The sequence below is a fragment of the Actinophytocola xinjiangensis genome (assembly GCF_001921215.1).
Classification (GTDB): domain Bacteria; phylum Actinomycetota; class Actinomycetes; order Mycobacteriales; family Pseudonocardiaceae; genus Actinophytocola; species Actinophytocola xinjiangensis.
Window position 1 is genome coordinate 1 of sequence record NZ_MSIF01000016.1, and the last position, 57671, is coordinate 57671.

The window sequence follows — 57671 nt, forward strand, 5'->3', positions numbered from 1 at the left end:
ACGACGACAAGCGGCCACGGACACGCGAGCTGTCGCCCACGGACACGCCACGTTGCGTCAACGTCATACCCACGCAGCGTACAGAACGTTCACCAAACGGCGCGTAAAGAAACCGCATAGATCTAGCCGTTCAGCCGGCGCAGGGTCCTCCGGGACAGCAGGACCACGGCCACCGCGGTGAGTGCCAGGCCGGCGAGCAGGCTCAGCGGGCCCGGTCGCCACAGGAGATCGACGGTCCAGTAGTAGGGCAGGATCCGCAACGGCCACTGCGCCAACTCCGGCAACCACCACACGGCCGGCGCGATCACCGTGGGCAGCAGTCCGAGAATCTTCAGCCAGGCGAGGCCCTCGACCTTGTTCCGTGCGAACGCGGCCGTGGCGAGGGTGACCAGCGGTGCCTGCGCGGCGGCCAGCGCCAGGCCGGGCATCGTGCGCGACAGGTCCGGCGCCAGACCGCTCAGCGGAACGGTCACGGCCAGCAGGGCCGCCGTGACGACGGCCACCGCGACCGCGCGGTAGGCGAGATAGCGCGGCATCGTGACCGGGCTGACCCGCAACACCAGCACGACGTGGTCGTCGACGTCGTCGAGGACCAGCAGGGCGCCGACCATGCCGACGATCAACGGCACGTGCAGCACCACCAGCGACGCCAGCAGGACCGGTTGGTACGGCACGAGGTCGACGCCGAACCGTTCGTGCGCGTAGCCGGCCAGGGGTGGGTAGCCCAGCCGCAGCGCGGCGGCCAGCAGGACCGGCCCGGCGAGCACCACGGTCAGCAGCGCGCTGCGCGCCGCGAGACGACGGTCGATGTCGACCAACGCGATGAGCCATCCCCGCCGGGTCCAGCGCCGGCGGTGTTCGCGGGGCACCCGCACCCGGTTCACGCCGACACCCGAACGCCGGTGGGACCGCCGGGCGAACCAGAGGCCGACGGCGACGGCCACCAGCAGGTAGCCCATCGCACCAGCGAACGCGACGGGCCCGGTGCCGCCGCGAAGGACACTCGCGGCGCCGGTCGTCGGCACGAGGAACAGCAGCGGATGGTCGACCACGCCGGACAGGTGGACCAGCGGCGCGGCGATGAGCGGCACCAACAGCACGGGCGCCACGGTGAGGAACCCGACGAGCGAGTCGTGTCGTGTCACCAGGGCAAGGTTGAGCACGAGGAACAGCACCGCCAGCGGGACCACCCCGACCAGCGCCGTGCCAGGACCCACCCCGGACACCAGGGCGACCGGAACGGCGGAGACGGCCGACAGCGCGGTCAGGGTGCCGACCTTGGCTCCGAGGTACTCACCGAACCGCAGTGGGCTGACGGCCAGCGCCGCGGCCGCACCCTCACCACGCTCGAACAGGACCAGCGCGGCGACGAAGAACGACCCGAAGGTCGCGGTGTCGATGGTCAGGATCAACGGCCCGGCCCCTCGGGCCACCGGGTCCGGCATCGCCGACAGCGCCACCGTCCACACCGCGGTGACCGCGACGGCGACGGCGGGGACCCGGTAGCGCCACTGCACGGTCCACTCGAGAGCGATCGCCGCGCGGACGCGGTTCACAGCCGTCCGCCGGTCACCGCGACGAACACGTCGTCCAGAGTGGCCTCACGGGTGTGGATGGTCTCCACCAGACCGTCACGCGACAGCGCGACGAACTCCGGGTCGTCACCGAGACCCGACAACGGGAACTCCTTGCGCCGCACCACGTTCCCCGCCCGGTACTCGACCACGACACCCGGTCGGCCGTGGGCCAGACGCAGGTCGCGCGGCGTGTCGAGGGCGGCGATACGCCCGTCGACCAGGAACGCCACCCGGTCGCAGAGCAACTCGGCGGCGGCCATGTCGTGCGTGGTGAGCAAGACCGTGCGGCCCAACTCGGGCTGCCGGCGGATCAGGTCGCGAACCAGGCCGGCGTGCACGGGGTCCATCCCCGAGGTCGGTTCGTCGAGAAACAGCACCTTGGGGCGGTTCACCAGCGCCCTGGCCAGGTTCAGACGCATCAGCATGCCCTTGGAGAACTCGGCCACCACCCGGTCGGCCGCGTCGGCGAGGTCGACGGCCTCCAGCAACTCGTCGGGGTCGTCCACCGGCCCGGAGTAGAGGGCCGCGAAGGCGGCGAGGTTCTCCCGCGCGGTGAGGCGCGAGAACCTCGCCGGCAACTCGAACCCGACACCGATGTGCTCGTAGTACTCCGGCCCCCACCGGGCGACGGATCGGCCCAGCACCTCGGCCCGCCCCTGGTGGCCGGACAACAGGCCCGTGAGGATCCGCTGCGTGGTCGACTTGCCGGCACCGTTCGGACCGAGGAACCCGAGGATCTCCCCACCGGCCACGGTGAACGAGATCCCGTCCACGGCACACCTGGCGGCCCCCCGGTACCGCATCCGCAACTCCGACACCTCGATGACCGTCATGTCGACCGCCCGTCGGCCAGGGCACGGAAGGCGTCGTCGATGAGGTCGGGCAGTTCGGCCGCGCCGTCGTCGGCCACCCACTCCTCCAGCGCACTGGTCAACGCCGCCAGGCAGACCGAGGCCAGGACCCGCGTACCGAACGTGGGCGCCCCCTCGGACACCGCCTCGGCCAACAGGTCCCGCGTGGCGAACTGGTTCTCCCACAACCGCGCGCGCAACGCGGGGGTCCGCAGCGCGAGCCGCACCCGCTCCAGCAACGCGTCCCGGTCCGCCGCGTAGATCACGCCCAGGCCGTCCCGCACCGCACCGTGGATCCTGGTCACCGGGCCCTCGGTCGCCGGCCGCGCGCGGATCGCCGCCACCAGCAGGGGGTCGTAGGAATCACTGAGCACGACGTCTTCCTTGGTCGGGAAGTACCGGAAGAACGTCATGTGCGACACCCCGGCCGCCGCCGCGATCCGCGCCACCGTCGTCGCCTCGTACCCATGCTCGACGAACAACCGCAACGCCTGCTCCTGCAACCGTTGCCTCGTCAGCGCCTTCTTGCGCTCCCGCCAGTCCGCCATGAGACCCGCCACCACGATCAGAAGATGTTAGTCACTAACATCGTAGCGAGCGCTCGGTCAGCGGCACCATCCGCCTGCCGGTGGCGGTGCGGGGTGGCTGAGGCCGACGGCGCTGAACCGCCGGTCGTTCGACATCGGTGACTTCAGACCCGGTCCGTCCCCTCACGGGCGAAGTGCGGTTGCGCCGCTTCCAGTCGCGGTACGGAGATGCCCAACCGTCGTGCTTCGGTCAGGGTGTCCCGGCAGACCTCGCGCGGCTCCTCGGCGTCGGGGTCGGAATGCGCCGCGAAACTCACGCGCGCAAGCGGGACATGAGCGGTCAGCCAGGCGAGCGCGGGGGCCGTCAGCCAGGTGGGCGCGCGGAACAGCAGCACACCGCCCCGGTGGCGTCGCAGGTCAAGGCCGCGCGCCGTGAGGAGCGGCAGCAGCTCGCGGCCAGCCAGCAACCCCTCGCGCAGGTCGCTCGTTGCCCCGACCAGCTTGGACAGCGAACCCAGCCGCAGGCCCTGCGAGAGCAGGCCGGCATCCGACGCGAAATGGACCCACAGCCAGCCGCGGAAGTCGGGCCTCTCCTTGATCCGGAACCCGGCCTCGCGAAACGCCTGGCGCGCGGCCCGCTCCCGGTCGGTCGGGGGCTGGCCGAGGGTGCCGAAGATGACCGACGGCAGCAACGCCGCGCGGAGCACGCCGTCCGCGCCGAAACCGCCACCGGCCTGGGGAAAGCCCCAGGCGATCCGGTCGAGTGGGAGTGCGCCGACCGCGGCGCGCGGCTCGGTCCAGATGTTGCCGAAGACCAACACCGTGGCCTGGCCGACACGCGGGGACAGGAAGGTGGTCGCCTCGGGAAGACGGTGGTGCGGCACGCTGAGCACGATCAGGTCGAAGTCGTGGCCGGGTTCCAGCGCCTCGCGGTAGCGCACCGGCCACGTCTCGACGACGCGCTGCCCCCACACCCGGCGCCGTGTGTCGAGCAGGTTGAGATCCACCGCGTCCCCGTACGTCGCGGCGCGGCCCGGCCGGACGTAGAACTCGACGTCATGCCCGGCCCGTCGCAGGGCCCAGCCGTAGATGGTGGCGATCACGCCTCGGCCGAACATCAGGATCTTCACGCGACACCTCGTGGGGTACCATCGATCTGGAGATCATCTCCAATTGTCAAAATATGGAGACCATCTCCATTTGTCAATCCGAGAGAGCGCATGACCGCCGACAAGCCGCTGCGGGCCGACGCCCAGCGCAAGCGCGACGCCCTGATCGCCAAGGCCCGTGAGGTCTTCGACACCGGCGACTTCTTCGACGTGCGCTTCGATGACTTCGCCCGGCTGGCCGGGGTGGGCACCGGCACGCTGTACCGTCACTTCCCCACCCGCGAGGCACTGGCCGAAGCGGTCTACCGCGGGGAAGTCGCCGCGCTGTGCGAGCGCGCCGGCCACCTGCGGGCCACACTGCCCGCGGCGGACGCTCTGGCGACGTTCCTGCGCGACATGGTCGACCACATCGCCGCCCACCACGGCCTGGCCCGCACACTGGCCACCCTCATGGCCCACCGCTCAGGTGACCTCGCCGAGGGCAGCCAGGCACTGGAACAGGCCGTGACCGACCTGGTGGCCGCAGCCTCACAGGAAGGCACCGTCCGCGACGACGTCGACGCCGGCGCCGTGATGATGGCGCTGCACGGCATCGGCGCGGCCCATGACCGTCCCCACTGGCGGGCCGAGGCCGACGGTGTCATCACCCTCGTGCTGGACGGGCTGCGCCGCCGCCCGTGATGACACGGTGCGACACCGGCTCGCCCCGAAGGCTCGGCCGACAGGAACCACCACGCGGGTCGGGTGTGCGGTGGCACAGTCGGTTCGCCCAACCCGGTGCTCCTGGCCATTGAGCCGTTCGCGGCCGCGCGCCTACCGTCGGTGCCACAGGAGGGATCCCATGGACCTCGGCATCGTTCTACAGACCAACCCCCCGGCCTCCCGCGTGGTGGAGACCGCCGTACGGGCGGAGAACCGCGGCTTCACCCACGTGTGGACGTTCGACTCGCACATCCTGTGGCAGGAGCCCTACGTCATCCACTCGCGGATCCTGGAGGCCACCCGAACCGTCACCGTCGGCCCGATGGTGACCAATCCGCTCACCCGCGACGCGACGGTCACCGCCTCGGTGTTCGCCACGCTGAACTCCATGTACGGCAACCGGACCGTGTGCGGGATCGGCCGGGGCGACAGTGCCGTCCGCGTGCTGTCCGGACGCCCGTCGACCCTGGCCGACCTGCGTACCGCCGTCACCACCATCCGTGAGCTGGCCAACGGGCGCACCGCCGAGGTCAACGGCGCCACCCTGCGCATCCCGTGGGCGTCGCGGTCGCGGCTCGGGGTGCACGTCGCCGCCTACGGGCCGCGGGCGCTGGAACTGGTCGGCCGGCACGCCGACGGCTTCATCCTGCAACTGGCCGACCCGGACATCGCCGCGTGGACGATCGAACGGGTCCGCAACGCCGCCGCCGACGCCGGCCGCGACCCGGCCGAGGTCACCATCGTCGTCGCGGCGCCAGCCTACGTCGGTGGCGACCGGGGTCACCAGCGCGACCAGTGCCGCTGGTTCGGCGGGATGGTCGGCAACCACGTCGCGGACATCGTGGCCCGCTACGGCGACACCGGTGGCGGCACACCGAAGGCGTTGACCGACTACATCGCCGGGCGCCGGGGCTACGACTACAACCAGCACGGCCAGGCCGGCAACACGCACACCGCGTTCGTGCCGGACGAGATCGTCGAGCGTTTCTGTGTGCTGGGCGAGCCGGCCGACCACGTCGCGAAGCTCAAGGACCTGCGCGCGCTCGGGGTGGACCAGTTCGCCGTCTACCTCCAGCACGACGGCATCGACCAGACCCTGACCGCCTACGGCGACACCGTCGTCCCCGCGCTGCGTCCCGCGGCGCCGGCGATGCTGTGACGAGGAGCCAACCATGACCATCCGGGTACCGCGTGACGACGTCGCCGACGCCGCACTGCTGGCCGACTTCACGACCCTGTCCGCGATCGGCGCCACGCCGGCCGGCGGGGTGGAACGGCAGGCCGCCACCGACGCCGACGGGCAGACCCGCGCGTGGCTGGGCTCCTGGCTCACCGAACGGGGGTTCGCCGTCCGCCAGGACCAGGTGGGAAACCTGTTCGGGCTGCTCGAACTCGCCCCCGGCCGGCCCTACGTGCTGGCCGGCTCCCACCTGGACAGCCAGCCGCGCGGCGGCCGGTTCGACGGCGCCTACGGGGTGCTGGCGGCCGCGCACGCCGCCGACCGGCTGCGCCGGCACCACCGGCGCACCGGGCGGACACCTCGGTACAACGTCGCGGTGGTGGACTGGTTCAACGAGGAGGGTTCGCGGTTCAAGCCGTCGATGATGGGCAGCGCGGTCTTCACCGGGGCGATGCCGCTCGACACCGCGCTGGCGACGACCGACGTCGCCGGTGTCACCGTCGCCACGGCGCTGCGGGCCATCGACGGACAGGGCACCGGGCACGTCCTGGACGCCGGTCGGGACGTCGCCGCCTACGCGGAGATCCACATCGAGCAGGGACGCGAGCTGGACAAGGCGGGGAACACCCTCGGGCTGGTCGACTCGACGTGGGCCGCGAACAAGTACGAGATGTCCGTGATCGGCAGCCAGGCCCACACCGGCGCCACCGCGATGGCCGACCGGCAGGACGCCCTCTACGGTGCCGCGCTGGTGGTCGTCGCGCTCCGTGAGCTGGCCGACCGGTACGGCACGGACCTGCACACCTCGTGCGGGCAGCTCACCGTCCACCCGAACTCGCCGGTGGTGGTCGCCCGCGAGGTGCACCTGCATCTCGACCTGCGTTCGCCGTCCGACGACCTGCTCGCGGAAGCCGACGAGGTGCTGCGAACGCGGTTGGCCGAGATCGAGGTCCAGGCCGACGTCTCGATACAGCGGCGGTTCTCCCACACGTGGAAGGGCCAGCACTACCACCCGGAGGGGGTGGCACTGGCCGCCGCCGTCGCCGACGACCTCGGCATCGGCCACCAGCGGGTGCGCACCCGCGCCGGGCACGACTCGACCAACCTCAAGGACGTCGTGCCGACGGTGATGTTGTTCGTCCCCAGTGTGGAGGGCATCTCCCACGCCGAGGCGGAGTACACCACCGACGAGGACCTGTGCACCGGTGTCGACGTGCTGACCGAGGTGCTCGCGCGGCTGGCCGACGGCGCGCTGGACGCCACAGCCTAGGTGCGCCGGGCGGGGCCGAGGTCGTGGGTGAGCACCGCGAGGTGCAGGGCCGCTCTGGTCTCGCCGTCGTCGAGGTCGGCTTCGAGGAGCCGTTCGACGGTCGCCAGTCGCTTGTAGAGGGTCGCCCGGCTCAGGGACAGCTCGCGGGCCAGCTCGGCCTTGTTACCGCCGAGTTGGAGGAACCGGCGCAGCAGCGGCAACAGCGGACGCTCGCCGCGTGCCTCCCGGTCCAGCAGCGGACGCAGCTGGGCCTCGGCGAAGGCGTGCACCCTCGGTTCGGCACCGAGCAGCAGTGCCAGGCCGGGCAGCCGCACGTCCCTGGCCCGGTGGTGCCGCCCGGCGACCCCACCGCCCACGGCGGCCTCGGCGACGTGCTCGGCCTCGGGAAGACCGGCGGCGGCGGTGACCAGGTCCGCGCCGGCCGGCCCGACGCCGATCACCCAACGCGACGCCGGCAACTCCTCGGCCAGGCCGGCGCACAGCCGGTACAGTGTCCGCTCCTCCCCCTCCTGGCCGACGGCGAGCAGCGCCACCAGCCGGTCCGGCCTGGACGACGAGGCCACCAGCGACAGCCCTCGGGCCGTCGCGGCCCTGGTCAGTACGTCGGCCGTGCCGCGTCCGGGGTCGCCGCTGACAGCGACGACGACCGGGAGCTGCTTACGGCCAGGCCGGAATCCCAGCGCGGACGCGCGGGCCATGGCGTCGGTCTCGGCGGTGATCCGGCCGGCACGCAGGTCGTCGACGAGGGTGCTCCGCGACTGCCGGGAGACCTCGTGCCGGTCCCGCTCGATCAGGTGGTGCAGTTCGAGTGCCTGCCCGGCCCGCTCCAACACCGTCAGTGCCGTCGCCGCCGCTGCCGCCGTCGCTGTCGCCGCCGGCACCGGCGCCACGAGTCGCCCCCACGGCCCCGCCGCGTCCACCGCGACCCGCAGCCAGTCCGGAGATTTCTCCAGGGCGGCCAGCCGCGAGCGCGCCGGCCAGTCGGCGAGCACCTCGCCGGCGTGTCCGTCGGCGACGGCGAAGGCCAGGACCCGGTGCGCGAGGTCCTCCAACACCACCGGCCCACCCACCAGTTCGGCGGCCAGCGCGATGATGTCACCCGGCCCCGCGCGGTCGAGGTTGAGCGTGGTGAACCGCCGGTGCACCCGCTCGGCGAACTCGACCCGGTCGAACCGCTCGGACACCAGCGCGCGATGCACCACCTCGGTGATCTCCACGAAGCGCACCACCCGGCGCAACGCGACCACCGGGAAGTCGACCCGGGTCGCGGCCCGCGCCAGGCGGTCGACCGCGGCGGCGTCGATCAGCTCGGCGACGAGCGCGGCCGCGCCGGCCTCGGCGAGCCGGTCGAGGTAGCGGTGGGTCGCCGCGCTCCCGTCGGCGAAGGCCAGCCCGGCGCAGAGCACCAGTTCCCCGCCGCGGATCAGCCCGGCGGCGTCGGCGGCCTCGACCACGTGCACCCACCGCACCGCCCGCCCCAACGGCGCACCGGGGTTGAGCAGTTCCGGCCGGCCGGCCAGGACGACCGGCAGGGCGAGCACGTCGGCGACGGTGGGCGCCACCGGTCACCAGCTCGCGGGCGGAACGGCCATCAGCACCAGTGCGGTCAGCGCGCCGTCACGCGGGCGGCGCGGGTCAAGACCGGTCAGCTCCTCGAACCGGCGCAGCCGGTTGAGAACAGTGTTGCGGTGGCAGTAGAGCCGGGCCGCCGAGTCCAGCACACTGCCCGACTGGACGTACTCGGCCACGGTCTCCAGCAGGGTGCCCCGTTCCGCGTCGGCCACCCCGGCCAGACAGGTCCGCACGTGGTCGGCGAACACCCGCACGGCCACCGTGAACTGGTCGACGGTCAACCGCTGCCACCCGTCGCGGACCGTCACCGGACGCTCGGCGGCCGCGTCGGAGAACGGGACCAACCAGTAGGCGACCTCCGCGCTGCGGTGAACGGCGGCCAGTGAACCGGCTCTCGGCCCGAGCCCGACCCCGGTCCCGGCAAGCAGGTCCTCGACAACCGCGCGTTCCAGCTCCCACCGCTGGGTCGCGGGCAGCAGCAGCGCCCGGCAGCCCCGGTAGTCGTGTTCGAAGAACGTGTCCCCGGTCGCCGTCAGCCGGCGGGTCACCGCGCCGAACCGGAACTCCGGTGGGGCGAGCACCACCCAGAACGGCAGCGCCGGGTCGACGCGCAGTGCTCCGCCGATCGCCGCGCACGCCTGTTCGTCCGGACCGCCCGGCGCGAACACCTGGGCGAGCAGGTGGTGTTGGCGGTCGGCGTCGTCCCGCCACATCCGCATTCGTTCGTCCAGGTAGGACACGTGGATGCGGGTGACCAGCTCGTCCACCGCCGACCACAACCGGTCGACGTGGGCGGCCAGCACGGGCAGGTCGTCCTTGCCCGCCGAGCGCAGCAGCATCGACCAGACCACGGTGAAGTCCTGGCGCACCGCGCTGACCAGGTTCTCCAGCGGCACGCCCTGTCTGGCGCGACGGGCACCGACCTCGCCGGGGAACCACGCCACCGACTCCTCCATCGGACGGCCGAGCAGGGTGTCGATCAGGTAGCGGAACGCCTGCCGGGCCGCGGTGCGCAGGTCCTCCGCGTCGACCCGACCGTCGTAGTAGCGGTCCCCGTTGCCGGTGTGTCCCAGGTACTCGTCGGCCAGCCGGTGCTCCTGGAGGTACAGGCCCTTCACCAGCACCTGCCAGCGGCCGCGCTGATCCGTGCTCACGGTTCGCCCCGGACGACGTTGCGCGGCGCGCTGCCGGCCAGCAGCCGTCGCGCCTGGTCGATCACCAGCTCCGTGTACCGGTCACGCCATCCCGACGCGGAGCCGCCGGTGTGCGGGGTGATCAGCACCCCTGTGGCGGACCAGACCGGGTGGTCGGGAGGCGGCGGTTCCGGATCCACCACGTCGAGGTAGGCGCGCAGCCGGCCGGTCGCGGTCTCGGCCAGCAGGGCGTCGGTGTCCACGACCTCGCCGCGCGCGACGTTGACCACCACCGCGCCGTCGGGCAGCGCGGCCAGCGCGTCGGCGCCGACCAGCCGCCGGGTCGACCCGGTCAGCGGCACGGCGAGCACCAGCACGTCGGCCTCGGCCAGCAGCCGCCCCAGCTGGTCGATGCCGGCGACGCCGTCCCGCTCGTCGCGGCCGACCAGCACCGTCGGGCAGCCGAGCGCGGTGGTGGCCGTCGCGATCCCGGTGCCGACGTCACCCGCGCCGACGACGACCACCCGACGCCCGGACAACTGCTCGGTCTCGCCCGGCGCCCAGTGCCCCGCGTCCTGGGCCCGGACCGCGTCCGGCAGCCGGCGAAGCACCGCGAGCAGCCCGCCGAGCGCGGCCTCGGCGGTGGACCGTCCGTGCAGACCACGGCCGGTGCACAGGGTGACTCCTTCGGGCAGCACTGCGGGCCACCCCGCGAACCCGGACGACGGCAACTGGACCACCCGCAGACCAGCGATCCCCGCCAGGAGCCCGGCGGCGGGTGGGGTCGGGCAGAACTCGCTGACCAGCAGGTCCGCCGCCAGGGCGTCCGGGGCCGTTCGGGAGCGCCAGTCCCAGACGGTCACCGAGACGCCGGGCACGGCGGCGGCCAGCATCGCCCCCATGCGCTCGTCACCGACGACCACGTGCACGCCGCGACACCCTCACGCGTCCGGCCGGGACAGCGCGAGGTCCGGCTGCTCGTGGAGAATCCGCTCGTAGAGCACCGAGAAGCACAGCTCCGCGTACTCGACGGTGTGCTGGGAGGCGGTCAGCTCGGCGTCGGACGCACCGATCTCGTCGGCCTCCCCCGCCGCCAGCGCCAGCAGCTCGGACTGGAAGCAGCGCTCCATCGACACGAACCACCACACCGCCGCGTCCAGCGAGGCGGCGGCGGTGAGGTGGCCGTGGTTGGCCAGGATCAGCGCCCGTCCGTCGCCGAGCGCGGCGGCGATCCGGTCGCCGTAGACCCGGTCCCGCACCACTCCGCTGAACTCGGCGAACCGGGAGTGTGACCGGTAGAAGGCGCACGAGTCCTGGGTGAGCGGGCGCAGCGTGCGGCGCATCGCGGAGAAGGTGCGGCCGTGCGTGGTGTGCGCGTGGGCGGCGCCGTCGACGTCCGGCCGGGCCGTGTGCACGGCGGAGTGGATGAAGTAGCCGGCCCGGTTGATCGGACCGTCGCCCTCGACCACGGTGCCGTCCTCGCCGACCCGGACCAGGTCGTCGGACCCGATGGTGCCGAAGTGCCGGCCGAACGGGGCGACCCAGTAGGTCTGCGGGTCGCCGGGGTCGCGCACCGTGATGTGGCCGGCGGCCCCCTCGTCGAAGCCGAACCGGGAGAACAGCCGGTAGGAGGCGGCGAGCTTGTGTTTGCGGACGGCCCGCTCGTGCCGCAGGTCGACGGTGGTGGTGGGCATGTGCGCTCCTCAGCCGTTCCCGGGGTGGTCGACGCCGACGTAGACCGATTTCGTCCACGTGTAGAAGTCGGTCGCGGTGGCGCCCTGCTCGCGGTAGGTGTTGGTGGAGGACTCCTTCACCCCGCCGAAGGGCACGTTCAGGTCCAGCCCGGTGGTCGGCCGGTTGACCTTGACCACGCCGGCCTCCGCCCGTTCGGCGAAGGTGAACGCCGCGCCGAGGTCGGCGGTGACGATCCCCGCCGCCAGCCCGAACCGCGACCGGTTCGCCAGCGCGATCGCCTGGTCGAGGTCGGCCGCCCGGAGCACGGCCAGCACCGGACCGAACACCTCCTCGGTGGCCAGGGTGTGGTCAGGGGCGACGTCGGTCACCACCGCCGGGGGGAACAACAGCCCGTCCGCGTCCCCGCCGCACACCACCGTGGCGCCCTGGTCCCTGGCGGTGCGCAGGTACCGCTCGTCGGTCCGCAGTTGGGCGGCGTCGACCACCGGGCCCATCCCGGTCTCCTGGTCGAGGCCGTCGCCCGGCCGGTACCGGCCGGCCACCTCGACCAGTTCGGCGACCAGCCGGTCGTGGATCCCGGGGGTCGCGATCACCCGGCTGGTGGCCGTACACGCCTGGCCGGTGAGGCCGAACGCGCCGGCGGCGACGATCCCGGCGGCGAAGGCCGGGTCGGCGTCGTCGAGGACGACGACGGCGTTCTTGCCGCCCATCTCCAGCTGTACCCGCGCGCCGCGGGCGTTGACCGCGGCGCGGATGCCGGCGCCGACCCCGACCGAACCGGTGAACGACACCGCGGCCACCGCCGGGTGGCTCACGAGGGCCGCGCCGACGACCGAACCCGAACCGTGGACGATGTTGAGCACGCCCGGCGGCAGACCCGCCTCGACCAGGACGTCGGCCAGGTGGTGCGCGGTCAGCGGGACCAGCCCGGCCGGCTTGAGCACGACGGCGTTGCCGGCGACGAGCGCGGGCGCGCACTTCCAGGCCGGGATGGCGAGCGGGAAGTTCCAGGGGGTGATGACGCCGACCACGCCCAGCGGCACCGTGACGGTGTAGACGTGCGTCGCGGCCTGCGCGGCGGGCAAGACGTCGCCGCCCAGGCGCCAGCCCTCGCTACCGTGGTAGCGCAACAGGTCCACCGTCCTGGAAACCTCGCCGGTCGCCTCGGCGAGGGTCTTGCCCTCCTCCCTGGTCAGGTCCCTGGCCACCTGTTCGCGCCGGCCGGCGAGCAGGTCGGCGGCGTCCAGCAGGACCCGTCCCCGTTGCGGCGCTGGCCTGGCGGCCCAGTCACGCTGGGCACCGCGCGCGGCCTCGACCGCGCTGGACACGTCCGCCTCGGTCCCGGCCGGGGACAGCGAGACGGTCTCGCCGGGGCGGGCCGGGTTCGCCCTGGCCACCTCCGGTACCCCGACGGCCTTCCCGCCGATCAGGTGAAACACGTCCGTGGTCATCACAGCCTCCCAACGGGGCTAGTTCGTGGTCAGGACGGTCTTGCCGGCGGTCTCGCCGGCGACCATCGCGGCGAAGCCGGTGGCCGCGTCGGCCAGCGGCAGGCTGGCGCCGACGGTCGGCCGGACGCCGCTGGCGACCAGGAACGCGATCAGGTGTTCCAGTTCGTCGCGGGTGCCCATGGTCGAGCCGATCACCCGGAGCTGGGTGAAGAACAGCCGTTGGATCTCGGCCGCCGTCGGGTCGCCGGTGGTCGCTCCGCAGGTGACGACGGCGCCGCCGGGGCGCAGTGACCGCATCGAGTGCGACCAGGTGGCCCGGCCGACCGAGTCGAACACCACGTCCACCCGCTCGGGCAGTCGCGCGCCGGACTCGAAGGTGCGTTCCGCGCCGAGTGACTTCGCGACGGCCTGCTTCTCCTCGGTGCGGGCGGTGGCGAACATCCGGATGCCGGCCGCCGCGCCGAGGGCGACCAGCGCGGTCGACACCCCGCCGGACGCGCCCTGCACCAGCGCGGTCTGCCCCGGCCGCAGACCGGACTTGACGAACAACATCCGGTAGGCGGTCAGCCAGGCGGTCCCCAGGCAGGCGGCGTCGGCGAAGGACAGTTCCGGCGGCTTGGGCACCACGTTGTACTCGGGCAGCACCACGTACTCGGCCATGGTGCCCTGCCACAGCTCGCTGAGCAGGGTGCGACGCGGGTCGAGGGTCTCGTCGCCGCGCCAGCCGGGGGTGGCCACCACGCCGTGCACGACCACCTCGGTGCCGTCCTCCAGCACGCCCGCGCCGTCACAGCCCAGGATCATCGGGAACCGCTCCGGCCGCAGGCCGACCCCGCGCAGGGTGAAGACATCGTGCATGTTCAGGCTGGCCGCGCGGACCGCGACCCGGACCTCGCCGGGGCCCGGCTCGGGGTCCGGGCGCTCACCGAACCGCAGGCCGGACAGCGGGTCCTCGGCGTTCGGCTCGGCCGCGAACACCGCCTTCACCGGATCTCACCATCCGCGGTGGACCACGTGTTCCGCTGGTACTCGGTCATGTAGAGGAAGTCCTCCCTCGGCAGGCCGAAGACGTCCAGGTTGAGGCACGGCTCGTCTCCGGTGATGTTCAGGCAGTGCGGCATGTCCGCCGGGATCCACACCGCGGCCGGCGCGGTCACCTCGAAGGTCTCGTCGGCCAGTTGGACCAGCATCCGTCCGGACAGGACGAACGAGATCTGGTCGAACGGGTGGTCGTGCGTCGGCCACGGCGGGTTGCCCGGCTCGAAGTGGTTCAGGGTCACCATGGCGTTCTCGCCGCGGATCGCCGACCGGCGGTAGGTCCGGCTGGCGACGTCGGCCGGCATCTCGTCGAACCGGTGGATCTCCGCGGCGCCCCACCGGGTGGCCGAGGGGCGCGGCGAGGGGCGAGGCGATGGCGCGGTCACGGCAGCGCCTCGACGGCCTTGACGAACGAGGACACCAGCTCCGGCAGCACCGGGCCGTCGATGTCCCAGTCCCGTGCGTAGGTTCCGATGGTGGTCCCGTCGCACAGTCCGGCCAGCGGGACGTGTTCCTGGCTCATCCCGCTGGCGATGAACACCGGAACGGTGGGCACGGCGGCCTTGACCGTGCGGATGTCCGCCTCGGTGGGCGGGGTGTCCGAGTCCACTCCGGTCACCAGCAGGGCGTCCGCCATCTGGCGGTAGGCGGTGTCCCTGGCGATGACCTCGAGCGGGCGCCGGGTCAGCGGGCCGGCGTGCTTGCAGTCCACGTCACCGAAGATCTTGATGTGCCCGGCGCCCAGCGCCGAGCGCAGTCGCACCAGGTCCGCCGCGCAGCCCTCGATGATGCCCTGGTCGGTGGCCAGTACGTCGCCGAGGACGTTGATCCGCACGTAGTCGGCGCCGACCGCGGCCGCGATGCCGATCGCGGCCTGCCACGAGTTGCGCATCACGTTGATGCCCAACGGAAGCGAGTGCGCCTTGCGGACCTCGTGAGCGACGACGGTGAACGCGGCGACCGTCTCGGCCGGCGCCACGTCCCGGACGAACGGGTTGTCGCCGACGTTCTCCAGGGTGAGCGCGCGCACCCCGGCGCCGACCATGATCTCCGCGTCGGCGAGCACCCGGTCGACCACCGCCGTCATCGAGCCGCCGTACCGGGGGGCGCCGAGCAACGGGGGCATCAGCATCCCGCCGAGGACCGGCCGGTCGGTGCCGAACACGGCCCTGACATCGAATCCGCTGACCATCAGAACACACTCCCTAGGCTCGCTGCTTGGTGACCTTGTTGAGCAACCACTCCCCGGCCGGAACGGGTTCGTAGCGCGCCGGGGCCGCCGGCGTCACACAGGTCTCGATCGGGGCGATGACGGTGTCGTAGTTGGGGTTCTGGAAGAACACGACCGACTGTCGCCTGGCCGAGGCCGCGCCGGTGTCCGGGTTCGCCACCCGGTGCAACGTGGACACCCAGGCGTCGTTGGTCCACTGCGCCATCATGTCCCCGATGTTCACCACGAAGCTGTCCGGAACGTGCGGAACGTCGGCCCACTCCCCCGACCTCGTCCGCACCTGCAACCCACCTGGCACGTCCTCGGTGGCGACCAGGGTCAGCGTGCCGTAGTCGGTGTGCTCGCCGGCCCGCAGCTGTCCCGGCGCCGGTGGCGTGTCCTGCGCCGGATAGTTGATCACGCGGAGGTAGTCGACGCTGCGGTCGGTCTTGTCCGTGAAGTAGTCCGCCGGCAGGTCGAGCGCCAGCGCGAACACCTCCATCACCCTGGCCGCCAACGACTCCACCGCGCGGTAGTACTCGGTCCACGTCCGCGCGAACCCGTCCGGACGCGCCGGCCACTCGAACGGCCGGAACAGCCGGCGACCCATCCGCGAGCCGTAGTACGGGTCGTCGGGCAGGTCAGGACGGCGGATGTCGAAGATCTCCTTGAGGTCGGCCGGGCGGTCCAGGTCCAGCGTGGCCGCGAGGTTCTCCCTGCCCATCGGCACGTAGCCCATGGTCTCGCCGGGAACGCTGGTGTGCCGCCGCTTCTCCTCGTCCGGAAGGTCGAAGAACGCCGCGGAGACCGCCCGCATCCGCCCGAGCAGATCCGGCGTGACGTCGTGGCCGGACAGCACGAAGAAGCCGACCTCGGCACAGGCGTGCCGGATCTGTTCGACCACCGTGCCGGCGCCGTCCTCACCGCGCAGGTACGGGCCGATGTCGATGACCGGGACGACGGTGGTCTCGCCGCTCTCGCCCCGCGCCAGGTACTGGTCCGCCGTCATGTGTCTCACTCCTTCGGCTTGGCCGACCTCGGCCCGAACGGCTCCGGACGGAACTTGTCGTCACGGGTCTTGAGGTAGCCGCGCAGACCGTCGCGGCGCTGCGCGTCGAACAGCTCCTCGCGGTCGGGGCCGTGCGAGGAGTGCACGATGGACGACAGCGCCCCGTTGAGCAGCATGCCGGCGTTCACCCCGGCCGCCTGCAGACCCATCATGGTGATCGCCTTGTTCACCCTGACCGCCGCCTCGGGCACCATCGCGATGCGGTTGGCGAGTTCGAGCGCGCGGTCCAGCAACGCGTCGTCGTCGACGACCTCGTTGACCAGACCGATCCGCAACGCCTCCTCGGCGTCGAGGTGGTCACCGGTCAGTGAGTAGCGGTTGGTGGCCTTCCAGCCGACGAGCGCGGCCATCAGGAACGTCGAGTTCGAGATGTGCCGGACCTCCGGTTGGCCGAACACCGCGCCACGGGCGGCGATGGTGATGTCCGCGGCGAGCTGGTACCAGAACCCGCCGCCCAACGCCCAGCCGTTCACCGCGGCGATCACCGGGATGTGCAGTCGCCACAGGTGGTTGAGCTTCTCCACGGCCCGCGCGTCACTGCGGTACCAGAAGTCGATGTACTCGCCGACCGACTTGCCGGTCGGGTCCATCGGCCGGCCGTCAGGACCCTCCGGTCCCATGTCGTAGCCGGCGCAGAACGCCGCGCCGGCGCCGGTGAGCACCGCGCACCGGACCTCGGGATCACCATCGGCCAGGTCGAGGGCCTGGTGCAGCTCGTTCTCCAGCTCCGGGGTGAGCGAGTTCATCGCCTCCGGCCGGTTCAACGTGATGACCGCGACCGGGCCTTTCTTGTCGTACAACAGGTCCGCGAACTCCACAGTGGTCCTCTCGATGGATTGTCGTGCTCAGAACTCGGTCTTCGGCGCCCAGGTGACCACACGGGACTCGACGAAACCGATCAGCAGGAAGAACAGGGTGGCGAACACCGATGTCACGACCATCGTCGCGTACAGCAGTGGAACGTTGAAGTTGAAGGTGGACTGGATGATCAGGTAGCCGAGCCCCTCCTGCGCGCCGACCCACTCGCCGACCACCGCGCCGATCACCGAGGAGGTCGCGGAGATCTTCAACGAAGAGAACAGGTAGGGCAGCGAGGTGTACAGGCGGACCTTGAAGAAGGTCTCCCGCCGGGTCGCCGACAGCACCCGCAGCAGCTCCATGGTCTGGCGCTGCACCGCCTCCAGCCCACGCACCATGTTCACCAGGGTCGGGAAGAACGAGATCAACGCGGCGACGAGGATCTTGGGCAGGTAGCCGGTGCCGAAGATCACCACCAGGATCGGCGCGACCGCGACGATCGGCACCGTCCGCACGAAGATCACCAACGGGAACAGGCTGCGTTCCGCGGTCTTCCAGTGCACGAACACGACGGCGATGAGGATCGCCACCACGTTGCCGAGCAGGAAACCGAGCACGGTCTCCAGCGCGGTCGGCCACAGGTTGGCCATCAACATGTCCCACGACGCGACCAGCTCACGGCCGACGTCCACCGGGGACGCGATGACGTAGTTCGGAATGCCGAACGCCACGACGACCAGCTGCCACAACGCGATGACGACCACGATCGTGACCACCGGGGCGATCCACCGCGACGGCGCCCCGCGCGCGTTCCCGCCGCGACGGGTCCGCCTGCCCTCCCGGGCCTTGACCTCAGTGGTGACCACGGTCCTCACCCCTCCAGCAGGCCGCGCAGGTGCGCGGCGATCGTGGCGAACCGCTGGGACTCACGGATGTCCGCCGGCCGGGGGAAGGGCAGGTCGATGTCGACGACCTCCCGCACCCGCCCCGGGTTGGCACTCATCACGATCACCTTCTGGGACAGGTAGACCGCTTCCGGGATGCTGTGGGTGACGAAGACGATGGTGGTCCCCGTGTCCTGCCAGACCCGCAGCAGTTCGGTGTTGAGCTTGTCCCTGGTGATCTCGTCCAGTGCGCCGAACGGCTCGTCCATCAGCAGGATGCGCGGGTTGCACACCAGCGCCCGCGCGATCGAGACCCGCTGGCGCATGCCACCGGACAGCTCGTGCGGGTACGCCTGTGCCCGGCCGCCGAGGCCGACCAGCTCCAGCATCGCGACCGGGTCGGCCGGTTCGGTGCCCGCCGGCACCCCGCCGCCCACCTCCAGCGGCAGTTTCACGTTGTCCAGCGCGGTTCGCCAGTCGAGCAGGGCGGCGTCCTGGAAGACGAACCCGATCTGCCTGGCGCGCCGGACCTCCTCCGGGTCGACGCCGAGCACGCTCACCGAGCCGGCTGTCGGTTCGAGCAGGTCGGCGATGACCCGCAGCAGCGTCGACTTCCCGCAGCCGGACGGCCCGATGATGGTCACGAATCCCCGGCTGGCGACGGACGTCGTGACCCCCTGGAGCGCGGTCAGCCGCCCCCGGTCGGTCTCGAAGGTGAGTTCGAGGTCGTCGAGGACGATGTCGGCCTGGTCCGGATCGGCACGGGTTGACGCGGCGACGGTCATGCCTTCACCCTTTCGGCCGAGGTGGCGTCGAGGATGGCGTCGGTCGCCACGTCGGTCGCCTTCGGTGGCTCGGCCTGGAACTGGCCGAGCTCGTCCCACATGTCGATCTGGGCCTGCCAGGTCCGTTCGCTCTGGTAGCCGAAACCGTGCTCGACGGTGTCGTCGGTCCAGATGTACTCGCTGATCCGGTTGGCCGACTCCAGCTGCGCGGCGTCGTCGATGTTCGGGAAGCGCTTCTTGAGCAGGGCCACCGCCTCCTCCGGGTTCTCCCTGGCGAAGTCCCATCCCTTCGAGCTGCCGACGACCAGCGCCTCGAGGGCCTCCGACCGGCTTTCGAGCACCTCGTCGGTACACAGGTAGAGGTAGGCGTAGAGATTCACCCCGCCGTCCTCAAGGGACAGCGAGTGCACGGTGTCGCCGAGCACGTCCCTGCCCTGGACACTGGTCAGGTAGCCGGTCATCGCGTCGACCCGCCCTGAGGCCAGCACCGCCCAGTCCGAGCCGACGGTCTCGGTCTTGACCTCGCCGGAGTCGATGTCGTTGGCGGCGAGCAGTGCCTCCAGCATGACCACACCGGTCGCCGGCACGCCGATGGTCGCGCCGATCATGTCCTTCGGTTCGAGGATCGGCCTGCGCGGTAACGAGAAGTACGCGTACGGGTGCCGTTGGGACACCGCGGCGAACGACCTGATGGGCACGCCGCGCGAGCGCGCCAGCATCGCGGCCGGGCTGGACGCCTGGCCGGACTCGGCCCCGCCCGCGCCCAGCACGCTCACCGGGTCGATGTTCGGGCCGCCCGGCTGCATGCGCAGGTTCAGGCCCAGTTCCGAGTAGTAGCCCTTCTCCAGCGCGACGCACTCGCCGAGCACGCCGTAGTCGCCGATCCAGTTCAGCTGCATCGACAGTCCGTCGTCGCCACCGCCCGGTCCGTCGTCCGAACCGCACGCGCTGACCAGCAGCGCACCAGCGGCCGCGGTGCCGGTCAGAGCGAGAAAGCCACGCCGGTCAAGAGTTCTGCGGTTGATGTTCACGATGTCCACCTCATTGGTTCTCAGCCCTGATCGACAGGTGGCGATCCCCGTGCCCCTCGGTCGAGTCGGTGTCGGCGATCAGGCGCGCGTCCACGGCGACCACTCCCTCACCGGCTGCCAGCACCAGCAGCGGATTCACCTCGGCCGCCGCGACGCCCGCGCCGTCGCGGGTGAGCAGACCGGCGAACGCCAGCACGGCGTCCACCAGCGCGACGCGATCCCCCGGCGGCGCGCCCCGGTAGCCGGCGAGCAGACTGGCCAGCGGCTCGGCATCCAGCAGCCGCTCCACCGCCGCCCGCCCGACCGGCAGTGGGTGTGAGCGCGCCGGTCCGAACAGCTCGGCCAGCGTGCCGCCGGGCGCCACCGTCAGCGTGAGCCCGACCTGCGGGTCGCGCACCACGCCGACCAGCACCTCCGCGGTCGCTCTCGACACGAACCGCTGCGCGATCACCCGGCCGGCCGGGTCCCCCGGCGGCAACAGCGCGGCGATCCGACGCGCCTGCCCGACCGCCGCCTCGGGGTCGGTGACGTCCACCGCCACCGCACCGAGGTCGGACTTGTGCAGCATCCGGGGGTGGTCCGCCTTGATCACCACCGAACCCCAGTCGCGCACCAGCGCCGCCAACTCCGCCGGGTCACCGACCACCCGCTCCTCTACGGTCGGCACCCCGGCCTCGGCGAGTGTTCGCAGCGCCGCGGCCCCCGCGAGGTCACCGGGCACCCCCGGCCCACCGGCACGCGCGGGCGGCGGAGCCCACGTGGTCGGGCGTCGGCGGACACCGGTCCACGCGCGCAACGCCACCGCCGCCGGGCGCAGGCCCAGCAGCAGCGGGATGCCCGCTGCGGCCAGGATCTCCGCCAGCTCGGGGTCGGCCGGACCGCCGGCGACCGCGACCGCCACCGCCGGCACGCTGGCCGACGCGGCGATGTCGATGAGCGCGCCGGCCTGCGCCCGGTACAACCGCACGCCCTCGACCCTGGCGGCGTGGTTGAGCAGCAGCACCAGACCACCGAGTCCCGGCTCAGCGGCCACGGTCGCCGCCAGGTCGACGAACAGGTCGACGTCGTCGGCGGCCATCCCGGTCATGTCGAGCGGGTTCCCCGGCGCGGTGATCAACGGCAGCCGCTCGGTCAGCGCGGCCGCGCCCGGCTCGGACAGCGGCGGCAGGGCGAGCCCGACCTCCTCGGCCACGTCGGCGAACAGGCTTGACGCGCCGCCGGAGATGGACACCGCCGCCACTGCGCTCCCGGTCGCGCGGCGCCCAGATCCGAGCAGCATCAACGTCTCCCGGAACTCGTCCACATCAGACACCTGGACGACGCCGAGCGAGTCGAGATAGCCGGCGAGGGCGCTCTGGTCGCCGATGACGGCACCGGTGTGGGCACGGGCAGCGGCCCGCCCACGGGGACTGCGGCCCGTCGACAGCACCACGACCGGCTTGTCGAGCTCGGCGGCCCGCAGCGCGGCGATCCCGAAGCCACGCGGGTCACGCAGCCCCTCGAGGTAGATTCCGACGACCCCGACCCGGGGGTTGTCCACCATCCAGGCGAGCTGGTCGGCGACCCCGACGGTCAGCTCGCTGCCGGTGGTGACGATCGACTCGATCCCGAGCACCCGGCCCTGCGCCGGCTCGATCACGCTGTGGCTCATCGCGCCGGACTGCAGGATCAGGCCGACCGGTCCCGCCGGTAACGGCGCGAGCAGACCACCCGAGTACACCGCCGCACCGGTGGACCGGTCGTACACGCCGTAGCAGTTCGGCCCGCACACGACCATGTCGTGGCGGTCGACCACGGCTCTGGCTCTCGCGGTGGTCTCCGCGCCGGGTTCGAACCCGGCCGCGATCAGCACCGCCGCCCGCACCCCCAGCTCCCCCGCCTGCTCCAGCACGTCGACCGAGGCGTGCTCGTTGAGCGCGACGGCGACCAGTTCCGGCACGTCCGGCAGCGAGGCGAGATCCGGGTGGCAGGCGACGCCCTCCACCTCGTCCGCTCGGGGGTGCACCGCGAACACCGTGCCCTGGTACCCGAACCGCGCCAGGTTGCGCAGCACGCGCGAGCCACGGTTGCCCCTGGGCGAGGCGCCGACGACCGCGACGGACGACGGCCGCATGAGTGGGCGCAGGTCCCGCCCCGATCGGTTGCTGTCGTTCATGTCGCCTCGTTCCACAGTGGTCGGTGCGGCTGGTGGGGGTGTGTCAGTGGCTTCTCGTCATGCCGCCGTCGACCCGCAGCCGGGTGCCGGTCACGTACGCGGCCGGCTCGCCGCACAGGAAGGCGACGACGGCGGCGTACTCGTGCGGGTCGCCGTACCGTCCGGCGGGGATGTTCGCCACCGAACGGGCGCGCACCTGGTCCACGTCGATCCCGGCGGACGCGGCGGCCGACTCGTCGAGCGACACGGTTCGCCCGGTCGCGATCCGGCCGGGGAGCACCATGTTCACCGTCACCCCGGCCGAGGCCACCTCCCCCGCGAGGGTCTTGAGGTAGCCGGCGAGACCGGCGCGGGCCAGGTTGGACAACGCCAGCCCGGGGATCGGCTCGACCACCCCCGCCGAGCCGACCGCGACGATCCGCCCCCAGCCACGCTCGCGCATACCGGGCAGCAGCAGCGAGACGATGTCCAGCTGGGTGAGCAGCAGGTGGTCCAGCGCCGCCCCGACCGCGGCCCGGTCCAGCCCGGCGGCGGGCATCGGTGGCGGGCCACCGCTGTTGAGCACCACGACGTCGATGTCCCCGACCGCTTCCTGTGCCCCGGTCACCAGTTCGGCGGCGGCGCCGGGGCGGGAGAGGTCGACCGGCACGGCGTGCGCCCCGGGCAGTTCCCCGGCGAGCCGTTCCGCCAGGTCGGCCCGCCGGCCGGACACCACGACCCGCACGCCCTCGGCGGCCAACGCCCGCGCGCAGGCGTGCCCGAGGCCCGAGGTGGAGGCGCAGACGAGCGCGGCCCTGCCCCTGATTCCCAGGTCCATCTCTCAGTCCTCCAGCAGGGTGTCGGCGTGGGCGAGATGCGCGACGAGCAGGTCGTGCAGCGCGCCGGGGAAGCCGGGGGCGGGCGGGCGGACCGCCGACTCGATGAACAGGCCCCTGGTGCGCAGGCACTCCTTGCGCACGGCCAGCGCGATCCCGCGCTGTGCCTCGAAGTTCACCAGCGGCAACCACCGGGCGAACACCGCCCGCGCGGCCGGGGTGCCGCCGTCGCGGTAGGCGTTCACGGTCGCCACCAGCGCCTCCGGGTAGGAGAAGCCGGTCATCACGCCGGCGGACCCGCAGGCGAGTTCGTCGAGCAGGGACACCCCGCCGAGGCCGCCGAACACGGGCACGCCGGTGTTCGCGACCAGGGTGGCCACCGCGGGTGGGACCGGTGGCTCCTCGGCCTTCACCGCCGCCACCGCGTCACCGGCGTCGCGGACCACCGCCGCCAGCGTCTCCGCGGCGATCCGCACCCCGGACACCGCGGGGTAGTCCTGGACCACCAGCGGGGTCCCGGTCGCCTCGTGCACCGCGGCGAGATGCTTGCCGAGCGCCACCGGGTTCGGCGTGTTGACCTGGACCATGATGGCGACCGGTCGGCGGGAGCCGGCCTCGATGACCTTGGTCGCCTGCTCGATCACCACCCGCGTCGCCAGTCCGGGAACCCCGAAGACCAGCGGCACGGACGTCTCCTCGCTGACGATCTCGGCGACCTCCGCCTGCTCGGCCTGGTCCAACGTGGCCGCCTCGCCGAACACGCCGAGCGCGACCAGGCCGGTCACCCCGGCGGCGGTGAAGTGCTCCACCTCCCGCGCCAGCGAGGCCTCGCACAGGTCGAAGGCCGACCCCTGGAACGGCGTGGCGAGCACTCCCCAGACGCCGGGGTCGAGCGCGTTGGCGGTCATCGTCCCCTCCAGACCGGCGCGCGCTTCTCCCGGAAGGCACGCACACCCTCCTGTGCGTCGGCCGAACGCAGCGCGGCGACCAGTTCGGGCGTTCGGGTGCCCTGGATCCGGCGTGCCTGTCCGATCCGTTCGGCCAGTGCCATGCGTTTCACCGCGCGCAGCGACAGCGGGGCGCAGGCGAGGATGTCGGCCACCCAGCGGTCGACCACCTCGTCGAGTTCCTCGGCCGGGACGACCTCGTTGACCAGTCCGAACCGCAGCGCGTCGGCGGCGCTGACCCTTCTGCCGGTCAACAGGATCTCCATCGCCTGGCGGTAGGGCACCTGCTGGAGCACCCCGGCGACCCCGCCGTCGAGCGGCACCCGGCCGACTCTCGGCTCCGGAAGTCCGAAGAAGACGGTTGACGCGGCGACCACGAGATCACACCCCAATGCCAGCTCCATGCCGCCGCCAAGGCAGAAACCGTTGACCCTGGCGACCACCGGAACCGTGAGAGTGTCCCGCATGGACAGTCCACCGAACCCGTTGCCGGAGGCACCGGCCCAGTAGTCCACACCGGACAGACCGTTGTCCTCACGCAGGTCGGCCCCGGCGCAGAACGCGCGGTCACCCGACCCGGTGAGCACCACCACCCGGATCCCCGGCGTGGCCTCGATCTCGGTCCACACCCGCTCCAGTTCGGTGGCCGCCGCGGAGTCGAGCGCGTTGCGTGCCGCCGGCCGGTCGATGGTCACCCTGGCGACACCGTCACGCACCTCAAGGATGATCCCGGCGCTCACGACAGCGCCTCCGCGACCGATCCGAGTACCTCGTCGGTGTCCTGACCGAGGGCCGGCGGAGGCAGCCGCACGCCGGGTCGCACCCCGTTCATCCTGATCGGTGAGGCCACTGTGGACATCCGGCCCGCCTTGGGGTGCTCGAACTCCAGCACCATGTCGTTGTGCGCGGTCTGGTCGTCGGCGAGCGCCTCACCGAGGGTGCGCACCGGAGCGCACAGCAGGTCCTCGGCCTCCAGCCGTGCCAACCAGTACGCGGTACCGTTCTCGGCGAACCGCAGGCGCAGGATCCGCTGCAGCTCCGTTCGGTTGGCCCGCTGGTCGACGAGGGTCGCGAACCGCCGCTCGGCCGACAGGTCGGGCAGTTCCAGCGCGGAGCAGATCGACCGCAACGGGTTCTCCTTGAAGGCACCGACCAGCGCGATCGTCCCGTCGGTGGTGGCGAAGCATCCGGTCAGCGGCATCTGCGCCCAGTTCAGGTCCATCGACCGCATCAGCTGCACGGTCGCCTCCTGCATCTGCATGGACAGCATCGAGTCGTAGAGGGAGACCTCCACGACACCGCCCCGGCCGGTGCGGTCACGTTCCAGCAGCGCCAGCAGGATGCCCTGCGCCAGGTGCATGCCGGCGCTGTAGTCGGCCAACGTGGTCGGGTAGATCGCCACCGGGTGGTCCGGGTCCGGCTTGCGCATCATCACCCCGGTGTAAGCCTGGGCGATCACGTCCTGACCGCCCTTGCCGACCAACGGGCCGGTCGACCCGAACCCCGACGCCGACGCCCAGACCAGCTTCGGGTTACGTGCGCTGAGCCGTTCGTAGCCCAGTCCCAGCCGTTCCATCACGCCGGCCCGGAAGTTGCTGGTGACCACGTCCGCGGTGTCGATCAGCCGGTCGATCGCCTCCCGGACCGCCGGATCCCGCAGGTCCGCGGCCACACTGCGCTTGTTGCGGTTGAGGCTCAGGAAGACCGGGTTGTCCAGGCCGAGCGGGTCCTCCAGCGTGGACCGGGAAAGGTCACCGTGCTCCGGGCGCTCGATCTTGATCACGTCGGCGCCGTAGTCGGCGAGCAGTTGGGTCGCGCAGGGGCCCAGCATCACCTGGGAGAAGTCGATGACGCGGATACCGGCGAGCGGCGTCGGGCCGGACTCACTCATGCCTGTTGACCTCCGTCGATGGTGGTGGCGTTGGAAGCGGGGATGTCACCGGGATCGGCGCCCTGCGCACGAAGCTGTTTCTGCACCGAAGGCACGTCGACATCGCGCACCAGGACGCCACCCGACAGCGCCTGCGCGGCGGCGACCCCCGCCGCCTCGCCCATCGCCATGCACGGCGGGATCTCCCGGGAGATGCGCTGGGCGTCCGGGGTGGCCGAGTAGTGCCGCCCGGCGACCAGCAGCTGGTCCACCCCGACCGGCACCAGTGCCCGGTAGGGGGTGTAGTAGTCCCGGCCGCGGGCGACACTGTCCGGAAAGTGCCGGCGGTCCACCACGTCCTCCTTGGTGACGACGTACTCGCCGCGCAGCAGCCGGGTCTGGCGCACGCCCATCTGCGGGGCGACGTCGACCAGCACGCAGTCGGCGAACCCCGGCAGTTCGGCACGGGCGAACCGCAGCAGTGCGTCGATCCGGTCCCGCGCCTCGAACTCCGCGCGGGTCAGGTCCTCGACCGAGGTCCCGTCGTACCCGGTCATGTGTGGACAGTTGCACCACACGACGCCCGGCAGCGGGGTACGCAGCCACCACAGGTCCCAGGCGCCGCCGAGGATCCGCTTGGCCTTGCGGTTGAGCGCGCGGGCCGCACGCGGGTTCTCGTGCTCGAAGGTGGACGCGGCGTCCACGTCCACCTGTCCCAGGCGGAAGACCAGCGTGGTGATGTAGGCCGAGGTGGTGTGGTCGGCGCCCGCCCTGGCCGCGACGTCGATGTCGCCGGTCGTGTCGATGACGATCTCGGACAGCAACGCCTGGCGGCCGGCCTTGGTCTCGACGACGACGCCACGCATCCGCCCGTCCTCGACCAGCGGCGCGGAGAACCAGCTGTGCAGGCGCAGGTTGACGCCGGTCTCCCGCACCAGGTCGTCGGAGGCCCGCTTCCACGCGTCCGGGTCGAACGCGACCGCGTAGGTGATCGGCTTCGGGTTGCCGTGGCTGTGGAAGTCGAACAACCCCCACCGCCCCCAGCGCCGCCACACCTCCTCGCCGCGGGTACGGTCCTGTTCCGGCGGGTACACCGCCAGCCCCCACGCGGCCATCCGGTCCACGTACTCCTCGACGATCCCGCGCACCGCGATCTCCGGCCCGTTGGACATGTCGTCCAGCACCAGCACCATCCCGCCGGAGGCCAGCCCGCCGAGGTGGGCGTAGCGCTCGACGAGGGTGACCCGCGCGCCGTTGCGAGCCGCGGAGACGGCGGCGCCGACACCGGCGGGGCCACCGCCGACCACCAGCACGTCCGACCGGTCGACCACCGGTACCTGGTGTCGTGGTTCGGTGACCTGCGAGCCGTCTTCGGAGAGCACGAAAGACATACCTCACCTACCTGGAAAGGGGGAAGCGCCGGAGCGCACGATGGCGACCCCGGACATCCACGCGGGTGCCGCGGTTCGGTTTCTCTCAGTCCTGGATGTACTGTCAGGGAGCTGTGGCGCGGTTCGGTGGTGTTACCACCCACACCGCGGTCACTGCCACGTCACCGGCGTTGCGGTACCAGTGCGGGACCGAACCCTCGAAGGTGATGGAGTCGCCCGGTTCCAACACATAGCAGGTGCCGTCGAGAAACACCTGGTGCGTACCGGAAATGACCACTCCGAACTCCTCGCCCGGGTGCGACATCGGGCTGTCGCTGGAGTCGTACCCCGGCGGCGCCGTGATCCACAGCGCCTCCAGCACTCCACTGCGACCGGGAGTCAACAGTTCGTGTACGGCGTCCAGCCGCGCCGGCCTGCCGACGTCGAGCGACCGGCGCTCACCGGCACGCACGACGGGAGAACCGTTGTCGGCGACGTGAAACAGCCGACCAATGTAGACGTCAAGGGCGTGGGCTAGCTGACTCAGCGTGCTGAACGCGGGATTTCCGTTCCCTCGTTCGAGTTGGCTGATGAGGCCAACACTGATCCCAGCTCGACTGGCCAGCGCCTCCAAGGTCAGGTTCCGCTGCCTGCGCAGCATCCTGACCGTCGCGCCGACCGTGGCCACATCGGCGACCACCGAACGCTCCGCCGGCTGGTCGACGTGGCTGACGTCCATGTCCGACCCTCCCGTCCACCGTCCGGCGTGGGTTCACTACAGCAGGAGTTCTTCATTTGGTCAAGGATCCGTCCACCTCGGACACGTCCTCGTAACCAGGCATTGGGCACAAGCACAATGACCCCAGCTCAGACCGTCCCCCGAGCCCATCGGCCGGACCAACGCGACAGGTGCTCCCGCGAACGCGCCGACCTGGCGCTCACGTTCCGGTCGCCTACCGAGGACGGGTGCACCGGCGCCGCCTGGACCAGGACAGTCCACATGCGCCGCAAGAAGCGCGACGATTGTGGAGCGAGGCACGCTGCCGCTGAAAACCAGCCGCCCGTCACCCGGCTCCACACACCAACGCCATGGCCTCATGCGCCCAGGCGGCCGGCTCAGCTGACCAGCCACACGCTCAGGGTCGCGCGACGCCGTCGACGGCGACGGCGACGGCGACGGCGACGGCGACGGCGACGGCGACGGCGACGGCGACGGCGACGGCGACGGCGACCAGCAGAATCACCACCGCCGCCAGGACGACGTCCTGCGGCGCCGAACCAGACCTCGCACCCTGCCACCAGCCGGTCCGCCGTCCGGCGTCGAGCTGGGCGCCGGCCACGCGGATGCGGGCTCGCCCGGCCCGGTCGGGTGCTCCTGCGGGTCTGTCATCCGGCAAGTCCACCACCACCTGACCGGGACCCCTCGCCGACGCTCCTAGTCTCCCAGGAACCACAGATAGAGATGTTGGCCGCTCTCCACTTGCTGACAGAGCCTTTCGATCTCCGAAGCCGCCTCAGACCCAAGAAGCTCTCGCACTGACTCGTCGGCAATCTCCTGCCGAAGCCTCACCGTCTGTCGCGAATTGAACATGGAGTCCGCGTAGGGCAGCAGGCTCCCCAGAAACGGAAACCGGTCAGCATCGACATGCCGCAACGCTGCCATCCAATCCAGTCCGAATGACCCTCGCGCCACGATGTCACCGGTTTCGCCTCGCACCTGCATAGTGATCATTCAGATCTCCTGTCATGCACACCCTGAGGTGGCATCAAACAGATGCGGCTCCAGGATCATCCGGGGTTGGTAGGCTCACGGTGTACACCGTGGGCTGGGACGCCAAGATGGCTCGGTAATACATCGAGCCTGCGTCCGTCGAGGTCAGTGATCACGATCGGAACATCGGCGGTGAAGGCAATGGCGATCCCTCCCGCAACGTGGCTGACCTCCACATCGCCGGTGAGAAACGCCTCGGACTCGACGAAGAGGACGTCGCCGCGAGCCAGTGTGAACTCCGACCCCCACGGCTCGATATAAAGCGAGCATTGCTCGCCGTCGAGACAGGTGACCTTGATGCGCGGTGACGTGGCGCTGCGTCCAACCATCGGCGACTCACCCTCCCCTCCCGCTGATGGTGTCTCGCTATTTCGGCGGGACGACGTCGTAGACCAGTTTCACCTTCAGCGAGGCATTGGCCTCACCGCTCGCGACGATGATGTTCCCCTTGGCGGAGAACGCGAGACCGAACTCGATCTCGAGGTTGGCGGGACGAGCGGCTGGTGATGTGGCGAGCTGATCGATCGCGCTGACCATCTTGGCGGCCATGCCCTGAATGACCTCGTGAGCGCTGCCGAACGCGGCGTGGACCCGGTCGCCGGCGTCGGACAGCCTGGAGGTCGGCTCCGTTCCTGGCTCTCGTACGGTTTCGATCTGAACTTCGACGTCACCGATCCGAACTGGCACGAGGTGGCTGATCATCACCGAACTCTAGCCGGTCGACGGGCCTGCTCGATCATGGTCGCGACGGCCCGATCGTTGGTCGTGGACCCGCCGGTTCCCTCAACTCGTCGAAGATCCAGAACTGGTATCCCGCCACTCCATTGATGGTGGCGGCGCGCAGGAGCTGGTCGAGGAGTGCGTCGTCGTTCTTGTCCCGCGCAGATGCCGCGAGCACCCGGAGCGCGTCGCTGACGAGGCCGGCCGGCTGCGGATTGGGCCCTGTCGCCACGCCATACTCCGCGCCGGACAGGCAACGCGATGCGGCCAGACGAACCGCGATCTCGTGGTGAAGCCGCGCGTGGTCGGACGGGCAGGTCTCGTGTGCGTCGGCCAGAGACCGTGCCAGGTCCTCATTCATGCCGAGCTGGCGCTGGAGGCTGGACAGCATGACCAGGGCGTGGGCGAGCCGTGCCTTCTCGTCTGGGCAGAGTCGCCAGAGACGTACGGCCTCGGCCCAGGCAGCGTGCGCTCCGTGCGGGTCGTCGCCATGCAGGTCGGCGGTGTTCTGCGCCACCACCGCGGCGTTGTTGTTCACGCCGCAACTCACCCAACACATCGCCGCGATCTTGTAGTGGCGCAGCGCCAGCACCCGCTCACCCGTGTACGACCCGATCCTGGCCCGTTCGAAATGGGCCCATGCCCGGGAGTCCGCATCGCCGACCCGGTCGGCGAGCGCGATGGCACGGTCTGCCCACCAGGAGGCGTTCCGGGGGCCGTCGACCACTTCTGGTGCGTGTTGAGCGAGCTTTGCCAGGTTGACGAGCACGGTGCCGGACTCGTCGGCACGCCCGTGCGCTTCGAGCAGTTCGTTTGTCCTGATCATGGCATTGTAGGCGACGCGGTACTCCTTCAGACGGGCAGCCACGTCCCCGACGAGCAAGCAGGCGTCGACGTGTTCCTCGCGCAGGCCGTGCTCTGCGGCGATTCGCTCCCCGCGCTGGGCCCACGACAACGCGTCGCCGCGGCAGGAGTCCGCCGATGCGAGTACCTCGACGAGGTCACGGATCGAGCGCACGGCGCGACCCGGACTCGTGGTGGCGAGGTGAACGGTGACCAGCGCCTCCACCGTCCTGGTCAGGGCCGGAAGGTCCCAGGTGGCGTTGTAGATGACGCGCAGGTCTCGTCCGAGGTCCTCGGCGATGTCCCACCACGAGTGGGAAACGGCGATGTCCAGCGCGGTGTGGGCGCGGGTGGGATCCATTTCGAGCTCTAGGTTCGCGATCTCTGCCGCGTGCACGATCTCGGACATGCGATCGGCGAGGTACCGGGTGGACCGGCGACGGAACGCCCGGATGTCCTGCGGGGTCTCCTCGGCGGTGAGGCGTTCCGAGGCGACTAGGCGAACGAGTTCGGCCAGCCGGAACGACAGCACGTAGCCGCCGTGGGACCCGCCAGTACCCTCGCAGTCGGCCATGCTGGCATCGACGACCCGGTGCAGGCTCAGTGCGGTGACCGCCTCGTCGCCGTCCAGTGCGTAGGTCAGTTCCGCTTCCGTGGCGACCGCGCCCGGCACGGCGGACAGGTACCTGGTGGTGTGCCGTTCGGGCAGGTCCATGTCCAAGTAGCCGAGCATGATCGCGCTGCGAACGGCGCGTTCGTCGTCGCTCAGGAAGTTCAACCTGCTGTGCTCATGGGTCAGGAGCCGGGCCCATTCGGATACCGCGACCTCGGGGCGGGCGGTGAGCCGGGCACCGACGAGCCGGAGCGCGAGCGGGAGGTTGTCGCACAGTCCGGCGATGTGCTCGAGGTGCCGGTGGTCACGCGGCCGGACGTCGGCGGCGAATCGCCGCAGCAGACCGACACTGTCGGACGGGTCAAGCACCGGAAGGTGCACGGCCAGATCTGGATCTGCGAGCGATTGCCGTCGCTGGTGCGAGGTCACGATGACAGTCGCCGCGCCGCTGTCCCGGACTACCGGGGCGACGTCGCCGGCGTCCCTGACGTTGTCGAGTACCAGCAGCGAGCGGGTCGAGCCGAGCACCCGCCGAAGGGTGTCGAAGAGGGCTTCGTCCTCGCCGAGTCTCGAGGTGATGGGCTCCCCGAGCGCTTCGAGCAGCATCCGTGCCACCGTACGCACCGACCGGCGGGAGCCAGCCTGCCGACCGTACAGGTCGACGTACAACACGGTGTCATAGTGGGACGCTGTGCGATGTGCGACGTGCAGGGCGACCTCTGAGGCGCCGACTCCCGGGCGACCCGAGAGCCACAACACCGAGTGCCCGGGACCGTCGGTGGTCGCGGCGCACAGCTTCGCGACCACGTCATCCCGTCCGGTGAGGTACCGATCGGCCCGTCTCAGCTCGCACATGTGCCTGGCCACGTGGGACAGGCGCTGACCACGCACGTCCAGCGCAGCCGGAGCCCGCTCGCCGGTGCCCGGTACATGTACCACCGAGCCCTGCTGCTCGTCCGCGTCTTTCTCCCTGACAATCACGGCTTCCCGGCTGGTAGAACGCGCGACTGGCACGAGATCCGCCAGCCGGTCAGCGAAATCCGGCCGAGACGGCGTACCGCGCAGAGCAGAAGCGATGTGAGGTGCGGTGGCCGAGGTCGCCGGCAGCCGCCCGTCCTCGACGGCCGCGGCCAGCCGGACCCGCAGGCGGGCGAGCAACGCCGCGCACTCGCCGTCATCGTTGCTCGACCACCGCGCGATCGCCCGCGCGTGTTGAGGAAGCCAGGTCAGCAGGACCGCTGGCTCAAGCCCATGCGCACGCAACCGACCACGGAAGGCGACACCGTTGACCTGAGATTCATCGACAACCTCCGCCACCAGTTCGTGGACCGTCCTGCTGAGCCCTTCCCCGGCAGACCTTCCCGTCAGCGCGGCGTCGATGGCGGAGAGAAGATCGACCGTCCATCGCGCCAACTCCGCGCCCCCTGGCTCCAGGCTCGGGCGTGCACAGGTGACCGTGGTCAACCCGTCGAGCAGCGAAGCGAGATCCTCGGTCCGGGCGACCCACACCGAGTCCCGCAACCAGCCGTCGCCACTGTTGTACCGGCCGGACACCACCCCGACCACCGCGTCGTCACCGGCCCGTCGCACCGGAGAGCCGCTCATCCCCAACATGACATCCTGGCAGCGCATCCTGCCGAGTCTGGCGCCGTCGCCCTGACGTACCGTTCCGCCGGCCCAGCTGCCGAAGGCGTCAAGGTACTCATGACGATGCTCGCTGTAGGGCACATCAGCCACGCCGGTGAGGTGCACCAGTTGGTTGAGGCGCAGGTCGTCACTCGCCACCAGAGCGGACACGCTCTCCGGCAACGAGCCGGAACAGGTCAGCACCGCCAGATCGTGGACGCCGTCCACCCGCCGTGCGGTAGCTGCCATGACGGGACCGGCCGGATAAAGAGCACGTACCCGCACCTCAGTGTCGGCACCAGCCTGCTCCAGCACGTGCACGGCGGTCACCAGCACACCAGCGGAAACCTGAAAACAGGTGCCCACCGGCGCCGCGCTGCCGTCCAGCACACTACCCAGGTACCCCCGAACAAACATGCTCGCTACCCTGCACCCACAGGATTCAACGACATACCACCACCCCCGCCTATCGCGTAGAGGCCAACCCCAGTCGCTGTCGCCAGCTCTACCCTTCACAGTAGGCCAGGACAAGCTGGGCATACAGCAGCGTGTCGAGGTCGCGAGGATCGTCACGGTGCTCTCGATGATGCATTACCAGAAAGACGACGATGGATTCGGCACCATCTCCGGATTCACGTCCAAACGGCGGCCGGCAACAAGGCGACAGAGATCGCCGATCAGCGCTGTGGCCAGTTCCTCGATCCTGGCAGCGGGTCGCGGGATCAGCATCACCGGATCCTCAACGCCGACCCGGCGGTCACGCGGACATCACTGGTGCGGTCAGCTGGCGCGGTCCAGGCTCTCCGGAGTACGCAGGTCCACCGCGGTCAACGTGATCACCTCGGACAGTGTCTGCGGTGCCGGCACCAGGTGCAACCGGTTCGACCCGGTGTCGGGCGCCGGCACGGGCGTGACGCACTCACACGAGTCGTCGGTGAAGCCGGCGAAGCGGTAGGTGACTTCCATGATCCGGTTTCGTTCCGTCGGCCTGAAGTCCGCGAGCAGGTGTACGCCGGCGCGCTCGGCCTCGTTGACCAGCCAGCTGAGGATCTGGCCGCCGACACCGAGCGAGACCACCCGGCACGAGGTCGCCAGCAGTTTGATGTGCCAGACCTCGGGGTGGCGGTCCAGCACCACGACGCCGACCGCGCCGTAGGGGCCGAACCGGTCGGACACGGTCACCGTGAGCACCTCGTGCGCCGGGTCCGCGACCATCGCGAGCAGGGTCTCCTCGGCGTAGAACACGCCGGTGGTGTTCATCTGGGTGGTCCGGACCGTCAGCTCCTCGACCCGCCCGAGCTCCGCCTCGGTGGCCCTGCCGATCGTCAACCGGACCTCGAGCGAGCGCAGGAAATCCTGGTCCGGCCCGCGAAAGGCCGCGCGTTCGGCGTCTCGCTGGAATCCGGCCTGGTACATCTGGCGGCGACGACGGGAGTCGGTGGTGATCGTTGTTGGTGTGAACTCGGGCAGGGTGACCAGCGACGGCACCTGGGCGTCCGAGTAGCAGCGCACGCCGGGCAGGTTGAACTCGACCTCAGCGCGTTCCTGCGGCCGGTCGTCGACGAAGGCCACGGCTTCTGGCGCGAACCGGAGTTCTTCGGCGATCTCGCGCACGGACTCGGACTTCGGCCCCCAGCCGATTTTGGGGAGCACGAAGTAATCCGCGATCCCCAACTCGATCAACCGAGCCATCGCGAGGTCGGCGTCGTTCTTGCTGCTGATGGACTGCAGAATGCCGCGCTGGTCGAGGGTTGTGATCGTCTCCAGAACACCGTCGACGAGGTCGACCTGATCGTCCTCGAGCAGGGTTCCGTCCCACAGCGTGTTGTCCAGGTCCCAAACCAGACACTTCACCGGTGTCACCACGGGAACTCGCTCCTTACCGTTCGCTGTCGGGGGACGCGGCCGCCGACAGCGCGTGCTCGGCGAGCAGCAGCTGGCAGGTCTCATTGGTCCCCTCGATGATCTCCATCAGCTTGGCGTCGCGGAACGCGCGGGCGACGAGCCCGTTGTCCGCCGCGCCCCAGGACGCCAGAATCTGCACGGCGGCCGCGCTCGCGGTCGCCGCGTGCCGGGCACTCGTGTACTTCGCCAGCACGCCGGCCATCACCATGTCGGGGCTTCGCGCGTCCCAGCGGTCGCTGGCGTGCTCGCAGGCCAGGGACGCGGCGCGCTCGGCGACGTACAGCTCGGCGAGCTGGCGGGCCACGAGCTGGTGCCCGGCGATCGGCCTGCCGCCCTGCTCGCGCCGGGCGGCGTGGGTGGTCGAGGCTCGCAGGCAGGCCCGCAGAATCCCGACACAACCCCAGGCCACCGACATCCGTCCATAGGCCAGCGCGGCGGTGACCAGCAACGCGATCGACGGCCCGCCGCCACCGAGGACGTTACCGACCGGCACCCGCACCGCGGCCAACTCCACGTTCGCGTGCCCGCCGGCCCGGCAGCCGAGCGGCGTCGGGACCGGCTCGATCCGCACGCCCCGCGCGTCCGTCGGCACGACGACAGCCGCCGCGCCGTCCGCGTAGCGCCCGAACACCACCAGCAGGTCGGCGTACTGGGCCGCGGTGACCCAGCGCTTGGCACCGGTGACCACCACGGCGTCACCGTCCTCGGTGATCTCGGTCGCGATGCCGGACAGGTCGCTGCCCGCGTCGCGTTCGGTCATGGCGACCGCGGCCAACCGCCCACCGACGAGCTCGGGCAGGAACGCGGCCCGCTGCTCGACGTCACCGAGCCGCTGGATCGCCCACGCCGCCATCCCCTGCGAGGTCATCACACTCCGCGTGGAACCACACAGCTCCCCGACGTAGGCGGTGAACTCGCCATTGGCCCGGCTACTCGCTCCGAGTCCGCCGTGGACAGTCGGGACCTGGGCGCAGAGCAGGCCCCGCTTGCCGAGATCGCGCAGAACGTCGACCGGCACCGCACCGGCCGCGTCCCAGGCATCCGCCTGGTCCGCGACGGCGGCACGAACGAACTCCCGGCCGGCGTCCACGCCGTCAGGCATCTGCCGCTGTCTCGCGGAGCCGGGTCACCAGGGCCGCCATGGTGTTCACGGTGCGGAAGTTGTCCATCTTCAGATCCCGGCCGATGATCGAGATCTCGAAGGCGGACTCCAGGAACACGACCATCTCCATGGCCACCATGGAGGTCAGGATCCCGGCCTCGGCCAGGTCCGTGTCGTGCGCGACCGCGGCCTTCGCCTTGGTCTCGACGTAGGCGCTGATCCTGGTCGCCACCTCGGAGTCGGCCACGCTGTCGACAGCCTCGTTCGTTGTCACTCGATTCATCCTTCGTAGTCGTAGAAGCCGGAACCGGACTTGCGGCCGAGCCGACCGGCCCGGACCTTGTCGAGCAGGTACTCGCACGGCAGGTACTCGGTGTTTCCGAGGCGTTGGCTCAGCGCCACCAGGGCGTCAGCCAGGTTGTCCAGACCGATCAGGTCTGCGGTACGCAGCGGCCCGGTGGGATGGCCAAGACAACCCGTCATCAGGGCGTCGACCTCCTCCACGGTCGCGACGCCCTCCCCGACCAGCCGGGCGGCGTTGTTGATCATCGGGTGCAGCAGGCGACTGGTGACGAACCCCGGCGCGTCGCGCACCACGATCCCGCGGCGGTTCACCAGGCCCAGCAGGGACTGCACCGACTCCATGGTCCGGTCGCTGGTGCGGGGGCCACGGGCCACCTCGACCATCGTGATCAGGTACGGGGGGTTCATGAAGTGGATGCCGACCAGCTCGTCGGGTCGCTGCACCGAGGCGGCCAACTCGTCGATCGGGATACCGGACGTGTTGGAGATCAGGACCGTGCCGGGCGCGACGAGGCCGGACACCTCGCGGAGGAGTTTGTCCTTCTGCTCGGCATGTTCACTGACGGCCTCGATGACCGCGAGCGACCCGACGCAGTCGGCGACGGAGGCGCTGGTGACCAACTCCCCCGGCACCACGCCCTCCGGCACCGCACCGAGCAGTTGCGCGTGCCGCAACTGGCGGTCGACGGAGACACGACCACGGGCCAGCACCGCGGGGTCGATGTCCACGAGCGTCACCGGGATCCCGTGCGCGATCATGAGCGTGGCGATGCCGGTGCCCATGACGCCCGCCCCAAACACCGTGACCTGCTGAGTCATCCGATCTCCTTACGTCGACGAGCGCGCTACTTCTTCCTGGCCAGGGTGATGCCGTCACCGATCGGGAGCAGCACGATGTCCACGCGATCGTCCTCGTGGAGGAACTCGTTCAACGCACGGATCGCCACCGTGTTCGGGTCCTGCGCCGCCGGGTCGACAACCTGGCCGAAGAGGAGCGTGTTGTCGAACACGACCAACCCGTTGGAGGGGAGCAGCCGCAAAGCCGCCTCATAGTAGTCACGATAGCCAGTCTTGTCCGCGTCGACGAAGACAAGTCCGAACGAGTCCGGTCCGAACTCGTCGTACAGGTCGGCGAGGATCCGCGTCCCGTCGCCGACGCGGAAATCGATGCGGCCGGCGACCCCGGCTCGTTCCCAGTGGTCGGCGGCGATCGTCGCCCACCGCGCGTGGAGGTCGCAGGTGATCACCGTGCCGTCCGGCGGGATCGCGCGCGCGAGGCAGAGCGCGCTGTAGCCGGTGAAGGTACCGACGTCCACCACCCGGCGCGCGCCGCTGAGCCGCACCAGCAACTCCAACAACTGGCCTTCCTCGGCCATGACCATGAGCTTCTCGCCCCCGGGCAGTTCCAGGGTGAGCTCACGGAGGTCGCGGAGGACCTCGTCGTCACGCAGGGAGACCTGTCTCACATAGGACAGCAGGTCGTCAGTCACGTCGAGTTGGCTCGCCACGTCTCCTCTTTCCGTACGAATGTTCGCGCGCCCCTACGGCGTACCGCGGTCACGTGCCCGTGGTGATCGTGCTGATCGAGCGGGCCAGGGCGGGCAGGGCCTCGGGGCCGCCACTCGCGCCCGCGTACCCGTCAGGACGGATGAGCAGGAAACCCGGCCTGTCGCCGCCTACCTCCTCGTGCTCGACCAGGTCAGGATGCGCGCTGGCCAACTCCGCGCCCCGCGCTCCCGCGTCCGCGCCCCGGGTGAGCAGTCGGAACCGGCCGGTGTCGGCCGGGCGCCAGTGGGCGGTGCGGCGACCGGCGAGCTTGTCCTTGCCGGCCCGCGCACCGAACAGCACGTCCGGGTAGTTGGACCGCCAGCCGGCCATCATCGGGGCGTACTGCCGCTCCAGCACCCCGGTCGCCCGCAGCAGCCGCCACAGGCCATTGCGGACCTTGACGCCGACCGGCCCCAGCGTGCCCTGCTTGGTCAGTCGCCGTGTCGCCAGCACCGTCTGCCGGATCGCGGCGAACCGCTCCGGCTCGTAGGTGTCGAGCACGACCGGGTCGAGCCGGCCCGCGATCACCCCAGCCAGTTTCCACACGAGATTGTGCACGTCCTGCAGCCCGAGGTTGAGCCCCTGGCCGCCGGCCGGCGAATTGACGTGCGCGGCGTCGCCGACCAGGAAGCACCGGCCCTTCCGCAGTGCCGTGGCCACCTTCTCGTGGGCCTGGAACACCGAGCGGGTGTCCACGTCGGTGAAACGGAGGCCACCGGGCCCTCGGGTGTCCAGGATCCGTTGCACCGTCGAGGAGTCCAGCGTCTCGCCGACCGTGTCGTCATCGACGAACCCGGCGATCCGCGCCCGACCGCCGGGCAGCGGTGCCACCACCAGCACGCCGGCGGGGCGCAGGTGATAGTGCAGGTGGTCGCGGCGGAAGTCGCCCTCGATCCGACCCTCGGCGAGGACGAACTTCCCGGGATAGGTTTCGCCGGGGAACTCGATGCCGAGCTGTTGGCGCACCGTGCTGTGCGAACCGTCCGCACCGATCACCCAGTCGGCGACCAGGTCGAGTTCGGTGCCATCGGCCCGGCGCGCGGTCACCGCGACACCGTCGGGCCCCGGCTCCACCTTCAGCACCTCGGTGCGGCGCTCGACGGTGCCACCCAACTTCACCAGCGCCGCCTCCAGCACCGCGACGTTGGCGTCCTGTGGCAGCAGCAGCGCGGCGTTCTCCTCCCCGAGCGGGACGTCGATCGGCGTCGAGCCTTCCGAGTGGAAGCTCAGCGCGTTCACCCTGACACCTCGCGAGCGAGCCTGCGACGTGGCGCCGATCTCGTCGAACAGTCCCAGCGTCGGCGGCCACAGCAACACCGCCCGTGACCCCGTCCCGGCCTCGGCTTCCGCCTCCACCACGCGCACGTCGATCCCGCGCCCGCGCAGCAGGCACGCCGCGACCAGTCCGCACGGGCCGGCACCGACGATCAGCACCGGAATCCTGTCAGCCATCGTGTTCCTCCAACTCGTCCTCGATCCACGCGCGGATGCGGTCGGCGACCCCCGGCGCGTCGTCCTCAACCACCGAGAAATGATCGCCCGGCACATCGACAACCTGGTGCGGAAGGTCCCACGACGCCGTGGCGCCAGCGGTTCCGCCCGCCCGCACCAGCAGGGTCGACGCGCTGATCTTCTCCGGCCGCCAGTCCTCCAGCAGCCGTAGGTAGGCACCCATGGCGGCGAGCCGACCGTCGTCGACCGGGACCCGGTCCTCCGCACGCCGCAGCATGGCCTCGATCAGCGCCGCACGCACGTCGCCGCGCGGCTGGCCGGCCAGCGGAAAGGTGTCGACCAGTACGACGCCGGCCACGGCGGCGCCGTCGCGCTCCAGCCGGGTGGCCACCGCGTGGGCGAGTTGACCGCCGGAGGAGTACCCGACCAGCAGCGCCGGCCGACCGTCGAGCTCGGCGCGCAGGGCGCCGCACACCAGGTCGACCACACCGTCCACAGTGGAGGGAAGGTCGTCCTGGTCGAACCCGGGCATCGACAGCGCGAGCACGTCACGCTCACCACGCCACCCGGCGGCGATGCGGGCGAACTGGTGCGGCCCGGAGGTCGCCAGCACCGAGGGCACGCACACCAACGGGAGGCCGGCGGGGCCGTGCGCCAGTCGGGTCACCCCGGCCCGACCGGGCGCCCGTGGCGGCAGGAAACCGGCGGCGGCGCCGAGGAACTGGAGGAACTCGTCCACCCGACCCTCGGTCCGCGCCCGGTCGAGCATCGCGGTGAGCAGGCCGGCGGGCGGCGCCGACACCGTCGCACCCCGGTCGGGCGCCAACCTGGCCGCCAGGGCCGCCGGTGTCGGGTGGTCGAGGATCACCGACGGCGGTAGCCGCACGCCGGTCGCCGCGACGAGCCGGTTGCGCAGTTCGACGGCGGTCAGCGAGTCGAACCCGAGGGCCAGGAACTCCCGGTCCGGCGCGACAGGTTCGGCCGGGTCGAGGCCGAGCACGGCGGTGGCCTCGCCGATGACCAGGTCCAGCGGCGACCTGGTGTCGGCGAGCGCCGAGGCGGCACGCCGTTCCGGTCGGTACACGGCCTCGACGAAGCTGCCGGCGGCCACGGCGGCGGCGAACACGGGCCAGTCGAGGTCGGCCACCAGCACGGCCGGCGGCCCGCCGACGGCGTCGAGCATCGACTCCAGCGCGGTGGCCACGCGCAGACCCCGCAGCCCCCTGACGCGCAGCCGGCGCAGTCGCTCCTCGTCGTCGTCCGCCCACGGGCCCCAGGCGATCGAGGTGGCCGGCAGGCCATGCGCGCGGCGGTGCTCGGCGAGCGCGTCCAGCGACGCCGAGGACGCGGCGTAGGCCACCTGTCCGATGCCGCCGAAGGTGCCCGCGACCGAGGAGAAGATGACGAACGCGGCCAGCTCACGACCACGGGTCAGCTCGTGCAACCGCCACGCGGTCGCGACGTTCGCGTCGAGCACGGCCGCCAGTCGGTCGCCGTCGAGGTCGGTGAGCGGCCCTTCGTCGTGGCGGTCGACGGCGTGCACGACGGCGGTCAGCGCCGGGTCGGCGGCGAGTTCGTCCAGCGTCCCGACGGTCACCGGCACGCCGAGGTCCTCGCCGGGGTCGTCGGGCACCAGCAGGTGCTCGACGCCGGCGGCCGCGAGATGGCGCAACAGCACGAGGTTGCCCCCGGTCACGAGCACCGCGCCGCGCGGTTCCCACGGTCGGCCGCTCGGCTCCGTGTTGACCAGCCTCGGGACGAACGCGCCGGTTCGCCGGAGGGCAAGCACCCGCTCCCCCTGGTCGGCCAGCACCGAGCACAGTCGCCGCCAGCACGGGTCGTCCGGCTCGACCGACAGGTCGACCAGACCGGCGAACCGTTCCGGGGCCTCCACCGCAACGGTGCGCGCCACTCCCCAGACCGCGGCCCGCCACGGGTCCGGCGCGGCGTCGTCGTCCCCTGTGGACACGGCGCCGCGGGTGAGGAACCAGACCGGGGCGTCGAGTCGGCGCACCAGCGCGAGGGTGCCGGCGGCGTCGGCCTCGGACACCACGCCGGCCACCGGTCCTTCGACGACGAGGTCGGCGGCGTCGGCGGCGGCCACATGGACCACGGTGGCGCCGTGCCGGGTGAGCGCCCGGCCCAGCGCGTCGTCGCGCGCGTCGATGACCAGCCACGTTCCCGACAGCGGTCGTGGAGCCGGCGCCACGGTCGTGGACCAGCGCACCCGGTACCGGTCGGCGACCGCCCGCCGCGGGGTCGGTGGCCAGTACCGCTCGCGCTGGAAGGCGTAGGTGGGCAGGTCGACCCCGGCCGCACCGGGGAACAGGACCGACCAGTCGACCCGGTGTCCGCGCACGTGCAGTTCGGCGGCGGCGGCGAGGAACCGCGTGAGCCCGCCCTCGTCGCGGCGCAGCGTGCCGGTGACCAGCGGGTCGGTGCCCGCTTCGTGCGCGGTCTCGGCGATGCCCGCGGTCAGCACCGGGTGCGGGCTGACCTCGACGAACGTCCGGTGTCCCGCGGCGAGCGCCGCGCGCACCGCGTCGTCGAACCGCACGGGCTGGCGGATGTTGCGGTACCAGTACTCGGTGTCCATCCCGGACGTGTCGAGCCGCTCGCCGGTGACCGTCGAGTACAGGGGGATGTCCGCCGGGCCGGGACGGGCATCGACGAGCGCGGCCAGCAACTCGGCGCGAATGGTCTGGACCTGCGGGCCGTGTGAGGCGTAGCCGGGCGACACCCGGCGGACCCGCACACCGGTGCGGGCGCCGGTCTCGACCAGTTCGTCCAGCGCGGCCAGCTCGCCACAGACCACCACCGACCGCGCGCCGTTGACGGCGGCGATCGCGAGCCTCGTCCCCCACGGGGCGATCAACTCCGCGGTCTCCTCCGGCGACAGGGACACCGCGCTCATGTCACCCTTGCCGAACAGCGGGGCCAGCGCCGCCGCCCTGCGGGTCAGCAGCCGGGCAGCCTCGTCGAGCCCGAGCGCGCCGGCCACCACCGCGGCGGCGAACTCGCCCTGGCTGTGGCCGATCGTCGCCGCCGGCTCGACGCCGTGCGCACGCCACAGCTCGGCGAGCGACACCATGACCGCGAACGTCACCGGCTGGAGCACGTCCGCCCGGTCGAGCCGGTCCCCGCGCAGTTCCTCCAGCAACCGCCAGTCCACGTGCGGCTCGATGGCCGCGGCACACTCGGCCATTCTGGCGGCGAACACCGGCGAGGTCGCGAGCAGCTCGTCGGCCATGCCGAGCCACTGCGTGCCGTGGCCGGGGAAGACGAACACCGGCGGCCCGGAGTGGTCGGTCGCGGTGCCGAGGACGACCCCGTCATCGGGTTCGCCGGCGGCGAGCGCGGCCACGCCCCGGCGGAGCTCAGGACCGTCGGCACCGAGCACGACCGCCCGGTGACCCAGGTTCGCGCGGCCGACGACCAGCGAATGCCCGACGTCGGCCGGTCTGTGGTGCGGCGCGACCGCCAGCAGCCGTTCGGCCTGGGCGCGCAGCCCGTCGGCGGTGCCGGCACTGAGTACCCAGGCGAGGGCGGACGACGGTGCGGCGGGGTCCGTTGGCGCACTGTCGATTGAGGCGCTGTCGGTTGACGCGCTGTCGGCCGGCGGAGCCTGCTCGACGATCACGTGTGCGTTGGTACCGCTGACGCCGAACGCCGACACGCCGGCCCGCCGAGGCTGCCCGGTGTCCGGCCACGATCGCGGCTCGGTCAGCAGCGCCACCGCGCCGGCCGTCCAGTCGACGTTCGGGGTCGGCTCATCCACGTGCAGCGTCGGTGGCAGGACGCCGTGGCGGATGGCCTGCACCATCTTGATCACGCCGGCCACGCCGCCGGCGGCGGCTGTGTGGCCGATGTTCGACTTGATCGAACCCAACCACAGTGGACGGTCGCGCCCCTGGCCGTAGGTCGCGATGATCGACTGGGCTTCGATGGGGTCGCCGAGCGGTGTCCCGGTGCCGTGCGCCTCCACGACGTCCACCTGGGACGGTGTGAGACCGGCGCCGGCCAACGCCCGCCGGATCACGGCGCGCTGCGCCGGCCCGCTCGGCGCGGTGATGCCGTTGCTGGCGCCGTCGGAGTTGGTCGCGCTGCCCCGCAGCACGGCCAGCACCGGGTGACCGAGCCGCCGCGCGTCGGACAGACGCTCCACGAGCAGCACGCCAGCGCCCTCCGCCCAACCGGTGCCATCGGCCGCCGCGGCGAACGAGCGGCAGCGCCCGTCCGGCGACAGGCCGCGCAGCGCCGAGAACAGCACGAAGCCGTTCGGGGTGCACAACACCGACACCCCGCCGGCGACGGCGAGCGTGCAGTCACCACGCCGCAGGGCGGTGATGGCCAGGTGCAGCGCGACGAGCGAGGACGAGCACGCGGTGTCCACGGAGACCGCCGGGCCGGACAGCCCGAGGGTGTAGGCGATCCGGCCGGACAGCACGCTCGACGCGTTGCCCGACAGGAGGTAGCCGGCGAGTTCGTCGCGCAGCGGGCCGAGCAACTCGCTGTAGTCGTGGTTGCTGGTGCCGACGAACACGCCGGTGTCGGAGTCGCGCAGCGAGGTCGGGTCGATGCCCGCCCGCTCGATCGCCTCCCAGGTGGTCTCCAGCAGCAACCGCTGCTGCGGATCCATGGCGAGCGCCTCGCTCGGCGAGATACCGAACAGCCGCGCGTCGAACTCCGCCACCTCGCGCAGGAACCCGCCCTGCGCGGTGTAGGTCGTGCCAGGGGTCTCGCCGTCCGGGTCGACCAGTGCGTCGAGGTCCCAGCCCCGGTCGGTGGGGAACCCGGTGATGGCGTCGCGCCCGTCGGCGACCAGGTCCCACAGGTCCTCCGGCGAGGCGACCCCGCCCGGGTACCGGCAGGCCATGCCGATGATCGCGATCGGTTCGTGCTCCTGCTCGCGCAGCTCGCGCAACCGGGAACGGGTCTGGTGGAGTTCGACGGTGACCCGCTTGAGGTAACTCCTGACCTTGTCGTCAGCCGTCGCCGTGTCGTCAGTGGTCACAGCTCGTGCTCCCCGATCTCCTCGTCGATGAAGGCGAACATCTCTTCGTCCGTCGCGGCGCCGACGAACTCGGCGATGCCGACACCGGGCCGCTCGGCGGACCCGCCCAGCTCGTCACCGATGGACCGCAGCCGCCGGGCGAGCCGTACCCGCTCGGCCGGGTCGGCCTCGGCGAGCCGGGCCACGAGACGGTCCAGCTCGGCGTCGGGTGTCTCGCTCGCGGCCGGTGGCGCGGGCGTCAGGCCCGCCAGCAACGACTCGGCGAGATCATGCACGGTGGGGTGGTCGAACACGACCGTCGGCGGCAGCGTCAGCCCCGTCCGCGTGGCGAGGCGGTTGCGCAGCTCGACGGCCGCCAGCGAGTCGAAGCCGAGCTCCCGGAACGCCCGGTCCGTCGCGACCTCCTCCCCGCCACGGTGCCCGAGCACTCCGGCGACCTGTTCGCGAACCAGGTCCAGCAGCACTGTCCGCCGTTCGGTGGCGTCCAGACCGACCAGCCGCGCCGCGATCGGGTCGCCGCCTGTCCGCTCCGGCTCGGGTTCGGCCGCCGCCACGATCTCGGCGAGCAGCGGCCGGGCCCTGGCCGCGGCGAACGCCGGCGCGAAGACCGGCCAGTCGATGTCGGCGATCGACACGGTGGTGTCGCCGGCCGCGACGGCCGAGCTCATGGCTCGCAGCGCCACGTCGCGGGGGAGCACCCGGACGCCACGCCGCGCCAGTTGATCGCGGCGGGCCTGCTCCACGTCATCGACGTCGTGGTCCCACAGGCCCCACGCGATCGCCACCGTCGACCGGCCACGGGCCCGACGCCGCTGTGCCAGCCCGTCCAGGTGGGCGTTCGCCGCGGCGTGCGCGCCCTGCCACGCGCCGCCCCACACGCCGGCCACCGAGGAGAACACCACGAACACCTCGGCGTCCTCGGCGAGCCGGTCCAGTTCCTCGGCCGGGCCGGTCACCTGATCCACCTGGTCGGCGAACACCTTCGGATCGAGGTCCGGGATCGCGTTGGCGGCAAGGGAGTCCGGTACGTACACCACCGCCGTGACCGCGACGTCGGACAACTCGTCCCTACCGTGCACCAGCACCCGCTCGGCACCGTTGTCGACCAGCCACGCCGCGACCTCGGGGGCCTGTCCGCCGAGCAGCACGGTCCCGCTCGGTCGCCACCCCGGTGAGCCGCGCCCGAGCAACGGGGCCCGCACCAACCGCCGAACGAACACGCCGGACTCGCGGACCGCGAGCTGGTCCTCCTCGCCCGCGGCCGCCAGCACGGACACCAACCGGTCGAGCACCCGGGTGCCCCCGGCCGCCGGCAGGTCGACCAGCCCACCCCACAACTCGGGGTGCTCCAGGGCGACGGTACGACCGAGACCCCACACCTGCGCCTGGCGCACGTCCCCGAGCGGATCGTCGGCGTGCACGCTGACCGCGCCGGCGGTCAGGCACCACACCGGCGCGGCCACCTCGGTGTCGAGGGCGGCGCGCACGAGCACCAGCGTGCGCACGGCGTCCCAGGTGGACAGAATGCCGGCGATCGGACCGTTCTCGGCGGCGGCGAGGCCAACGGTGGCCGGATCGGCGACGGGCACGACGGTCGCACCGCCCGCCCGCAGCGCGCCGGCCAGTGCGGTGTCCTCGCCCGCGTCGGCCTCGGCGCCGGCCAGCAGCCACGTGCCGGCCAGTCGGGCCGCCGGCTCCGGCGCCGGGCGCCACTCGACCCGGTACCGGTGTTCGTCGGTTTCGGACCCTTCGACGGCGCCTCGGCGCCACGCCGACAACGCGGGCAGCACGGCATCGACCTGGCGCGGATCGGTGACGCCGAGAGTTCTGGCCAGCTCCTCGGCGTCGGCGCGGTCCACGAGGTCCCAGAAGGCCCCGTCGATGGCGGACCCGCCGTGCGCGGGGCGCACCGCGTCCGGCCAGTAGCGCCGGTGGTCGAACGCGTAGCCCGGCAGGTCGACCTGCGCGGCGGCCGGTACCGCCCTCGACCAGTCGACCGCGACGCCGGCGACCCACGCGGATGCGGCCGAGGCCAGCACCCGGGCCAACCCGCCGTCGTCGCGACGCAGCGTGCCGACGCCGAGGGCATCCCGCGCGGTGTCGCCGATCCCCGCCACCAGCACCGAGTGCGGGCTGAGCTCCACGAACACGTCACCGGCCAGCTCGGCCACGGCGTCGGCGAAGCGCACCGGCTCGCGCAGGTTGCGGTACCAGTACTCGCCGTCGAGGGTCGCGGTGTCGATGGCCTCGGCGGACACGGTCGAGCGGAACTCCACCTCACCCGGTACCGGCCTGATCCCGGCGAGCTCGTCCACCAGTGGCTCGCGCAGCGCCGCCATCAGCGGGGAGTGCGAGGCGTAGTCGACGGCGATGGGGCGCATCCACACCGCACGCTCGGCGCACCAGGCCGTCAGCGCGTCGAGGCCGGCGGCGGTGCCGGACACGATCGTGGTCGCCGGACCGTTGACGGCCGCCACCCACACGCCGTCGAGGTCGGGGAGCTCCTCGGCCGGCCGGCCGACGGAGGCCATCCCGCCACTCCCGGCCGCCAGCTCGGCCACCAGTCGGCTGCGCACCACGACCACCCGGGCACCGTCGGCGAGCGACAGACCGCCGGCCACCACCGCGGCGGCCACCTCGCCCTGCGAATGTCCGACCACCGCCCTCGGTGTCACGCCCAACCACGACCAGACGGCCGCGAGCGAGACCATCACCGCCCACAGCACCGGCTGCACCACCTCGACCCGCTCCAGCGCGGCGGGGTCGGCGAGCACGTCGTACAGGTCCCACGGCACCAGCGTGGACAGCACCTGGGCGCACTCGCGCATCCGTTCGGCGAACACCGGCGACTCGTCGAGCAGCTCACGGGCCATCCCGACCCACTGCGAGCCCTGGCCGGGGAACACGAACGTGGCGACCCTGGTCGCCTTGGCGTGCCCGGTGACCAGGTTGGGTGCCTCGACACCGGTGGCGAGCGCACGCAGGGCGTCCCGCAACTCGTCGAGACCGGCGGCGACGAGCACCGCACGGTGTTCGAAGACCGCACGTCGCGCCACGGTGGCGGCCACCTCGGCCAGCGAGACGCCCTCGCTGTCCACAGAGGACAACAGGTCGGCGGCCCGACGGCGCAGCGCCTCCGGTGTCCTGGCGGTCAACAGCACCGGGAGCGCCGCCGGACCCGGCTCGCCGGTCGACGCCGGGCCGGTGGCCGCCGGCGCCTGCTCGATGATCACGTGTGCGTTCGTGCCGCTGATGCCGAACGACGAGACGCCGGCGCGTCGCGGCCGGCGCAGGTCCGGCCACGGCGTCGACTCGGTCAGCAGCGCCACCGTGCCACCGGACCAGTCCACATGGGACGTCGGCTCGTCCGCGTGCAGCGTGCGCGGCAGCACCCCGTGCCGCATCGCCTGCACCATCTTGATCACCCCGGCCACCCCGGCGGCCGCCTGCGTGTGCCCGATGTTCGACTTCACCGAACCGAGCCACAACGGCGTCTCGCGGTCCCGACCGTAGGTCGCCAGCAGCGCCTGCGCCTCGATCGGGTCACCGAGCGAGGTTCCCGTTCCGTGCGCCTCGATCGCGTCCACGTCCGACGTGGACAGTCCGGCCGTACGCAGGGCCTCGCGGATCACCCGTTGCTGGGACGGGCCGTTCGGTGCGGTCAACCCGTTCGACGCGCCGTCCTGGTTGACCGCCGAGCCGCGCACCACGGCCAGCACCCGGTGCCCGTTGCGCCGCGCGTCGGACAGTCGCTCCAACAGGACCATGCCCGCGCCCTCGGCCCAGCCGACACCGTTCGCGTCGGCGGAGAACGACCGGCAGCGACCATCCGGTGACAGCCCGCGCTGGCGGGAGAACTCGACGAAGGTGCCCGGGGTGGACATCACGGTCGCGCCGCCGGCGAGCGCGTAGTCGCACTCCCCGTCCCGCAACGACTTCGCCGCCAGATGCAACGCCACCAGCGACGACGAACACGCCGTGTCCACGGTGACGGCAGGCCCCTCGAAGCCGAAGGTGTAGGACACCCGACCGGACGCGACGCTGCCCGACGTGCCGGTGCCGACATAGCCTTCCAGGTCCCCGATCGTGTCGCCGAGACTGGCGACGTAGTCGTGGTACATCAGTCCGGCGAACACCCCGGTCCGCGAACCCTTCAACGCCAACGGATCCAGACCCGCGTGCTCCAACGCCTCCCACGACGACTCCAACAACAACCGCTGCTGCGGATCCATCGCCAACGCCTCACGCGGCGACACCCCGAAAAACTCGGCATCGAACTCCGCCGCCCCGTACAGGAACCCACCCGACCGGGTGTAGGTCCTGCCGGCACGCTCCGGATCCGGGTCGTAGATCCCGTCAACGTCCCAGCCGCGATCCGTCGGGAACCCGCCGATCGCGTCGCCGCCGCGCTCGACCAGTGTCCACAACTCGTCGGGCGTGCGGACCCCGCCCGGGTAACGACAGGCCATCCCGACGATCGCGACCGGCTCGTCGTCGCGCGCGACCACCCGAGCCTGCTCCGCCACGTCCTCGCCGAGCAGCTCGGCGACGAGGAACCGGCCGACGGCGGCCGGGGTCGGGTGGTCGAAGACCATCGTGGCCGGCAACGCCAGGCCGGTCGCCGCGGTGAGTCCGTTGCGCAGCTCGACCGCTGTCAGTGAGTCCAGGCCCAGTTCGGTGAAGGCGCGTTCGGCCACGATCGCCTCCGGCGAGGCGTGCCCGAGAACGGTCGCCACCTCGGTGCGCACGAGCTCCAGCGCGACCTGCTCCGGATCGACCGCCGCCAGGATCCGGTCACGCGGCTGGCCACCGGTCGCGGACGGCCGCCGACGGGCACGTCGCGGCGGCGCGCCGCCGCTCATGGCGAGCAGCACCGGCGTGTCCGAGGCGTGCGCCAGGTCGAACAGGGCCAGCCCGTCGTCCTGGCTCAGCGTGCCGACGCCCGCCCTGGCCAGGCGCGACCTGGCGACGTCGTCGAGTCCGGCCGCCATGCCGTCGGACTGCTCCCAGGGACCCCACGCCAGGGACACGGCCGGCAGGCCGAGCTCCGCGCGGTGCTCGGCGAGCGCGTCGAGGAACGCGTTGGCCGCGGCGTAGTTCGTCTGGCCGGGGCTGCCGAGCACACCGGCCACGGAGGAGAACAGGACGAACGCCGTGAGGTCGAGGTCGCGGGTCAGCTCGTGCAGATGCCAGGCGCCGTCCACCTTGGGTGCCATCACGGCGGCCAGCCGCCGCGGGGTCATGGTGGCCAGCGCGCCGTCGTCGAGCACGCCGGCCGCGTGCACGACCGCGGTCGGGGGATGCTGGGTGAGCAGCTCCCGCAGCGCGTCGCGGTCGGCGACGTCGCAGGCCGCGACGGTGACGTGCGCGCCGTGCCCGGCGAGCTCGGCGACCAGGTCGTCCGCGCCGCCGCGCCGGCTGGTCAGCACGAGCCGCCGCACGCCGCGCGCGACCACGAGGTGGCGGGCGACCAGCCGGCCGAGCGCACCGGTGCCGCCGGTGACCAGCACCGTGTCGCCGGCCCCGCACCCGGGTGCGCCGGCCACGGTGGCGCGCACCGGACGCGGCACGAACGCCTGCCCGTCGCGGACCGCGACCTGCGGTTCGCCCAGGGCCGCGGCGCGGGCCGCCAGCCGCCGCCAGCCGCTGGTCGCCGCATCCTCCGCATCGGACCAGTCGCCGTCCGGGTCGAGGTCGACGAGCACGAACCGGTCCGGCCGCTCGGCCTGCGCGGCGCGCACCAGCCCCCACGCGGTCGCCGCCGGGAACTCCGCCCCCGCCATGACCGCGCCGCGGGTGACCACGACCACCGGCTGGTCCGCCGTGACCAGGTCCAGTGCCCGCGACGCGATCGCGTGCGCCGCCGTGACCGGGTCGTCGTCCCCCGCCAACAGCAGGACCGGGTCGACGTCGGCCAGGGGCGCGACGGGCAGTTCGAGCGGCTGCCAGTCCACTCGGGACAGTCCACGTGCCGTGACTCCCCCGGTGGGCATCGGGGCGAAGGCGAGCTCGTCGATGGTCAGCACCGGCGTTCCGGCGGCATCGACGGCACGCACCGAGACCACACCGCTGTCCTCGCGACGCAGCCGAACGCGCAGCCGCGTGGCTCCGGTGGCGTGCAACCGCACGCCACGGAAGGAGAAGGGCAGCGCGGCACCGGTTTCCTCGGTCGCGAACCCCGGCGCGGCGACCCCGTGCAGCGCGGCGTCCAGCAGCGCCGGGTGCACCTCGAAACCGTCCGGCGCGGTCTGCTCCACCAGCTCGACCTCGGCGAGCAGCTCACCGTCGTGGCGCCGCAGGGCGTGCAGGCCGCCGAAGGCCGGGCCATGACGAAGACCGTGGTCGACCAGCGTCGCGTACAGCTCGACGAGATCCACCCGCTCGCCGCCGGCCGGCCAGTCAGGCGCGGCGGGTCGGGCGCCCGAGTCCTCGGACGACACACCGGACAGCACACCGGACGCGTGCCTGGTCCACGACTCGCCGTCGCGACCGCGCGCGTGCACCGCCACCGACCGCCGGCCACGCTCGTCCGGCGCGTCGAGCGAGATCTGCACGACCGTCTCGTCCTCGGCGAACACCAGCGGCTCGTGCAGGGTCAGCTCGTCGACCACACCGGCGCCCGCCCGCTCGCCGACGTGCAGGACGAGTTCGAGGTAGGCCGTGCCGGGGAACACGACCAGCTCCCCGACGCGGTGGTCGTCGAGCCAGGCGTGCGTGCTGGTCGACAACGTCCCCGTCGCGACCAGCCCGCCGTCAGCCAGTTCCACCACGGAGTCCAGCAGCGGATGCCGGTCACCGCCGGGCGAGGAACTCGGCAGCCAGAACCGACGGTGCCGGAACGGATAGGTCGGCAGGTCGACCGGCCGGCCCCGCCCGTCGAGCACGCGGTCCCAGTCCACCTCCACGCCGCGCACGTGCAGTTCGGCGACCGCTCGCCACACGCTGTCCGGCTCGTCCAGCGCGGCGCGCAGCAGCGGGACGGCCACACCGTCGTCGACCAGCGCGGCCAACACGCCGCCGGGGCCGACCTCCAGGAAAGTGCCGACGCCGCGCTCGCGCAGCGCGTCGAGCGTGTCGGCGAAACGGACGGTCGCCCGGACGTGCCGCACCCAGAACTCGGGGTCGGTCACGTCACCGGCGACCATCGTGATCGCCGGCTCGCGATACGACAGGCCGGCCGCGACCGACCGCAACTCGTCGAGCATCGGCTCCATGTGGGAGGAGTGGAACGCGTGGCTGGTCCGCAACCGCTTGGTGCGCCGGGCATCGGCGCGGAACGACTCCACGACGGCGGCCACCGCGTCCTCGTCGCCGGAGACCACGACCGCCGTCGGACCGTTGACCGCGGCGATGTCGACCGTGGCCCCACCGAGCTCGGCGATCCGGGCACGCACCTCGTCCTCGGTGGCCTCGACCGAGGCCATCGCACCGCCGGCCGGCAACTCCTGCATGAGCCGCCCGCGGACGGCGACCAGCGTCGCCGCGTCCGCGAGGTCGAGCACGCCGGCGACGTGCGCGGCGGCGAGGTCACCGACCGAGTGCCCGGCGACGGCGTCCGGCCGGAGGCCGTAGGACTCGACGAGCCGGAACAGCGCCACCTCGACGGCGAACAGCGCCGGTTGGGTGTAGCCGGTGCGGTCGAGCAGGTCGGCGTCACCGAACACGACCTCACGCAACGGCCGGTCGAGCTGGCGGTCGAGGACCGCGCACACCTCGTCGAACGCGGCGGCGAAAGCGGGGTTCGCGGCGTACAGCCGCTGCCCCATGCCGACCCGCTGCGAGCCCTGGCCGGGAAACAGCACGGCGAGGCCGGTGTCCACCGCCGTACCGGTCACGATGCGCGGATCCGCGTTGCCGGCGGCGAGCTGGTCGAGCAGTCGTGCGCGGTCGGCGCCGAGCAGCACCGCACGGTGGCGCAACGGTTCCCGCGTGGTCGCGAGCGCATAGGCGAGGTCGTGGTCGGCCGCCGTGTCCACCAGCGGACGCAACGCGCCGGCCGCGGCACGCAGGGTCGCGTCGTCCGTGGCGGCGAGCAGCCACGGCAGTGCCACCGGTTCGTCGGCCGGCTCGTCGGTCACGGGCTCGACGGTCCGTTCCGCCGCCTGTTCCTGGGCCTGTTCGACGATCACGTGCGCGTTGGTGCCGCTGACGCCGAACGACGACACGCCCGCCCGGCGCGGCCGGCCGGTGCTCGGCCACGGGACCTGCTCGGTGAGCAGCGCGACCGCCCCGGCGGACCAGTCGACGTGCGCGGAGGGCTCGTCGACGTGCAGCGTCGCCGGCAGGACACCGTGCCGCATCGCCTGCACCATCTTGATCACGCCGGCCACCCCGGCCGCCGCCTGGGTGTGACCGATGTTCGACTTCACCGAGCCGAGCCAGAACGGTGCCGCGCGGTCCTGACCGTAGGTGGCGAGCACGGCGTTCGCCTCGATCGGGTCACCGAGCCGGGTGCCGGTGCCGTGCGCCTCGCCGGCGTCCACCTCCGAGGGCGTCAGACCGGCGGTGTGCAGCGCGGCGCGGATCACCCGCTCCTGCGCCGGACCGTTCGGCGCGGTCAACCCGTTGGAGGCGCCGTCCTGGTTCACCGCCGAGCCGCGCACCACACCGAGTACCCGGTGGCCGTTGCGCCGTGCGTCGGACAGCCGTTCGACCACCAGCACGCCGACGCCCTCGGACCACCCGGTGCCGTCGGCCGCGGCGGCGAACGACTTGCAGCGGCCGTCCGGGGCGAGCCCACCCTGCCGGGAGAACTCGACGAACGTTCCCGGCGACGCCATCACCGTGACGCCGCCGGCCAGCGCGACGTCGCACTCGCCGCCGCGCAGCGACTGGCCGGCCAGGTGCAGCGCGACCAGCGACGACGAACACGCCGTGTCCACGGTGACCGCCGGCCCCTCCAGGCCGAAGACGTAGGAGATGCGCCCGGACAACACACTCGCCGCGCTGCCGGTGAGCAGGTAGCCGGTGGAGTCGCCGGCCTCGTCGTGCAACCGGGGCCCGTAGTCCTGCCGCATGCCGCCGACGAACACGCCGGTACGGCTGCCCCGCAGCCGGCCGGGCCGGATGCCCGCGCGCTCGAACGCCTCCCAGCTCACCTCCAGCAGGAGCCGCTGCTGCGGGTCCATCGCCAGCGCCTCACGCGGCGAGAGCCCGAAGAAGTCGGGGTCGAAGTCACCTGCTCCGTCGAGGAAGCCGCCCTGACGGGTTGTCGTCGCCGCGACGCTGGTGTCCCACCCCCGGTCGGTCGGGAAGTCGCCGATCGCGTCACCACCGGTGGACACCAGGTGCCACAGGTCCTCCGGCGAACGCACCCCACCCGGGAAGCGGCAGGCCATCCCCACGATGGCGATCGGCTCGTCGGTGACCACCGGCGCCGGAGCCGGAGCCGGCCGCGCACCCGGCGCGGCCGTGCCGAGGTCGTCGAGCAGTCGTCGCGCCAGCCGGGTCGCCGACGGGTGGTCGAACACCGTGGTGGCCGGCAACCGCAGCCCGCTGGCCGCGGCGAGGCGGTTGCGCAGCTCCACGGCGGTCAGCGAGTCGAGTCCCATCTCGCGGAACGCGCGGCTCGCACTGACCGAGTCGGCCGTGCCGAGCCCCAGGACCGCGGCCACCTCGGCACGGACGACGGCCAACACCGCGCCGAGCCGCTCGGCCTCCGGCAGCGTCGCGAGCCGTTGGGCGAGCGTGCCGTGCTGACCGGGACGCGCGTCGGCGACACCACGGCGTACCGAGGGCCGGACCAGGCCCCGCAGCAGTGGCGGCACCTCGCCGCGCAGCCCCGCCGTGTCCAGCTTCACCGGCACGACCGCCGCCGCCGTCTGGCGCAGGGCGGCGTCGAACAGCGCCAGACCCTCCTCGTCGGACAGTGGCGCCGCACCGGCGCGGCGCAGCCGGCGCAGGTCGGTCTCAGTGAGATGTCCCGTCATCCCGCTGGCCCGCTCCCACATGCCCCACGCCAGTGACAGCGCGGGCAGGCCGGCCGCGCGCCGCCGCCTGGCCACGGCGTCCAGCGCGGCGTTGGCGGCGGCGTAGTTGCCCTGTCCCGGCCCGCCGAACACACCGGCGGCCGAGGAGAACACCACGAACGCCGCCAGGTCGCGGTCGCGGGTCAGCTCGTCGAGGTGGTGCGCGGCGTCGACCTTCGGCGCCAGGACCCGGTCGACACGGTCCGGGGTCAGCTCGCCGATCACCGCGTCGTCCAGTACCCCCGCCGCGTGCACGACGGCGGTGAGGTCGGGGATGGCGGCCAGCAGGCGTTCGGTCTGTGCGCGGTCGGCGAGGTCGCAGGCGACGACCTCGACCTCGGCGCCCTCGATCGGCTCGACGGTGCCACCGCCGCGGCTGGCCAGCACCAGCCGGCGGACCCCGTGCGCGGCCGCCAGGTGACCGGCGACGAGCCGCCCGAGGGCGCCGGTACCGCCGGTGATGAGCACGGTCCCGTCCTGGTCGATGGCGCGCGGCACGGTGAACACGTTCTTCCCGACGTGCCTGGCCTGCTGCATGGACCGGAACGCGCCGACCGCGTCCCGGATGTCCCAGGCGGTCACCGGCAGGTCGGCGTCGAGCGCGACGACCTCGGCGAGCAGCGCACCCATCCGCTCGGGACTCGCCTCGGCGAGGTCGAAGGCGCGATAGGTGATGCCGGGGAACGAGTCGGGCTCGCGGATGTCGGTCTTGCCCATCTCCAGCAGCCACCCGCCGGGCTTGACCAGTCGCGCCGACGCGTCGACGAACTCGCCGGACAGGCTGTTGAGCACCACGTCCACGGGCGGGAACCGGTCGGCGAACTCGAGCGTCCTGGACGACGCGAGGTGCTCGTCGTCGAGGCCGCTGGCGCGCAGCGCGTCCCACTTGCCTTCGCTGGCGGTGCCGTACACCTCGGCGCCGAGGTGCTGGGCGAGCCGGACCGCGGCCATGCCGACGCCGCCGGCCGCGCCGTGCACGAGCACCGACGCGCCCCGCCCGAGACCGGCCAGGTCGACCAGTCCGAAGGAGGCGGTCAGGTAGGCGATCGGCAGGGCGGCCGCCCGTCGGTAGGACCAGCCGTCCGGAACCCGGGCGAGCATCCGGCGGTCGGTCACCGCCGTCGGCGCGAACGCCCCCTCGACCAGACCGAACACGCGCTCGCCGGGCACCAGGTCGGTGACCTCGGCGCCGACCTCGGTGACGACACCGGCCGCCTCGCCGCGCGGGTCGTCGTGCCCGTCGATGACGCCGAGAGCGAGCAGGACGTCGCGGAAGTTCATGCCGGCCGCCCGCACGGCGATCCGGACCTGCCCCGGCTCCAGCGGCGGCGGCTCGTGCGCGACGAACCCCAGGTCGTCCAGTCCGGACAGGCCGACGAGGTTGAGGCGCCACGACGGCTGCGGCAGCGTCTCGCGCGCACGGACCAGCCTCGGCACGGACACGGCGTTGTCCCGCAGCGCGACCTGCGGCTCGTCGGCGGGCAGGGCGAGACCGGCGAGGGTGTCCGCATCGGTGTGGTCGGACTCCACGAGCACGATCCGGCCCGGCTGCTCGGCCTGCGCGGCCCGCACCAGGCCGCCGACCGCCGCGGCGACGGGGTCGGTGGTCGCCGAGCCGGTGACGATCACCAGCGGGTCCTGGTCACCGCGCAGCACGTCGAGTCCGCGCAGGACCGCGTCGCGCTCGTCGGCCCCGCCGACGACCACGACGCTCGTCGGGTCGACCGGCACCAGGGCCGTGGTCGGCGCCACCCAGTCCACCCGCAGCGGCGCGTCGTGGCGCTGGGCCGCTGTAGTCGCGGAGATCGCCCGGAACGCGAGCGACTCGACGGTGGCGACCGCGTTCCCCGCCGCGTCGGCGAGATCGATGGACGCGGTGTCGGGCCCGGTGGACACGATGCGGGCCCGCAGCACGGCGGCGCCCACCGCGTGGAGGGTCACCCCCGACCAGGTGAACGGCAGCCGGGTCTGTTCGCCGCTGATGGTGGCGGTGAGGCCGAAGGCCCGGACGGCCGCGTCGAGCGCCGCCGGGTGCAGGCCGAACCGCTCCGCGTCGCCCTGCGCCGGCTCGGCGAGGCGCACCTCGGCGAACACCTCGTCGCCACGGCGCCAGGCCGCGTGCAGTCCCTGGAAGGTCGGGCCGTAGGCGAGGCCGGCGGCCGCGAGATCGGCGTGCAGCCCGTCCAGCGGGACGGGTTGCGCGCCGGGCGGCGGCCACTGGGCCGCGAACCCGTGCCGTGGGCCGGGCTGGCTGGTGGCGAGTACTCCGGTCGCGTGCCTGGTCCACTCGCCGGTCCGCTCGCCGGTCCGTTCGCCGTTGTCGGCGGAGGAGAAGATGGCGACCGACCGCGCGCCGTGGTCGTCGGGGGCGCCGACCGCGACCTGCAGCCGGACCGCGCCCCGATCCGGGAGCTCCAGCGGCGCGACGACGGTCAGCTCGGTGAGGTGTCCACAGCCGACGTGGTCACCGGCCCGGCCGGCCAGCTCGACGAAGGCGGTGCCGGGCAACCAGACCCGGCCGCCGACGGTGTGGTCCGCGAGCCACGGGTGGGTGGCCACCGAGAGCCGGCTGGTGAACACGGTCCCGTCGGCGTCGGCGAGTGGCACCGCCGCGCCGAGCAACGGGTGCCCGGTGCCGTCGGCCCCGTCCGCGTTCGTGGCGTCCCACCAGTAGCGGCGCCGCTGGAACGGGTAGGCGGGCAGGTCGACCCGGCGCCGGCCCGGCAGCAACTCCGTCCATTTCGGACTGAAACCGCGAACGTGCAGTTCGGCGGCCGAGAGCAGGAACCGCGCCAGGCCGCCCTCGCCGCGACGCAGCGTGCCGGTCACCACCGCGTCGTGCCCGACCTCCTCAAGAAGTTCCTGTGTCCCATAGGTCAACACCGGGTGCGGGCTCATCTCGACGAACGCCGAGAACCCCTGCTCCGCGAGCGCGAGCACCCCGGCCGCGAACCGCACCGGCTGCCGCAGGTTCGCGAACCAGTACTCGGCATCGACCTCGGTACCGGTCAGCCACTCCCCCGTCACCGTCGACAACATCGGCACCTCGGCCGACGCCGGCACGATCCCGCTCAGGTCGGTGAGCACCCGCTCCCGAACGTCCTCCACCCGCGCCGTGTGCGACGCGTACCCGATGGGCACCCGCCGCGCCGGCACCCCTTCCGCGACGCACTCCGTCGCCAGCTCCGCGAGCGCCGAGGACCCGCCCGCCACGGCGACCGACCGTGGACCGTTCACCGCGACCACGGCGAGATCACGACCGGCGACCCGCGCCGCCACCACGTCGGCGGGCAACCCCACCGACAGCATCCCACCGTGGTCGGTCAACACCTCCGCGATGGCCCGACCACGGCGAACGACGACCTCGGCCCCGGCACGCAACGACAACGCGCCCGCCACCACCGCCGCCGCGATCTCCCCCTGTGAATGCCCGACCACGGCGTCCGGCGCCACCCCGGCAGAACGCCACACCTCGGCGAGCGAGACCATCACCGCCCACGACGCCGGCTGCACCACGTCGTCGCGTTCCAACGCCGCCGCGTCGTCGAGCACCTCGAACAGGTCCCACGGGACCAACCCGGAGAACGCGTCGGCACACTCCCGCATCCGCGCCGCGAACACCGTGGACTCCGACAGCAGGTCCCGACCCATCCCCACCCACTGCGCACCCTGCCCGGGGAAGACGAACACCACCTTGCCGCCGAGGTCGGCGACTCCGGTCAGCGACAGGGACGACAGGCCGTCGAGCAGTTCGCCCCGGTCCCGGC

Annotated in this window: 39 protein-coding genes and 1 pseudogene (1 of these 40 running past the window's edge); 3 read left to right on the forward strand and 37 right to left on the reverse strand. The window is 72.2% G+C overall.

The window, feature by feature from the left end:
- Positions 1-122: 122 nt before the first annotated feature.
- From BLA60_RS27400 to BLA60_RS27415, 4 genes are all read right to left on the reverse strand, one after another.
- Entirely contained in the window at positions 123-1556 is a 1434-nt protein-coding gene (locus BLA60_RS27400) for a fluoroquinolone export ABC transporter permease subunit (protein ID WP_075135896.1), read from the reverse strand.
- Positions 1553-2410, reverse strand: coding sequence for an ABC transporter ATP-binding protein (locus BLA60_RS27405; RefSeq protein WP_075135897.1), 858 nt, complete (start codon positions 2408-2410; stop codon positions 1553-1555). The genes BLA60_RS27400 and BLA60_RS27405 overlap by 4 nt, the downstream gene beginning before the upstream one ends.
- Entirely contained in the window at positions 2407-2991 is a 585-nt protein-coding gene (locus BLA60_RS27410) for an acyl-CoA-like ligand-binding transcription factor (protein WP_211288865.1), read from the reverse strand. Before BLA60_RS27410 ends, BLA60_RS27405 begins: the two co-directional genes overlap by 4 nt.
- 128 nt (positions 2992-3119) lie before the next feature.
- Positions 3120-4085, reverse strand: coding sequence for a ketopantoate reductase family protein (locus BLA60_RS27415; RefSeq protein ID WP_075135899.1), 966 nt, complete (start codon positions 4083-4085; stop codon positions 3120-3122).
- A gap of 90 nt (positions 4086-4175) precedes the next feature.
- On the opposite strand from BLA60_RS27415, the gene BLA60_RS27420 reads away from it, so the two are divergent.
- The 3 genes from BLA60_RS27420 (at position 4176) to BLA60_RS27430 (ending at position 7216) form a co-directional block, all read left to right on the forward strand.
- Positions 4176-4745 carry a TetR/AcrR family transcriptional regulator gene (locus BLA60_RS27420; protein WP_075135900.1) on the forward strand — a complete coding sequence of 190 codons (570 nt, stop codon included), beginning with the start codon at positions 4176-4178 and terminating at the stop codon, positions 4743-4745.
- Positions 4746-4905: 160 nt separating this feature from the next.
- Entirely contained in the window at positions 4906-5925 is a 1020-nt protein-coding gene (locus BLA60_RS27425) for a TIGR03842 family LLM class F420-dependent oxidoreductase (protein WP_075135901.1), read from the forward strand.
- A 13-nt stretch (positions 5926-5938) separates the two neighbouring features.
- Positions 5939-7216 carry a M20 family metallo-hydrolase gene (locus tag BLA60_RS27430; RefSeq protein ID WP_075135902.1) on the forward strand — a complete coding sequence of 426 codons (1278 nt, stop codon included), beginning with the start codon at positions 5939-5941 and terminating at the stop codon, positions 7214-7216.
- Here BLA60_RS27430 and BLA60_RS27435 read toward each other — a convergent pair.
- The 33 genes and pseudogenes from BLA60_RS27435 to BLA60_RS27595 all read right to left on the reverse strand — a co-directional run.
- A complete protein-coding gene (locus BLA60_RS27435; RefSeq protein ID WP_075135903.1) occupies positions 7213-8778 on the reverse strand; it encodes a PucR family transcriptional regulator in 1566 nt (521 codons plus the stop codon). The genes BLA60_RS27430 and BLA60_RS27435 overlap by 4 nt on opposite strands.
- A gap of 3 nt (positions 8779-8781) precedes the next feature.
- The gene (locus BLA60_RS27440; protein ID WP_084735309.1) at positions 8782-9942 is read right to left on the reverse strand and encodes a PucR family transcriptional regulator; all 1161 of its coding nucleotides are present in this window, start codon (positions 9940-9942) and stop codon (positions 8782-8784) included.
- The gene (locus tag BLA60_RS27445; RefSeq protein ID WP_084735310.1) at positions 9939-10850 is read right to left on the reverse strand and encodes an NAD(P)-dependent oxidoreductase; all 912 of its coding nucleotides are present in this window, start codon (positions 10848-10850) and stop codon (positions 9939-9941) included. The genes BLA60_RS27440 and BLA60_RS27445 overlap by 4 nt, the downstream gene beginning before the upstream one ends.
- A 12-nt stretch (positions 10851-10862) precedes the next feature.
- Positions 10863-11615 (reverse strand): class II aldolase/adducin family protein, encoded by a 753-nt coding sequence (locus tag BLA60_RS27450; protein ID WP_075135904.1) that lies wholly within the window; start codon positions 11613-11615, stop codon positions 10863-10865.
- 9 nt (positions 11616-11624) lie between these two features.
- Complete coding sequence (locus BLA60_RS27455) at positions 11625-13067, reverse strand: aldehyde dehydrogenase family protein (protein WP_075135905.1); 1443 nt, start codon at positions 13065-13067, stop codon at positions 11625-11627.
- 18 nt (positions 13068-13085) lie between these two features.
- The gene (locus tag BLA60_RS27460; RefSeq protein ID WP_075135906.1) at positions 13086-14054 is read right to left on the reverse strand and encodes a zinc-binding dehydrogenase; all 969 of its coding nucleotides are present in this window, start codon (positions 14052-14054) and stop codon (positions 13086-13088) included.
- Entirely contained in the window at positions 14051-14491 is a 441-nt protein-coding gene (locus BLA60_RS27465) for a cupin domain-containing protein (RefSeq protein ID WP_075135907.1), read from the reverse strand. Before BLA60_RS27465 ends, BLA60_RS27460 begins: the two co-directional genes overlap by 4 nt.
- Positions 14488-15297 carry a BtpA/SgcQ family protein gene (locus tag BLA60_RS27470; RefSeq protein ID WP_075135908.1) on the reverse strand — a complete coding sequence of 270 codons (810 nt, stop codon included), beginning with the start codon at positions 15295-15297 and terminating at the stop codon, positions 14488-14490. Before BLA60_RS27470 ends, BLA60_RS27465 begins: the two co-directional genes overlap by 4 nt.
- Before the next feature lie 13 nt (positions 15298-15310).
- The gene (locus BLA60_RS27475) at positions 15311-16324 is read right to left on the reverse strand and encodes an isopenicillin N synthase family dioxygenase (RefSeq protein WP_075135909.1); all 1014 of its coding nucleotides are present in this window, start codon (positions 16322-16324) and stop codon (positions 15311-15313) included.
- Positions 16325-16329: 5 nt separating this feature from the next.
- Positions 16330-17202 carry an enoyl-CoA hydratase/isomerase family protein gene (locus BLA60_RS27480; protein WP_075135910.1) on the reverse strand — a complete coding sequence of 291 codons (873 nt, stop codon included), beginning with the start codon at positions 17200-17202 and terminating at the stop codon, positions 16330-16332.
- A 27-nt stretch (positions 17203-17229) separates the two neighbouring features.
- Positions 17230-18048, reverse strand: coding sequence for an ABC transporter permease (locus BLA60_RS27485; RefSeq protein ID WP_075136011.1), 819 nt, complete (start codon positions 18046-18048; stop codon positions 17230-17232).
- Between the two features lie 5 nt (positions 18049-18053).
- Positions 18054-18851 carry an ABC transporter ATP-binding protein gene (locus BLA60_RS27490; protein ID WP_075135911.1) on the reverse strand — a complete coding sequence of 266 codons (798 nt, stop codon included), beginning with the start codon at positions 18849-18851 and terminating at the stop codon, positions 18054-18056.
- A complete protein-coding gene (locus BLA60_RS27495) occupies positions 18848-19882 on the reverse strand; it encodes an ABC transporter substrate-binding protein (protein WP_154814647.1) in 1035 nt (344 codons plus the stop codon). The genes BLA60_RS27490 and BLA60_RS27495 overlap by 4 nt, the downstream gene beginning before the upstream one ends.
- A gap of 10 nt (positions 19883-19892) precedes the next feature.
- The gene (locus tag BLA60_RS27500) at positions 19893-22037 is read right to left on the reverse strand and encodes an acetate--CoA ligase family protein (protein ID WP_075135912.1); all 2145 of its coding nucleotides are present in this window, start codon (positions 22035-22037) and stop codon (positions 19893-19895) included.
- Positions 22038-22080: 43 nt separating this feature from the next.
- Complete coding sequence (locus BLA60_RS27505; RefSeq protein ID WP_075135913.1) at positions 22081-22854, reverse strand: SDR family oxidoreductase; 774 nt, start codon at positions 22852-22854, stop codon at positions 22081-22083.
- Positions 22855-22857: 3 nt separating this feature from the next.
- Complete coding sequence (locus BLA60_RS27510) at positions 22858-23760, reverse strand: dihydrodipicolinate synthase family protein (RefSeq protein ID WP_075135914.1); 903 nt, start codon at positions 23758-23760, stop codon at positions 22858-22860.
- Entirely contained in the window at positions 23757-24539 is a 783-nt protein-coding gene (locus BLA60_RS27515) for an enoyl-CoA hydratase-related protein (protein ID WP_211288866.1), read from the reverse strand. Before BLA60_RS27515 ends, BLA60_RS27510 begins: the two co-directional genes overlap by 4 nt.
- The gene (locus BLA60_RS27520) at positions 24536-25690 is read right to left on the reverse strand and encodes a CaiB/BaiF CoA transferase family protein (protein ID WP_075135915.1); all 1155 of its coding nucleotides are present in this window, start codon (positions 25688-25690) and stop codon (positions 24536-24538) included. Before BLA60_RS27520 ends, BLA60_RS27515 begins: the two co-directional genes overlap by 4 nt.
- Positions 25687-27060: an FAD-dependent oxidoreductase gene (locus BLA60_RS27525; protein ID WP_075135916.1), complete on the reverse strand. Its 1374-nt coding sequence runs from the start codon at positions 27058-27060 to the stop codon at positions 25687-25689. The genes BLA60_RS27520 and BLA60_RS27525 overlap by 4 nt, the downstream gene beginning before the upstream one ends.
- A gap of 103 nt (positions 27061-27163) precedes the next feature.
- Entirely contained in the window at positions 27164-27739 is a 576-nt protein-coding gene (locus BLA60_RS27530; protein ID WP_245812175.1) for a helix-turn-helix domain-containing protein, read from the reverse strand.
- 436 nt (positions 27740-28175) lie between these two features.
- Positions 28176-28436: a hypothetical protein gene (locus BLA60_RS27535; RefSeq protein WP_154814648.1), complete on the reverse strand. Its 261-nt coding sequence runs from the start codon at positions 28434-28436 to the stop codon at positions 28176-28178.
- A 38-nt stretch (positions 28437-28474) separates the two neighbouring features.
- Entirely contained in the window at positions 28475-28771 is a 297-nt protein-coding gene (locus BLA60_RS27540; RefSeq protein ID WP_075135919.1) for a hypothetical protein, read from the reverse strand.
- A gap of 56 nt (positions 28772-28827) precedes the next feature.
- Positions 28828-29139: a hypothetical protein gene (locus BLA60_RS27545; protein ID WP_075135920.1), complete on the reverse strand. Its 312-nt coding sequence runs from the start codon at positions 29137-29139 to the stop codon at positions 28828-28830.
- A 37-nt stretch (positions 29140-29176) separates the two neighbouring features.
- Positions 29177-29512 (reverse strand): CU044_2847 family protein, encoded by a 336-nt coding sequence (locus BLA60_RS27550; RefSeq protein WP_075135921.1) that lies wholly within the window; start codon positions 29510-29512, stop codon positions 29177-29179.
- 34 nt (positions 29513-29546) lie between these two features.
- Entirely contained in the window at positions 29547-33002 is a 3456-nt protein-coding gene (locus BLA60_RS27555) for a trypsin-like peptidase domain-containing protein (protein WP_162293018.1), read from the reverse strand.
- Between the two features lie 390 nt (positions 33003-33392).
- Positions 33393-34466, reverse strand: coding sequence for an HAD-IIIC family phosphatase (locus tag BLA60_RS27560; protein WP_245812177.1), 1074 nt, complete (start codon positions 34464-34466; stop codon positions 33393-33395).
- A gap of 25 nt (positions 34467-34491) precedes the next feature.
- A complete protein-coding gene (locus BLA60_RS27565) occupies positions 34492-35619 on the reverse strand; it encodes an acyl-CoA dehydrogenase family protein (RefSeq protein WP_075135924.1) in 1128 nt (375 codons plus the stop codon).
- Positions 35612-35893 carry a phosphopantetheine-binding protein gene (locus BLA60_RS27570; protein WP_075135925.1) on the reverse strand — a complete coding sequence of 94 codons (282 nt, stop codon included), beginning with the start codon at positions 35891-35893 and terminating at the stop codon, positions 35612-35614. Before BLA60_RS27570 ends, BLA60_RS27565 begins: the two co-directional genes overlap by 8 nt.
- Before the next feature lie 5 nt (positions 35894-35898).
- On the reverse strand, positions 35899-36741 hold the full coding sequence (locus tag BLA60_RS27575; protein ID WP_075135926.1) for a 3-hydroxyacyl-CoA dehydrogenase family protein: 843 nt from the start codon (positions 36739-36741) through the stop codon (positions 35899-35901).
- A gap of 26 nt (positions 36742-36767) precedes the next feature.
- Positions 36768-37430 carry an O-methyltransferase gene (locus BLA60_RS27580; RefSeq protein ID WP_075135927.1) on the reverse strand — a complete coding sequence of 221 codons (663 nt, stop codon included), beginning with the start codon at positions 37428-37430 and terminating at the stop codon, positions 36768-36770.
- Positions 37431-37479: 49 nt separating this feature from the next.
- Positions 37480-38922 (reverse strand): FAD-dependent oxidoreductase, encoded by a 1443-nt coding sequence (locus BLA60_RS27585; RefSeq protein WP_075135928.1) that lies wholly within the window; start codon positions 38920-38922, stop codon positions 37480-37482.
- The gene (locus BLA60_RS27590) at positions 38915-43936 is read right to left on the reverse strand and encodes a beta-ketoacyl synthase N-terminal-like domain-containing protein (RefSeq protein WP_075135929.1); all 5022 of its coding nucleotides are present in this window, start codon (positions 43934-43936) and stop codon (positions 38915-38917) included. The genes BLA60_RS27585 and BLA60_RS27590 overlap by 8 nt, the downstream gene beginning before the upstream one ends.
- Before the next feature lie 260 nt (positions 43937-44196).
- A pseudogene (locus BLA60_RS27595) lies at positions 44197-57671 on the reverse strand (SDR family NAD(P)-dependent oxidoreductase) (its annotated part continues 1573 nt past the right edge of the window); the annotation flags it as partial.

What these genes read in the sequence shown, in the direction of transcription:
- BLA60_RS27405 (WP_075135897.1), bottom strand. Translation starts at nt 2,410, where the DNA reads ATGACGGTCATCGAGGTGTCGGAGTTGCGGATGCGGTACCGGGGGGCC.
- BLA60_RS27420 (WP_075135900.1), top strand. Translation starts at nt 4,176, where the DNA reads ATGACCGCCGACAAGCCGCTGCGGGCCGACGCCCAGCGCAAGCGCGAC.
- BLA60_RS27425 (WP_075135901.1), top strand. Translation starts at nt 4,906, where the DNA reads ATGGACCTCGGCATCGTTCTACAGACCAACCCCCCGGCCTCCCGCGTG.
- BLA60_RS27430 (WP_075135902.1), top strand. Translation starts at nt 5,939, where the DNA reads ATGACCATCCGGGTACCGCGTGACGACGTCGCCGACGCCGCACTGCTG.
- BLA60_RS27450 (WP_075135904.1), bottom strand. Translation starts at nt 11,615, where the DNA reads ATGCCCACCACCACCGTCGACCTGCGGCACGAGCGGGCCGTCCGCAAA.
- BLA60_RS27455 (WP_075135905.1), bottom strand. Translation starts at nt 13,067, where the DNA reads ATGACCACGGACGTGTTTCACCTGATCGGCGGGAAGGCCGTCGGGGTA.
- BLA60_RS27470 (WP_075135908.1), bottom strand. Translation starts at nt 15,297, where the DNA reads ATGGTCAGCGGATTCGATGTCAGGGCCGTGTTCGGCACCGACCGGCCG.
- BLA60_RS27475 (WP_075135909.1), bottom strand. Translation starts at nt 16,324, where the DNA reads ATGACGGCGGACCAGTACCTGGCGCGGGGCGAGAGCGGCGAGACCACC.
- BLA60_RS27490 (WP_075135911.1), bottom strand. Translation starts at nt 18,851, where the DNA reads ATGACCGTCGCCGCGTCAACCCGTGCCGATCCGGACCAGGCCGACATC.
- BLA60_RS27500 (WP_075135912.1), bottom strand. Translation starts at nt 22,037, where the DNA reads ATGAACGACAGCAACCGATCGGGGCGGGACCTGCGCCCACTCATGCGG.
- BLA60_RS27505 (WP_075135913.1), bottom strand. Translation starts at nt 22,854, where the DNA reads ATGGACCTGGGAATCAGGGGCAGGGCCGCGCTCGTCTGCGCCTCCACC.
- BLA60_RS27510 (WP_075135914.1), bottom strand. Translation starts at nt 23,760, where the DNA reads ATGACCGCCAACGCGCTCGACCCCGGCGTCTGGGGAGTGCTCGCCACG.
- BLA60_RS27520 (WP_075135915.1), bottom strand. Translation starts at nt 25,690, where the DNA reads ATGAGTGAGTCCGGCCCGACGCCGCTCGCCGGTATCCGCGTCATCGAC.
- BLA60_RS27525 (WP_075135916.1), bottom strand. Translation starts at nt 27,060, where the DNA reads ATGTCTTTCGTGCTCTCCGAAGACGGCTCGCAGGTCACCGAACCACGA.
- BLA60_RS27540 (WP_075135919.1), bottom strand. Translation starts at nt 28,771, where the DNA reads ATGATCACTATGCAGGTGCGAGGCGAAACCGGTGACATCGTGGCGCGA.
- BLA60_RS27545 (WP_075135920.1), bottom strand. Translation starts at nt 29,139, where the DNA reads ATGGTTGGACGCAGCGCCACGTCACCGCGCATCAAGGTCACCTGTCTC.
- BLA60_RS27550 (WP_075135921.1), bottom strand. Translation starts at nt 29,512, where the DNA reads ATGATCAGCCACCTCGTGCCAGTTCGGATCGGTGACGTCGAAGTTCAG.
- BLA60_RS27565 (WP_075135924.1), bottom strand. Translation starts at nt 35,619, where the DNA reads ATGCCTGACGGCGTGGACGCCGGCCGGGAGTTCGTTCGTGCCGCCGTC.
- BLA60_RS27575 (WP_075135926.1), bottom strand. Translation starts at nt 36,741, where the DNA reads ATGACTCAGCAGGTCACGGTGTTTGGGGCGGGCGTCATGGGCACCGGC.
- BLA60_RS27585 (WP_075135928.1), bottom strand. Translation starts at nt 38,922, where the DNA reads ATGGCTGACAGGATTCCGGTGCTGATCGTCGGTGCCGGCCCGTGCGGA.